Source organism: Bythopirellula polymerisocia (genome assembly GCF_007860015.1).
Taxonomy (GTDB): Bacteria; Planctomycetota; Planctomycetia; order Pirellulales; family Lacipirellulaceae; genus Bythopirellula; species Bythopirellula polymerisocia.
Genome location: NZ_SJPS01000005.1, coordinates 346,029 through 403,699, shown reverse-complemented (window position 1 = coordinate 403,699; position 57,671 = coordinate 346,029). Strand labels below are relative to the sequence as shown.

Genomic DNA, 57,671 nt, shown 5'->3' with positions numbered 1-57,671 from the left:
ACCAGGACTGAACACGTTGATCTCCATCAGCTTGTCGCCCACGATGTCTAGTCCGACTAAGAACATTCCATCTTGGACAAGTTTCGGCCTGACTATCTCAGCAATCTTCAAATCTTTTTCCGTAACTTCGGCGACAGCCAACTTGCCGCCGGCGTGAATATTGCTTCGCATGTCGTCGCCACCTCGCAGACGCCGAAAGGCCGCGTATTTACCCTTCACTTGCAAGGGCCGTCCGTTCATCATGAATAGGCGCATGTCGCCATGTTCCGCAGCGGGCAAATACTCTTGGCAGATGACGAACCCGTCACGGCTCACTGCGTCAATCATCTGATTAAGATTGGGTATGTCACTTTCCCTGACAAGAAAAACGCTCGCACCGCCGGACCCTTGGAGCGGTTTCATCACACAGCGTCCTTCCTCCTTAGCAAACGCCTTTATTTCGTCGCGGTCTCGTGTAATTAAAGTGCGCGGTCGCACTTCCTCGGGAAATAACTGGAAGTACATCTTACTCGACGCTTTAGACAGACCATTAGGATCATTTACCACGATCACCCCTCGCCGCATGGCCACTCTGCCAAACTCCGACGCCGTCACCGAGGCCCAGGGACGCTTCAGATAATCGTCTGAGGGAACATTCCTGAGCATCAATACGTCGAGATCGTCAACCGTAATACGCTGCTTGACTCCTTTCGCACTTTGAATATCTTTGAGAAAGTTTTCATGGGAAGCGTATTTCTTCGCTGGTACTGTCCTCGCGCGGGCTCGAATGTACTCGTCGGGATCGTACGCAATATCTCCCACGCCAAAAATATATGCCTCATGACCTTGCTTGTGGGCTTCGTGTGCGAGTCGCGTGGTCGTAAATCCAGGTTCCTCGGTCATTACGTCGTTAACAATAAATCCTATCTTCATCGATATCTCTTTCGGTTGAGTACTCGACTTGAAAACGCCAGGCAATTGATTCCTGCGCATCAGATCTTTTCATTGAACAGCAATTACAGTGTAGCTAGTTCCACGTTACTAAAATTTCTACGATTATACTGCATGTATTCCGATTTTCGCTCGAGCGATTCCAGAACGGCGTGTGAGAAGTTGACTTTCTCAAACTTTTGCACACTACCTAAGCCGTTGAGATCATTTAAAACGATCAGACCATGCCGCATGGCCAGGCGGCCAAAATGGATACCGGCCAACTGAGCCCAAGCTTTTTGTACCGAGGGGTTATTGCGCAGCAGGAGCACGTCAAGTTCGTCAACCGTTATCCACTTGTTCACGGACTGATTGCTTTTGAAAACTTCAAGAAACTTTTCCGACGTATAATTCCCCGGCGGAACGGTGCGTGCGAATGCGCGAATTGTGTCGTCGGGGTTGTAGGACAAGCTCCCGGTACTCATGACCCACACTTCGTGGCCCGCGTTGATTGCTTCTGCCGCGAGCCGGTACGTGGTGGCACCCGATCCATCACTGTCCATGACATTGACCACGAGTCCTATTTTCATCAAGAGTTTCCATTCTCGGTGGTGAGTTGGCTCACCAGGTCCAGGACTGAGCCTACTGAGCCACGCAGACGTTCCAGTCGCTCTATTGCTGCGACGTCCTCCAAATAACGAGGGAGGATCGGTGCCGGTCTGAGCACCTTGCGGTACTGGAGTTCCTTGATGATAGGGATATGCTCAACCGCAATTTTACCGACCATCAGCACATGTAAGTCACCCCCTTTTTGAACGTACTTCAGAATCGCCCTCAGTCCACGCAGGTAAACCGCGTCTTTGGTCAAACCGCCGCCCCGATAAACTCGCATGGTGATATTGTATGCGGGGCGCTGGCTAAATCCGTAGTCACGCTCGAGCGAGCGAAAGGTTTCCACAAAGGATGCCCCGTCGGTCAGCTGCCGTACAGCCACGACGCGGGCAGCAAGCTGCCTCATCCGATTGTGGCTCAATCCATCAACCAGGTATTCGGACAAGACCGCAAGCCCTTCTTGCAACTCTTCATAGCCTGCCAGACCAGAGTATAGAAGTCGAAATGGTTGTTGGCGACCGTTGTAATAGGTCAACAAATGGGTGCCGACTTCGTGGGCCAAGAGTGCCTTGACCCGCGAAGGTGGCAAACTAAGTTCAGAATTGATGAGTAGCTTGCCTCGCGATACGATCAGCCCATTGACGTCACTAGCCACATGGGTCTTTGCTTTGAAATCAGGGCACACATGTCGATACAAGTCGAATTCTTTTTCGGCAAGCCCTGCGAAGGCCTCTGCCGAGAGAGAGATCCCCTGGTCCTCGCTGCTTTTGGCAGTTAGTTGATTAAGTAGATCTTTAGCTAACTGCAGAAGATCATCCTTTACGCCGCCGAACAGTTGCAAGCTCTCGTACAAGAATCGGGGCGTGTCGCGGTCACGCAGCATCGAGATTTTCAGTTCCAACTCTTCCTGTTTCTCTTGAAAGAGTCGCTGCAATGCCGGATCTTCAGTGCGCTCGATTGGAACCTTGTATAGCTCACGTTTGAGCACTGTGGGATCAATCGGCACTGGCCTGTAATGAAACTCTGGCACGCGATCGAATCCCCCAGCTTGAAACTGTTTCCAGGCCCCGTTTGTGTTCACTGGAGTCAGTTGCAAGAGATAGTCGAATTGATTGCTCACCGCTGCCAATTTCTCGTCAACATCCCAAACAGCTTTAACGACTGCCTTACGTCCCAGTGAGTGGAAATGGGGTGGCCGATGCGTGGTTCGTGCGCGCACAAACTCGAAATAGGCTTGCCTCAGGGCTAGACTTAAATTGTTCCGCAGGGAACGCGCTAGTAAAGGAAACTCCTCTGTCGAGTTCGGCCTGCGATACACTGGCGGAATGGAGATACCTAGAAATGAGCTATTCAGTTCCTTGGCTACAGTTTCGGTAATCAGTGGGTTCAGATCCGGCGGGTGAGTCTGTCCATCACGTACCACTTTGACATTGACACCCTGTTTGAGCACTTTGACCCTAGCTAGTCGTTTCTGTAGTGCTTCAACGGTACGCGTTAGTCCTGTTGGAGGTGCATGAATCGAGAATGTCGGCAACACAGTGTGGATCGCAGGGTCATTTGCTCTGCCGCCATCGGGAGCAGCCCAAATTTCGACGATCAGAAAGGCGCCAAACTCGGCGGAAAGAGTTTTGACAACGCCTCCTACCAGATTTGCGAGGCTGTCATGAAACGACTTCACGCCCGGGGCTACCAAGTAGGCCGCCTCCCCTTTAACCAGTTTTTCAGTTCCTGCATCTGTGGAGTCAGCCGGACGGCGGTAAATGCACAAGAACGGTAATTGTCGGTCAATATGCAACCGCCCCTTGCTTGGTAGTGTACGCCGCACGCGCAGGTTGCGAGCTAGCCGCTCACAAATCCCATCAACGAGCGACGACGAGATTTCATGCTTCAGCCGCTCGCCAGTTTTTCGTTTACTGGTTTTTTCCGTTGCCTTCGTCACCTTCGCTAAATCCTTTTTAAAGCGTCTAGTACAGCCGGCACCGTAGAACGCAATGCATCTTCAATCGCTTCCAGGAATTCTTGCTCCGGCTCGCCTGTCCACTCGTCCATGAAAAACTTCTTGAATTCAATGGCAATGGCGACGCCACTCTCAGGATACTTCTCGTGTATCCACCGAGGCCAATTGCCTCCTTGAAATTTTACGTTCTCGCGCACATCGAGTTTGCCCCCTGGAAAGTCGAACGCCCGAAGCGCGTCGATAAAAGCATCAATCACTGGCCCCCATTTTTCGCGGTTTAAACTTCCTGTGCCAATGTTGACCTGGGGATTGCCTTTGGAGTCAGCCTCAGGGCCATTAGGACCTTGGCGGCGATGATTATAGGTGTGCAAATCAAACACAACAAAGTGGCCGTGCTGCCGAACAAGGTCGCTGAACAATTCGTGCATGGCATCATAAAAAGCATCGTATTCTGCCAAAGAGACTTGGAACAACTCACCGGGCACGCGGCCTTTCCAAACAAGTAATCCCCAGGCATCTTCAGGAGTTTGATAAACCGCCTTATCGCGCGGCCGATTCAAATCGACTTCGAATCTGGACCGTATACCAACGACGCGTGTTGCGGCCACTTGGGTCCAGTTGCCAGTGAACGGATCTTCCTCTCGGAGCCGCTCAGCATCGGTCAGCGCCAGATACCCGGCCAATTCGTTCCGCACTGTATGTCCGTCATGAACAGCCGTCGCCACAAGGGGGCCAATGCCTCTATCTAATCGCCAGATTTGCTCGGTCATATATTGCTCCTGATAATTCCTGACAGGTACCATCTACTAAACAGCATTTGGCACGCCAAGGGTAGAGTAATCTCTCGCCGATTTAGAATAAGCTCTTGAAAACACCACCTTAGGGCAAGGTCGAGGAGAAACTTACCGGAGTGCTTTGGGATGTGTTACCCACGAAATCGGGTGGCCGCAGAGGTGGAGTACCGCGGCGGAAAAGTGATCTGCCACAAGGACATGGCAATGATGTTCTGGAGGACACGGAACCCGAGCTAGACCAAACCGACCCACATGCGAAGCGCCTTCTCGACACCAGAGCAGAATAGATGCTCACCGGGCGCTATATCTCTCTACATTCTGAGGGGCATCTGGCGGAGTTAAACAATGAGGTATTGCTGGAGCTTGATGAGGAATACTCTTTCGGCAAGAAAGCCGACTCATCCGTCTGGCTAACAGCTAATAGCAATCCCTAACAGTTCTGCTACGACCAACTAACTTGCAGTTGATTCTCTATCCCTTGCACACCATCCAGGCGACGGACCACTTCTTGGGCCATCTGTTTCTGGTAGAAGGAACCGACCGTGCCTTCCAGACGGACCGTGCCGTCGTTGGTTTCGACGCGGAATTGCTTGGCTGCGAAATAGGGATTGCCCGAGAGGGCGCCCTGAACTTGCTCAAAGAGAGGACATAAGGTTGCCATGGCTTGCCTGCTTGCAAAAACCTGATTGGAGAGGGATACGGCGGGAGGGCTGCGAACTCCGGCAAGATCATGGCCCGTAAGAATATGGGTCATAAATTTGGTTTGGGGAGAGCAACTATGGGATTCTGCACAACGATTGGGAGGAAATGCGTCGGGTCGTGCGGAGTCTACCGTTTAGATGCAGACTCCGAGAGGTCAATATCTTGCAGTATGGATACCATTTCCCGAACGTCTTCGAGCCATTAGTACCCAAATCGCAATTCTTCTCACCCTTGCAACCAGGAGGGCAATTCGCCTGCAGGGGGGAGGTGGATTACCTTGGCACTTCCGATGGCGGCCAATTGTCGAACACCCTCTAGTGCCTCGGGAGAGGGGGGAGCGTCGAGGTTGAGGATGCCAATCGCATCGCCTCCAGCTTGTTCGCCTGCGCGACCGACCGCCATCTGGCCGATGTTCACGCCATGCTGACCGAAGACAGTTCCCACGCCACCGATGATGCCGGGAACGTCCTTGTGAGTAAAAACTAGCAAGCAGCCATCAAGGTAGGCTTCAAGCCGATAGCCATCCAGCGCAACCAGCCTCGGCATCGATTGGCCGAAAACAGTACCCGCGACTTTGTGCTTTCCGGCGTCAGTCTGTAACTCGGCCGACATCGATGAACGGAAAGAACCCATCTCGCTATGCGACTCTGTCGAGAGTTCGATCCCCCGTTCGCGGAGCATCAATTCGGCATTGACCAGGTTGACCTCTTGATCAAGCGCATGTTTGAGCAAGCCAGCAGCAAACGTGGCATTGAGCACCTTGATATCACGATCGGCTATTTCACCTCGGTAGACGAGTCGACATTGGCGTGCCGCCCCTTCTTTAAGGCCGGCGAGCAACATGCCCAGGCGGTAGGCGACATCCAGATACCCTCGAAGCGATTCGATGGTCTTGGCATCTAGTGGGGCGACATTCACGGCATGGCGAATCGTCCCGTTGGCGAGATAGTCGGTGAGCAAGCCCACCGCCTCGACGGCAACCTGTGTCTGAGCCTCTTCAGTGCTGGCCCCCAAGTGCGGTGTGCATAGAACTCCCGGCATGCCAAACAAGGGACTGTCCGTGCAAGGCTCTTCAACGTACACGTCGAGAGCGACCCCGGCGATCTTGCCCGACTCTAAACCCTGCACGAGCGCCGCCTCGTTATAAATGCCACCCCGAGCACAGTTCACCAACCGCACACCTGTCTTCATGATCTCCAGTTGTGGAACATCTATCAGGTTGCGGGTCTCGTCGGTGAGTGGCGTATGGACAGTAAGATAGTCAACATCTGGCAGCATCGCCGCCACGGTATCCACCAGTTCGATGCCTAACTCCTGGGCTCGCTCTTTCGAGAGAAATGGATCGTACCCGATCACTTTCATCTCCAAGGCAAGCGCTCGTTCGGCGACGGCTAGGCCGATGCGACCCAGACCGACGATGCCAAGCGTTTTGCCCGCCACTTGCGATCCCATGTAGTGCTTGCGATCCCAGCGCCCTTCACACAAGCTTTGATACGCCGGGGCCACGTTGCGCGACATTGCCAAGAGCAATGTTATCGTATGCTCGGCCGTACTGAGCGTGTTGCCCGCAGGGGTGTTCATCACCACGACACCCGCCCGCGTGGCAGCCGCCTTATCAATGTTGTCAGTCCCCACACCAGCCCGTACGACGGCCTTCAACCGCTTCAATCCTTCCAGCACGTCAGGAGTAAGCTTTACACCACTTCGACAAATCGCACCGTCGAATTGCCCGAGGGCCTCGCGGAGATCCGCGCCCTTGAGTCCCGTGCGGACCTCGTATTCAAAGCCCGGCGCGGCCTTCAACAGATCGAGGCCTTCTTGAGATAAATCGTCGAGTACAATGACTTTGTGCATAGTTAGTGGTCAGTGGTCAGTGGTCAGTGGTCAGTTGCTAGCCCTGATGCAACGCATCACACGGCAGATTCTAATTCGCGTGCTTATCCCGAAAATCAATCATGAAATCTCGCAGGGCCTCAACGCCGGCCACGGGAACCGCATTATAAATCGACGCCCGAACGCCACCGACCGAACGATGGCCTGCAAGTGATGTAAGATCTGCCGCTTCCGACTGCTTGAGAAACGCAGTCGTGAGCTCTTCACTCGGCAATCGAAAAGAGACGTTCATCAGCGACCGAGAATCCTGTCGGGCATGCCCTTCGTAGAATCCACCGCTTTGGTCAAGCACCTCGTAGAGCATCTTGGCTTTACGCTGATTGATGGCATACATCTTCTCCAGGCCGCCAATATCGTTTAGAAGCCAGTCGGTCACCAAACGCACTACATAGATGGCAAATGTGGGGGCCGTGTTCATCAGCGACCCTTCATCAGCATGCAGCTTGAGATTGAGATAACTACCAAGTTCATCGCTGGACCGCTCTAGCAAATCCTTGCGCACAACGACGATCGACACACCAGCGGGTCCCATATTTTTCTGGGCACAAGCATAGATCATGCCATAGCGATCGACCGAGAGAGGCTTGTGCATGAAGTCGCTCGAAGCGTCACAGACCAAAGGAACCTGCCCCGTCTGCGGTTCAGTCGGAAACTGCACCCCTTCAATCGTCTCGTTACAGGTGTAATGCGCGAACGCCGCATTGGGGTTGAGTTCTAAATCCGAGTCGGCGGGTGTGTAGGTGTACTTGTCGTCGGCACCATCCCAAGCCACTTTCATGGAACCTAGCTTCTTGGCTTCCTTGATGGCGGCCTTGCCCCAGGTGCCCGTGAGGATGTAATCCGCACTGGGCTGCTCCTTAGTAAGCAGGTTCATCGGTATCATCGAGAACAAGAGTCGACCACCGCCTTGGAGAAACAACACAGCATAATCGTCCGAGATACCCAACAACGTGCGTATGTTCTTCTCGGCGGATTCAATGATTTCCTTGAATGTCGGCGACCGGTGGCTGATCTCCAAGATCGAAGCTTTCGGTCCTGGCAAAGCCATCATTTCACGCTGCGCCTGTTCCAACACCGATTCTGGAAGCGCTGCCGGTCCTGCGGCAAAGTTGTAAGCCCGTTGGGTCATGTTGTTAGATTCATCCTTTGTATCTGGAAGTGGCGGCAAGAAAGCACAACGGCCGATTCACCTTCTAATCTGATCCTCAAAAGGGGCCATTTTAGTGATTCGAGCCACGGTTGGCGATGGGTGAAGTTCGTATCAAAATGACCGAATCGGCGGACAATAGTTCACTGGATGCACATTTTAGAGACGTCGCACCATGAACGCTGCAACTTGTGACATCCCCGCAACCGAAGTAGACTGAACGACTACCCGTGAGTCTCCGTTTGCAATTGAGGGTGGGCGTGTTCCAGCAAATTCGGCAGTATTTTACTTCCATTTTCGATACCGAGTCCTCTGGACGCCTTGTCTTTTTCAGCCCTATAGTGGGGATTGTTGCTGGCCTGGGTGCTGCCCTCTTCTTTTTTCTTCTGATGTGGTTCCAAGGGGCTATGCTGGGAGGGGTCGTCGGCTATTTCCCCCCCGCCGCTGGTAGTGAGACGATTGAACATGCGCCTCAGAATCCATCGAATTGGTGGATGGTCTTGCTGGTGCCGACAATCGGTGGTCTGGCCTGCGGAATAATCGTCTTTGGACTCGCACCCGAGGCCGAAGGCCACGGCACCGATGCCCTTGTGCGTGCATTCCACCGACTCAGCGGCCGTATCCGGGGACGCGTCCCTTTCGTAAAGACCGTGGCATCGATCATCACCATTGGCACAGGGGGATCCGCAGGCCGTGAGGGACCGATCGCTCAAATTGGAGCAGGGTTCGGCTCGTTCCTGGCGATCAAATTGAGTTTGAGTGAACGCGACCGTCGCCTACTCATGCTTGCTGGTGCGGCTGGCGGAATCGGGGCCATCTTTCGCGCACCGCTGGGCGGAGCATTATTCGTCAGCGAGGTTTTGTATAGTTCGACGGCACTCGAAACGGCAGCGGTCATTCCTTGTTTCATCGCCTCGATAACCGCCTACACCGTGTTCGCACAGATTTATGGTCCAGGCCTGGCATTCAAAACTACCCCTGGACTGCAATTTGGTGGAGCGGCTGAGATACCCCTCTACCTGGTTTTTGCTGTGCTCTGCGCCATCGTAGGCTATATCTATGTGCTGGTCTTCTACGGCATGCGTAATCGCATATTCCGGCCGATGCCGATCCCGAACTTCATTAAACCTGCCATCGGCGGGCTGATGCTGGGAACACTTGCTATCTGGCTGCCCCATTTGATGTCCGGTGGCTACGGCTGGATTCAAAAAGCCATCGACGGAGAATTGACCTTGGGGATAATGATCGTGCTCTGCTTCGGCAAGATATTTGCCACCTCATTCACGATATCCTCTGGCGGCAGCGGCGGCGTGTTTGCTCCTTCACTCTTCATCGGGGCAATGCTCGGAGGGGCCTTTGGCATGGCCTGCCAACAATTGTTCCCCAACCTAATCACTCATCCCGAAGCGTTTGTGCTGGTGGGAATGGGAGGCTTCTTCTCCGGGGTCGCTCGCGTGCCGCTAACGGCCATGTTGATGGTCTGCGAAATGAGCGGCACCTACAATCTGCTCGTCCCTCTGATGTTGGTATGTATTATCAATGTCGCCGTACTCTCATCTCGCTGGAGCCTTTACGAAGAGCAGGTGCCGGGTCTGGTCGACAGCCCAGCCCACCAAGGCGATTTTGTGGTGGATGTCTTGGAACAGATGTTCGTTCGCGACGTGATGCACCTCGACCGCAAAGTTGATCTGATCCCCGAAGACATGCCGCTCACCGAAATTCTCCGCCTGGCTTCTTACTCTAACAACAGCTATTACCCAGTTGTGGATCATGAAAAGCAATTGGCGGGCATCTTTTCGCTCCGCGACTTGCGAGCAGTCCTCACCGGCAACGGGTCCGGAGCACTCATTGTGGCCGCCGACATTGCTTCGCAACCTGTTCTAACAGTTAAAGCAGAAGATGACCTCCACACAGCCCTGCGACGATTCACGCAAAAAAACATCGACTACCTGCCAATCGTAGAAGAGGAAGCCCCCCGCCATGTCATCGGCATGCTCAGCCGCCACGATGTGATTGGTGCCTACCACGATCGCGTCTCGAAGATGCAGCACCACGAATAAGGTGCTGCCTACGCAGATCGTCTTTTCATTTCATTGGCTTGCTGGCATCTAGCTCTTGAGAGTGCGGAAAGAATCTTCTGTTTCACCAGGCCACTACCCTTTGTTTGCTCGCGAACCATGAGCCTAGTCACGTGGCGGTTCCTTCTTCTCTGGCACTTTTTCGCAACTTTGCGCAAGCTTTTGGCCGCGCGATTTGTTAGAATCGGCCTTTGCACAAGTTGCCGTGGCCCACGTTGGTGCTGCGCTGTTGTTTGACAATTGAATCCGTTTCTTTCTAGCTCAGGTAGCCACCTCGCGCGTATCGACACGGCTAGGGATCCGTCGGGACTCGCTCAGCGCTCGATTGCGCGAAGCACGTGGGGTTTTGTCGCGGAGGAGTTGAGTTTTGTCTTACAAAACTCCCTAAAACATCAACAGTCTTCTGCTACGTAAGACGTTGTCTGCCAATGAGTTGGACCGATTTGGACGTTTAGGAAAAGAGGGGGTTTTGTTTTGTAAAAAAAGATTTCTACAAAATGACCGCGACAAAACCCCCGCCGCGGTGCGCAGAAGCGAGCAATGACTGATGGCTTCGCGCAAGTCGCGGTTGCCCGGCGGATGCTTTGGCCGGAAGATTCGGCGCAGGAAATCCGAGTCCTGGAGTGACGCGGCTACGAGATTTATTTTACTTCAGCGCCGTCCAGATGCCGTAACAGGCCAGAGTGACAATTGAGACGGTGCTGATCCAGAACACCACGTCGTAGAAAATACCAGGGGCGAGTTCTGGTAGCGACCGGCGATAGCGGAAGTCAATGGCAGCGACAACGACGATCAATAGTATCGCTGCCGTGGCCAAGCCGCCTAGCATGACCATCGTCACAGGTTGTTCGATCCACAGGAAAACAGTCGCCCACAGTGCGGGGAAGACCCAAGCTAGTATCTTGATCGTTCGCACTCGCACCACTTGATCTGTGAATTCGATCCACCCGAATTGGCTGAATGTGTCGCTATAGATCCGAGTCCAAGCGGCCAGTGCAGAGAAGGCCGTTGAAAAAAGCACGAAAAATGCGCCAGCCAAGAAGACCCCACGCGCCCACGGGCCGAGTGACTCGGTGTACATGTTTGCCAGGGTAGCAACCATTGCATTGCCGGCAGGAATGTCACCGCGAGCGTGAAGCACTGCGGCGCCCAAGACATAAAATGCCGCCGTGACGGTGGTGTACGCGACCATCGACAAGAGGGCATCGAACACCATCACCCGGGTCCAACCACGGGCACGCCGCAGCCAATCAGCATCGCCTTGTTTGTAAGGACCTACCCGCGAGGCGTAGCCTTTCTCCAGAAGCCAATAGGTGTATTGCATAATCTCGTCGCCACCAACGCCCGTCAGTCCGAACGCGGCAAACACGAACAGCAACGCGCCAGGTGGAATTTGACCCTGTAAGCCATTCAGGATATCTCGCCCATTAATGGCATACGCGGTCCACTGGAGCGCGGCAACCGATACCAAAGTTAAAATCGTGAAGACGAAAGTCATGCTCAGCGACATCAGTTCAATCATCTTGTAGCGTTCGCTGAACACGAGAACGGCAACAGTAATTGCCACGATCCCACACCACGCCGTGAGTGAAACTGCAGGCACGATTAGATTCATGAGGATAGAGAGTCCCCCGACGATTCCCCCCATTTGCAGAATCTTGATTGGCAACAGTGCCAACCAGAACCAGATCGTCCAATGTCTCCCGCGAAAACGCCAACCAGGGAGCTTGTTGATCGCCACCAGAGCAGTCTCGCCATGGTGGATCGTGTGTCGGCCGAACTCCAATTGCAGCACGACCTTCACGAGGCAACTCACTAGGATAACCCACAAGGTAGCGAATCCTGCTTTCGCACCCAGAGTAGTAGTGGCAATCAATTCCCCCGAACCCACGATGGAAGCCGAGAGCACAAACCCAGGCCCACAGTATTTCAATTGGTCAAGAAAGCGAGTGGGTGGCTCTTGAATGGAAGCCGGATCGAGGACGTAGGGATCGCGCGGAAGCAAGATGAACCTTCACCAAATTGAATCTGAAGAGCAGCAAAAAGCAGATGAGAGTGTAAAGCTCAAAGAGTTCTTCAGCAAGAGAAGCGGCACGTTAGTTCGTTGTTAAACTAATGACCAACCTTTGCAGTTCTCATATGAATAATCGTAGACGAATCTCCCGGCTTCACTTTTCAATTCGTAGGAGTAGATCTATCTTCAAACGTTGCCGGAATTACTTCTGCAATTCGTTTGCTCAACTCCCGCACGGTCTCCTGTTCCTCAGAGGAGAGATTCTTGTTCTCTCCCGGATCCAGTTTCAGGTTGTAGAGTCTCGCGGGGACATCGTCCCACTCATGCACTGTCTTGTAGCGGGTAATGTCGCTGCCATGGCTCCGCAGTATAAGTTTCCAGGTGTCCTGAATGCACCAACGGTATTGCAACGTAGATTCAGGGTCGCCAGGGTTCATGTTGTGGATCGAGTAGGCGGCTCCAAACACCGTGTCGCGATTTCGTCGGGCTGTTTCGTCTCGCAAATCGATTCCCGGCAGATCGGCCGGCGTGTTCAGTCCACAAGCGTTCAAAACAGTTGGCATCACATCCACGCTGCTCGCGAGATCAGTACTTCGGCCGGGGGGGATTGCTTCTGGCCAAGAAATCATGATCGGCGTGCGAATACCTTCTTCAAATGGAGACCCCTTAGAGCGAGGAGCGTAATCGTTCCACCATCCTTCTGGAAGTTTTGAAGTGTCATCTCGTGCTGCCCATCCGTTATCAGCCAGAAACACCACGAGCGTGTTGTCCGTGATCTGGTGTTTCTCCAGATGACCGAGGAGTTCGCCGCAGGTCGAATCAAACCATTCGCACATGGCATAGTATCTTGCCAGGTTTACTGGACGGCCTGCAATTTGATATTTCTTGAGAATCTCGGGAGGTGGATTGTGAGGAGTGTGTGGTATGAAGGGAGCATACCAAACCACGAATGGTTTTTCGGCGGCAACTGCTTGATCGATGAATTGAGTGATAGGTGCCAATCCTTGTCGGCCAATCTTCAAGCCTTCGTCTCCATGCCGACCACCTCGAGTAGAATCTCCATGGGTCATCCCGTGGGTAAATCCACCGTCATGCCAAGAACCTTCCCACCACTTGCCCGATTGGAATGCCAGGTAACCATTTTCAACGAGGGTGCGAATCCAACTTGGATGCCGATGAAAACTTTCGTAAACCGGTTGGTTCGCTTTCTGTCTTTCCAGCCCACTTGCTGGACTTACGTCGTTGGCACAAACACCGTGTTGATGTGGAAAGAGCCCAGTCACAATCGAGGCTAGCGAAGGTCGACACAACGGCGAGACGACATAACCACGTTCGAAGAGCAGACTGTTCCTTGCCAATCGGTCAAGATGAGGCGTTTGCACGACATTGCTTCCCATGAACCCATAGTCTTGCCAGCCTTGGTCGTCCGAGAGAATCAAGACGACATTGGGGCGATCATGCTCGACAGCAAAAGTTGTGCATACCACCAAGTTGCTGAAAAGAAGGGCAATAAGAATTTTGGTGAAGTAACTCATTGCATCATTCCTTGCGTAGGTTAGACCCTCGTGTTCGATTCGTCGAATAACAGATGATCCACAATTGCGCGCATGCCGGAACAATCACGGAGTAATTTGTCAATTATAGCTAGCGGCAATCGCTTCGTTGAACGCTTCGTTGCCAGGATTCGTTCCGCTCGTTCCGATCTAGATATAGCCCGCAGACAAGCGTAATGAAATCCGCTAAAATCGCAAGCAGGGCACTCCCACCTCCTGCCCATGAAACCGTTACATTCTCGTTATTCGAAGGACCGCAACGATGGCCACCGCCCCCACCTTACTGATCGATCCATTTTCAGCCCGCGATACGTTTGAAACCGGAAACGGCAAGGCGGGTATTTATCGACTCTCTAAACTCGAAGAACTAGGTCATACCAAGGTAGCTGCGCTCCCTTATTCGATCCGAGTGCTGCTGGAATCGTGCCTGCGGAATTGCGATGGCTACACCGTGACCGAGGACGACGTGAAGAAACTCGCGAACTGGACCGCGAGCAGGGGCGTCCTCGCCCCCGGCGACAGCGGGGTTGAGGTCCCCTTTAAACCGGCGCGGGTAGTGCTGCAAGATTTCACCGGCGTACCCTGCGTGGTTGACCTTGCGGCGATGCGTTCTGCCATGCAACGACTGGGGGGTGATCCAGAGAAAATTAATCCGTTGGTGCCCGTCGATCTGGTGATTGACCACTCGGTGCAGGTGGACTACTTTGCTTCGGACACAGCACTCGACTTGAACATCGAACTGGAATTCACGCGCAATCGAGAACGCTATGAATTTCTGCGCTGGGGTCAGGAGGCGTTCGACAATTTCCGTGTCGTCCCACCGGGAACTGGAATCGTACATCAAGTGAATCTTGAATACCTTGCCAAATGTGTTTTCCTCTTGGACGATCATGCGGGCAAAGTGGCTCTGCCTGATTCGCTCGTGGGGACCGACAGCCATACCACGATGATCGACGGCCTGGGAGTTGTTGGGTGGGGCGTCGGTGGCATTGAGGCCGAAGGGGTTATGCTCGGCCAGCCGATCTATATGCTCATGCCCGAGGTCGTCGGGATGCAACTAATCGGCAAGCTCCCCGCCGGGGCGACTGCGACCGATCTGGTGCTTACCGTTACCGAACTCTTGCGCAAAGAAAAGGTCGTCGGTAAGTTCGTCGAGTTCTACGGTGATGGAGTCTCGACCATGTCCCTGGCAGATCGCGCGACGATTGCCAACATGTCCCCCGAATATGGTGCGACGATGGGTTTCTTTCCCATCGATGAGGAGACACTCCGCTATCTTCGCCGCACGGGCCGCACCGAGGCCGAGGTGGAACTCGTCGAGCGCTACACCAAAGAGCAGGGCCTATTCCGCACTGACGACACACCCATTCCAACCTTTACCAAGACGGTTAAACTCGACCTCTCGACGGTAGTACCGAGTTTGGCTGGCCCCAAGCGTCCTCAGGATCGAATTGCCTTGACTGATATGAAGTCCACCTGGAAACGCGATCTGGATGAAGTTTATGGAAAGCGCCCCGGCAACGGTACACCCCAAGGTCGCTGGGAAGGAGAGGGGGGACAACCCGCCGAACCCGCTGCATCAGCAGTAGCGGAAGCCGCAGTCGCGGTTGCCGATCCCGGTTTTGATGGAGTCGACATCGCGAACAATGGCGAGACCTTTCCGATTCAGCACGGCAGCGTCGTGATCGCCGCGATCACCAGTTGCACGAACACATCCAATCCCTCGGTCATGATTGCCGCTGGATTGGTTGCTAAGAAAGCTGTTGAAAAAGGCCTGACGGTTCCCCCGCATGTGAAGACGAGTCTTGCCCCTGGCTCGCGCGTGGTAACAGACTATTTTGAAAAGTCAGGACTCGACAAGTATCTCGACCAAATCGGCTTCAACACGGTTGGCTATGGCTGCACGACTTGCATCGGCAACAGCGGACCACTTCCCGAGCCGATCGCCAATGCCGTGAGCGAATACGATCTTGTCGTGTCGGGGGTGTTGTCCGGCAATCGCAATTTCGAGGGTCGCATCAATCCGCATGTAAAGGCCAACTATTTGGCGAGTCCGCCGCTGGTGGTGGCTTATGCACTTGCAGGGACAACCGATATCGATCTCACCAATGAACCCGTCGGAACGGGCAAGAACGGCAAGCCAGTAATGCTCGCCGACATCTGGCCGACACATACTGATGTGCAATCAGCGGTCGACAGCAGCGTGTTGCCGGAAATGTTTCAGGCCCAGTACGACAACGTTTGGGCAAAAAATCCTAAGTGGAATGCTATCGAAGTTACTGGCGGTGAGTTGTACGAGTGGAACGACGCGAGCACCTACATCCAGGAGCCACCCTTCCTGGTCGATCTCAAGCCCGAGGTCGAGTCAATCAAGCCAATTATGGGAGCCCGTTGCCTGGCACTGCTAGGCGACTCGGTAACGACCGATCACATCTCGCCCGCTGGAGCAATTGCGAAAGACAGTCCCGCGGGAAAATTCCTGCAGGCTGCCGGTGTGGAGCCGCGTGACTTCAACAGCTACGGTGCCCGCCGGGGCAATGACCGAGTGATGACCCGTGGCACGTTCGCTAACATTCGCATCCGCAACCAACTCGCCCCCGGCACCGAGGGGGGCGTGACGCAACATCTCCCCGATGGCCAGGAGATGAGCATCTATGATGCCGCCATGAAATACCGCGACGAAAAAATCCCACTGGTAGTCCTGGCCGGCAGCGAATACGGCACCGGCTCCAGCCGCGACTGGGCCGCCAAAGGGGCGTTTCTACTAGGTGTGCGAGCTGTGCTGGCCGTCAGCTATGAACGAATCCACCGTAGCAACCTGGTGATGATGGGTGTGTTGCCGCTGGAGTTCCCAGGCGGAGAGACCTGGGAGAGCTTGGGCCTCACTGGCAAAGAAATTTTTGACTTTCCCGAACTCAACGACAACCTCAAACCCCGTCAGTCACTCAAGGTCATCGCCAAACGAACTGAGGGCAAGCCAATCGAATTCAGCGCCACAGTACGCATCGACACCCCTGTCGAACTCGACTACTACCGCAACGGAGGAATCCTGCAAACCGTACTGCGGAAATTGATGAAGGGATAGGGGATCGAGGCACAAATTAGATGTAGAAGTGCCTCCCAAATCTGGCAAGAAACTGAAGTACCTGGACTCACCTGGCCATTCAAGCAATCCCTAGCTAGGACAGAAGTCGAAAGATCTATCCCAGGCGTTTGCAACATCGGAAGAGCCGAATTCCGTGCCCGAAAGATCTTGGGCTGGGTTGCACTTTTTTAGGACTGGCAGTTGCTATGGTGGCACTTGCTTTTCCCGCAGTCTGAGAAGGAATCCGGGTTGGCAGCCATCTCTTGTTCAGCTTGGTTGTTGCATTCCGGAAGATTTAGGAAACAAAATGCCATTTTCGGGAATCTTTTCGCCCCAACCCACGTCCAATACCGCAGTGACTCCCATTTGGTAATATCCATGGGAGATGACTTTTCAAATTTGACTTCTGGGAGAACTACCATGATTCGCCACACATTTGCTTCCGTTCTGTTTGCCTACTTGTTGCTCGGGGCAATTGCTTCTTATGCCGCTGAGCCTGTGGTTACTGAAGGGCATGTCTCCGCCGTCACGGTTTATCAGGGGCAGGCCCTGGTTACTCGTGAGGTGGATATCGCAGAAACAGAAGGCCTGCTCGAACTGGTCGTGACCAATCTCCCCGAGTCCGTGCTACCTGGCAGCTTGTTTGCCGAGCCAGGGGATGGGATCCAGATCCGATCGGTCCGCTATCGAGTGCGCCCCATCGAAGCCGACGTACGGCAGGAAGTTCGTGAGCTTGACGAGCAAATCCAAGAGGTCGATGACAAGCTGGCCGCCATTGCTCAGGAGCGTGGTTTGCTTGCCGAGCGAAAGCAGTATCTCAACCAGCTTGGTCAGTTTGCCGCAGTCACATCCCAGCAGGAACTCAAGAGCGGAGTTCTCAATGCAGAGACGCTCAAGGATTTGACCCAGTTTCAGTTTTCCGAGCGAGAGGATATTGCGAAGCGAGAATTGGAATTAGCACAAGAAGAACGGACTAACTCCAAGGCAAAGGACTTGCTCGTCCGCAAACGCGACACTCTCGCCGCAGGTTCCGCTCGCACTGTGCGCGAAGCAGTCGTATTCATCAACGTGCCAATGCAGGCTGCTTCTCAGATGCAAATTAGTTATCTGGTAGGTAATGCCAATTGGTCTCCCTCCTACAATCTGCGTGCTACCGAAAAACGTGACCAAATTACCGTCGAGTATAATGCCTCGATCGAGCAGATGAGCGGTGAGGATTGGAACGACGTGGAGATGATCCTCTCAACGGCGACCCCTTCGCTCGTAGCCAAAGCGCCTCGCCTAGAATCGCTCTCGATCAAACTTGGCATGCCTGAACCCGCACATCAACAACCCATGTCGGCTGCAGCAAACTACAAGCAGGCGCAACAGAACCTTGCCCAACTGGGAAAAATGCGTGGTCAGATCAATGCGGAAGCGCCGAATCCCTTCGGAGACGTTGCATCGGGACAAGAATCTGAAGAATTGGGTCGCAGAGGAGAACTCAGGGGTCGAGGAGGAGGGTATGGAGGCGGCGTAGGGGGTTGGGGACTAGAGGTGAGCAACACGGCTAGCGTCGATGCCGTACTGAATCAAGCTGCCGAAAAGTTACAACTCTTGGACTTCAATAACTCGCTGAGCGAACTCAAACGGGAAGGGGATATGAGCCTGAAGCCAGCCGAAGGGGTGAGTGTCAGCTATCAACTTGCCAATCGCACGAGCCTCCCCAGCCGATCGGATCGGCAACTGATCCAGATCGCTTCAATGCCGCTCCAGGGAACTTTTTACCGTCTGGCCACGCCGGTGCTTACCAGTTTTGTGTATGAGGAAGCTCGGCTCACCAACACTAGCGACCGAGTGTTTCTGGCAGGTCCGGTAGCCACTTTTCTTGGCGGACAGTTCGTCGGCCGTAGTGAAATGCCAACTGTCGCAGTTGGCGAGAGTCTTACTGTGGGTCTCGGTATCGATCCTTCGCTCCGTGCCCAGCGAGAATTGGTCAGCAAGGATGAGCGAATTCAGGGTGGGAACCGCGTGGTCGATTTCACGTATGAGCTGACCCTGGAAAACTTTGGCGATGCTCCAGCTCAAGTTCGACTCTTGGATCGGTTGCCCACCGTGGGTGAAAATGACATCAAGGTAACCCTCGTGAAAACGGATGAACCGATCAGCACCGACGAATCCTATTTGAAGACCGATCGCAATGACGGCATCCTACTCTGGGACATAGAGGTTCCGGCACAAGCCGTCGGCACAAAGGAGAAAATACTCCGCTACACGATGCAAATCGAATACGACAAGCAACTGTCGATCATCGGTATGCCTGTGAAGAAATAGAAAAGAAAAAGTAGAGTCAAGAACTGATTACGGGATCAGAAGAATCAACCCTGCGATAGTACCGACCTCAACGATGGCAGCGCTGGCCTGCAAGGGCACACGATTCCAGCGGCGGGGTACACAGTCTCCTGGTCGGTACTGCCCTAGAGTGTAGATGCAGTCACACGGACGATCCACCGTCATCAGGTAGGGGAGGGCCGGGATCGTCAGGAAGAATTTCCCTCCCGAGATAATCGGCTGTAAGACACGACTCACGGTGTAGCCATAGCGTTCGGCATTGATCTCTTCGAAGTACAGTGGCTTGTGGCATAGACAGGTCGCAGACCAATGGAAATCGAATTGAGCCCAACCGAATTCCAGACGGGAGTCCATCACATAGGGCGTATCTGCCGAACAAAATCGAGCTCTGTCGGAAGGAAGGTCTCCTACGGGCAGGGCAATGTTGGCTTTGACTGCGGACATCGGTGGGGCGACAAAGCACGGGACCTCGATCATTCCACCTGGACTTATGGGATTATCAAGTGGGGGCTCAAACGGAGTGGGTATCTCCTCGAGCTCCCTCGTTGGTTCGCTCTGGGCGACCAGCAGGGGCTCTCCAGTCGACCGATTGGCTGACGCAGAGAGTGGCTCCGGCAAGTCGGGGGCCGGATCTACGGTGGTGAAAATGAATCCTGCCTGTTGCGATTGACTCATCGGCAACGGCTCGGTGTTATTCAGAGAAACCGCTGGAGTCCCCGTTTCGTTGGTGAGCCGTGGCTGCAGCCGGCTGGGGGATCCAACGAAACGGATGGGGGACTCATCGGCAGCGGCTCTGCTACCGGCTGGGGCGAGCATCAGCACCATGAGGGCCAGCAACAATGTCAAAGGCATTGCAGCGGGTGAATTGGCCTTCTGGTTTACTCGAGCCGGGCGAACGGTGCAGCGGTGGGTTTCGGAGAACATCAAATGGGTCCCGTCGCGCAGAGCCTGGTGGGGATCGCGTAGTCGACACAGCGTCGTCCACGCTAAGATGGTTTCGACACCGCACAACCCGTTTCTCAAGAGGATTCGCGATTCCCCCTACGACCAGCAGAAGTGGCAAAACCCGCAAAGTTTACCAGGTTTGACAGAGAGAATAGCGAACCAAACAATCCACCTTCGTGTCCCGCAGGAACTAGAATAAGTGGCTATTTAACCGTGATTATTGGTCCTAGGAATCGAGTGATACAGAAATGATACAGAGGCCGTGGGTTTTATGGGCCTATAAAGGGGGCCTATTTTCCTTTTGCGGGAGTCGGGTTATAATAAAGGTATGGAAGCGGCGCAAGTCGTGTCCCCGTCCCTCTTAGTGTGTAGGGACGTAAAATATCGGGCCGCCTAGGCAGCGGCAACGTTCAGCAAGCGATTGCCCCGATTGGCAAGAATTGCCCCAGCGGAAATTGTCCACAAACGATTTTTGCCGGGGGTAGTTTTCTGCCTCTCCCTCTATTGGCAATCCTATCCCCTGGCAACAAAGCCTAAAGGGGAAAGCCCAATGCCATTTATCAAAGCTAAACAAGCGGCCGAGCTAGTAGACGTATCGGAACGCACAATTCTACTCTACGCCAAAACTGGCATGATGCCCGCCCATCGTGTCGGGCCTAAGTTATGGCGATTCTGCCCAGACGAGATAGACGCATGGATGCGCGCTACAGGCCCCCGAACTGAAACACGAGGCCGTAAGCGCAAGGGGGCCAAAGTCTAACAATATTTGCCCGGCCGCGCCCTCGGCCATTATGGGCGAAACGCCCCCTGCCGGTTTCCTTCCCGTAGCTGGCAGGGGGTTTTATCAGACAACGAAAACGGGAAAAAGGGCGCGGAAACAGACTAGAGACTATGGAACCCTACGGGAAGAAAAATGAAAACAGAAACGGCTAAGGCATACCCCATAGAATTAGAGAATCTAAAGCAATGGATTCTATGGAAAAACGAGAACGGGGATAAAGTCCCCTATCAGGTTAACGGCTATCAGGCCTCTATAACCAACCCTAAACACTGGACCACGTTCGATAAGGCCAGTAAGGCATTGGCGTCTAAATCGGGTTTTAGCGGCCTCGGTTTCGTGTTCACAGCCGAGGATTCCTATGCCGGTATCGACCTGGACGATTGCCTAGAGTGTACCGGGGAGTTCAAACCGTGGGCCAAAGAAATCGCAGACCTAATCGGGCCAACCTATAGGGAAATTTCCCCGAGTGGTAACGGCGTCAAGTTTTGGGTACGCGGTAAATTCCCAGCGGCCACGGGCAAGAAAACCAAAGTAGGTGACGGGGCGGTAGAGGTATACGACCATGCGAGATATTTCACGGTTACCGGTAACCCGTTTGGCAAGCCCTACGACATAGCAGACGGGCAGGACGCCCTAGACGCTATCTATTCTAGATACTTTGGCACAACGTCCCCAGACGTAGCCCTAGAGGCCCCGCAGAATAAATCAAACGCGGCGGACCTATGCCTAGTTGAGATTATGAACCTACCGGATTCTATTTCCGGGGACGATGGGCATGGCAAGCTATTAAGGGCATGCTGCGAAATCCTACGCTATGGCATCGACGGGGACGAGGGGATAGATATTGTCCGGAAGTTTAACGCGGAAAAGGCCGACCCGGTATGGACCGAAAAGGAAATTCTGCACAAGTGGAGGGACGCGCACGGCCTAGTGATGCAGGAAAAATCCTTTGGCACTAAATCGTCCCGGACCGGTTTCGACCTAGAGGAAATGGACTATTGCGATTTTATGGAAGAAATCGACGATACGCGGTTTCTTGTCGAGAATATGGTAGTCGAGGGGCAGCATCTAATAATCGGCGGCCCGGAAAAATCCTATAAGACATCGACGCTATTAGACTTGGCGGTTTCGATTGCCTATAAGGTGGATTTTCTCGGCCACTTCCCGGTACTAGAGCAAAAAAACGTCCTAGTGATTTCGGGCGAATCCGGACGGCCCGCTATCCGCAAAACTTGCCAAGCTATCGAGGCATCTAAAGGCATTACCCAGCGGACCCGTGGGGCAATGTTCTTTTCCTCTATCATGCCCACGATTTCTAAGGCCCAGCATCTAGAGGAGCTGGAGCGGAAAATCGAAAAACACAACATCGGATTTTGCGTTATAGACCCCGTTTACATAGCTCTACTTGGCGCAGGGGAGGCCGACATATCTAGCCAAGTACACGTTATGGGCGCGATACTCCGCGAATATGGGGCCATAGGGGACCGTCTTAGATGCACTATGGCTCTACTTCACCATTTCACGAAACGGGGAAGGGAATTGTTCCCCAAGCCGACTAGGGCCAACCTAACGGGCGCGGGATATGCCGAGTGGATGCGCCAATGGATTTTGATTGCCCCGGCGGCGGCGCGGATTGTCGGCGGCACTAATAAGTTTTGGCTCGTCGCTGGCGGTTCCGCAGGGCATGAGGGGGAGTATCAGTTATCGGTGAACCAAGGCCCCCCGGGGATTCAAGGACGGATTTGGGACGTATCCGTAGTGGATGCGGCGCTAGACGGGTTTGAGGATTTGGGGGAGGACCGGGGCGAAGATATGAGAGCCAAGATAATTTCCCTTATTACGATGAATCCCGATTGCAGTACCCAATTTATTTTGGACGGACGAGCGGGGCGGCATATGGACGTTAGGGCGGAACTACATGCCATGGAAAAAGAGAGACTAATTTCGATTGATACGAGCGGCAGAGCAAATCGCCATAGGTGGATTGGAGGGGCCAAAAATGAGGATTGAAAACAGACGATTTTTACCCGTCCCGAACCCGTCCCGGGGGTGGGACGGGACGACATGCGGGACGGACATAAGTCAAAAAAATAAAAAATTAACTCGTCCCTCGTCCCACTACATATATAGAGCGGGACGGGTTTGGGACGAGGTGGGACGGGTTTGGGCCGGATAGACTTATGTTCGTCGTCCCGATTTCGCCCTCCCTTATATATAAGGGAGGAGCGGGACGGACGAGCAAAAATCCTCCGCAGAAAATGATAAATACTTTGGCTGATTTTTAACCCCGATATGGAAATCGAAACAATGGCGCATGAGACAACAATTTTTCACCCTAGCGGCCAAAGGTTTTATATGGGCCTACCTAGCGTGGAATTTTTTAACCCGCCTGATACTTACGAAACCCCTGCACTGGCGGATTGTGAGAAATGCGGCGAGCGGGTTTTGTACTGCCTGGAAACCCGGGAGCGGCAAGAGCGGCTTTTCGGCCGATTGCCGTTAGTCTGCCAGAGTTGCGGCCACAAGGCCGTAGAGGGCACCCCGATGATTTTTGTTTTGTAGGCCCAGGGGGCCTAGGACAACGAGACTATGGCATCACAGCAAATAACTCAGGCCTACCCGTTGAACCTCCGGGAGTCACCCTCTACGACCCCCGTCGAGGTCCGGGTAGGTCGTTTACAATCCGAGGCCGCGATGCGGGAAAATTTTTGTTCTCGATTGCGATATGAGAAAAAAAGCAAATGGGGTTTTTACACTAAAGGTACTACTCTTGAAAACGAAATTTTTTTGGGAAGGCGACAATAGCAACGTATTCATTTTTCTTTACTTATGAGAATACGCAAAAACGAGAAAATGCGAAAACGCGAAAATGGAAAAATGAAAATACAGATAACCCCCCTACAAAAAGTGGTATTGCTCGAGACTCAGCGACGGACGCAAGAGCTAGCCGAGATACCACGGCCCCCGGCCGACTGGCATTGCCAGCGGATAGCCTACGACGCGGAAATAGAACACGGCCCCCAGTACAGCGGGCTGGATTGGTTCGGGCCAAAAAACGCATCCCAGCAATACAAGCTACTGCGGGATATACGGAAGCTAGAGGCGCTAGGCCTGCTAACCGTCAACAAAGCGGACGGGCGGCGCATCACAAATTTACAGCTTACGACACGGGGGCTAAATGCCGTGTCACAATTGAACCCAGTTTTAGAGGATTAGAGAAATGGCGAATTTTCACAGTATTGATTTGGTGGATTTTTTGGATAGCCCCCTGGACGCACCGGCCCCACAACCGGCGGCAGTTGTCGCAGAATTGGATAGAGCATTAGGGGCCGAGGACGTAGACGCCATGGCACCCGTAGAGGACGCGGTAGCCCCCGAGCCAGAGGGCGCACCCGAGCGGCTAACCGCCCCCGAGGAAATCCCCGTATCGCATGCGTTGCGATGGAATCCGTCCTCCACTGGTGAACACTCCCCCGAGGTAGTCCAGCGATACCGGGAATACATGGCAGCGGCTATTTCATTGGTAGACGAGGAACAAGCGATTAAGGACGAGCGGGCCGACTATCTGGCTAGTGCCTATACAACCACGTTTGAGCAAGCCGAGCAAGCGGCGGCGGCGATAAAGGAGCGTTTGCAAGCCTGGACGATTTCTGCGGCGAAATGTTACGCGTCTAAATTCGAGCTAGCGAAATCAGCGATGGCCGACTTCACGCGTATTGAATCCGAACACGTGGACGCGGTACAGGCTGCTATAGCTGGCGTTATTGCCAATTGGGCCGAGCAAGGCATAGACGGCCGGGCGTTTTCTCCCGTGCCGGGTATGCCAAACGATGCCGCTATGGAGTTTCAAGCAAAGCGAGAGCTACCGGTGCTAAAGGCGACGCAAGCCATGATGGAAGCTAGGGACGAGGCAAATACTAACAAATCGCTATCCCAACTAGGCGAACGAGATTTCATAACGGCGCCGCGTTTCACGTGGCCCAATGTCGAGGACGCCACGGAAACCCGCATTGCTAGTTTCGTCGGCCTGCTAGAGTCCCCAGCTAGGCAGCAAGTTGAGTTGAATTGAATAGAGTTTGACCTCGGGCACCATGGTGCCCAGGCCATTTTAACCCCCATTTTTAGAAAAGAGATAGATATGAGAACTGACTTAATTGAGCAAGGTGTGTTCTGCTGTATTGGCACAATGCAGCATGGCGTAGAGCTAGTGGACGGCAAAACCCCGGCCCAACTAGCCCGGGACAACGGGCAGCTGGCATCGTTGGGCATTACATTCGTTACCGGGAAGCAGCGGAAGGTTAAGCCTAAAGCGGCCGAGCCTACCGCTATGGCCGGAAATAACCGAATCCGGATTGTCCAGCCTATCGCGCATCCCATCGCCTACCCCATAACGGAGACGCCCGAGGCGCCCGAGTCCCCCGAGGCTAAGTCGTTAAAAAATGGCGACGGGCCAAGTGGCTTTAAGGACAAAATCCGTTTTGAGAAATCTGCACTAAAGGGTAGCGAGAGCTAGTATGCCGGCAGACGCTACCGGCCTGGGGAAGCCTAACCGTCCCCAGGCCTTTGTACGCGGCGGGTAAAGTTGAAACCCGTGTGGCTTGTGGCCCGGCTGCCCGTAGGGGGTTTTCCTTACCTCCTACGGGACGGCTTGCGTTTTATACAGCGGAGTGGTTCCCGCTTAGCCCCCGGCAGTTTTAAGTTATCCGCTGCCGGGGGCGTTTTTATCGGCGGTTTGGCACTCCGCCGCTAGATATGGCTAGCTCCGCAACCTGTCTCGGCGTTTCACTCCGACGCATCGTAGGATTTTGCAGAAAAGCTGCTATTTGTCAGTTTAGTGAATAGAAGGTACAATCTGCATGCTGAAAGAATCTTTGCCCACATAGTTAGCTAAAGAAATGAACCGCTATCTCTTCCGCATCTCTGTCTTGGTGACTATAAGCATTTGCGGATGCGATAAAACCACTGAGCCCACGATGAACACTCCTGAACAAGAGCCTGAGGAATTGGTCGTCGAGACAGCCGAAGGAACCGTATTTAGTCACACAACCGAAGTGGAAGACTTCCCCCAGAAGGTCATTCCTGTGAATTCCGCGGAATCTGTGCAATTTCAATCATGGGAGCAGAACGCATCAGAGTTCCTTACAGCTTATGCGGAGCCTCAGTCAAAAAACGAATTAATACAGTACGATGAGGCGTTCAAGGCGTGGCAGGTTTCACCTGTCAAGCAGCATTCAGCTCAGGATGTCATCAACTTACTCGGGGCTTATCTCGGTCAGCGAATGGTTCGTGATTTCGATATGGAATGGGTAATGGTCACTGACCAGTACGGTCAGGACTATGCCGTGAGGCACAAATCCTCAGAGCTGATGACCTTCCCCTTCTCAAGCGTGATGAAGCGAATCGAAGACAATGAGCACGAATTTATTCACGGGGTTTACCACGTACTTAAACACGAGCTTGAGAACGGCGAGTTCAAGCAGCGAACCAATAGCGAACAAGGCGGTCCACCCATACCCTAACTCGCGTCAACTTCTTCGTCTTGTGCAGTTTCGCTCCACCCGCACAAATACGGCGGCTTTATCGTCCGCCGCTACCAAACCCCCATTTGGGGGGGGTGGGGGTGGTTGCTGGGGTGGCGTTGCGACCAAGTTCCGGGGTTTGGCACGCCGCCGCGTTTCCGGGAAGCTCCGCTCGACGCTCAGGAGTTTCACTCCGACGCTTCGTAGAACTGGACTTACCCAGGTTTGCGACCCGGAACATGTATCAACTAGAATCAATTTACCTCTCGGGAGGCCATTGGCATATTGCGGCGGAATTCGACACTAACAACTCTGTGGAGTTCATGATGGAACGATTGATTTTGGTCTCGTTGCTTCTATTTCAGAATAGCAACGCGGTAGTGGCTCAGGTTACGCCCAACAGTCATTTTGCTCTTGAAGTCGCAGTCCTGAAGGAACCTGAAAATGAGTCTAATCGTGAAGTTTTAGATGCATTCCGGAAAGACTTAAAAAGTCTTCTTCAGAACTTACCACCCGTGCAAGTAGTCGCAATGGACACCACTGAATTTGCTGGCAAAGAAGAGTGGGACGACGACGTGTGGAAGTCTAAAATCGAGCGAAATCTTAAGCAAGTCGGTGTTACGCTCAAGAGAGAACCCAGCACTAAAGGCCCTCGCTTGGTAGCTCATGTATTTCGAAATCGCGAAAACAATCAATGGGGTGCCTCTTTGGAACTCAAGGAAGACGTTATTCTAAACCGCCCGAATGCTCCGTCGCTCAATTGCACAACCTACATCGACAAGACAGTGGGTATAGCCACTCGACAAGAAGCTGAAAAGACGCTTTTTGAATCCGTTGGGCAATTCTGCTGGCTCTACGAGAATTACCTTGATTTGGATGAAGCAATGCAAAGCGTGAGCCCTTAGATTCGTTGGGTCTCGCAAGCGTAAAGACGTTAGGGAGGGCGACACTGCTTGTCGTTCTGCTAACCTGCGTCAGATTCATCGTCCGACGCAGTTTAGCATACCCCACCCTAAGTACAGCGGCTTTATCGACCGCCGCTAGAAACGGACCTCCAGCTTGCATCAATCGCAGCTGTTTTTGAGTGAACATAGCGAAAAAAAGGCCCCGAGGATGCCCCCTTAGCGCCCCGGGAGGCCCAACCTGATACATTAGTCGAGTCGGCCAACGGGCCGTTAAATCGCAAGTTTCGAGGTAGAGACTATGAAAACTAAAATCTGCGATTGGTGCGGCCAAGAAAAACCCCGTTCTGAGTTTGCCAAAATGCACCCTAGCCCCGATGGCCGACGTAGCCAGTGTAGGGATTGCCGCAAGCTAATGCGGAGACAAGGCGCGGAGTTTATGCGGGAGTATAAAAAGCTACCGAGCGACGAGGGGGAACCATGGCAAGGTTAAACACGGACGCCAAAGGCCGGAAGTTTATTCAGTTTGTAGATGCCAAGGGTAAGCGGACAATGATGCGCCTCGGCCGCATGCCTCTAGATGATTGCAAAACGATTCTTAGCCACGTTAGCAAGATAGTAGAGGCGCAAACTATCGGCCGGGCCGTCCCTCCCCATACGGCCCAGTGGCTATCCCAGCTAACGGGGAAGCTAAGAGAGAAATTTGAGCGATTCGGGCTACTGGCGGCAGAGGACAAGCCGAGGGTGGAAACCCTAGCCGGGCTAATAGAATTATTGCGCGCTACCTCGGACGTTAAACCGACGACACTAGCCAACCGCAAATATCCCCACGACGCGCTAGTCAAATTCTTTGGAGCGGGTAAGGCCATTAGCGAAATTACCGAGGGGGACGCGGAAGCATGGCGGAACCATATCAAAAAGGGCCGGAAGGGGAAGGCCCGGACGGAAGGGACGATTAGAAACTATACCAAGGTAGCGAAAACTACTTTCGAGTGTGCGGTAAAGTATCGACTAATTTTAGCCAATCCCTTTAGGGGCCTAGCCTCGGCCAGTATTGGGACGCGGGGCCGTCATGCGTTCATATCCCCCGAGGATGCGGCCCTAGTGCTGGATGCCTGCCCCTCTATTCATTGGCGGACTATCTTTGCCCTAGTTCGTTTTGGCGGCCTACGCTGCCCGTCCGAGGTTTTGGCGCTACGTTGGCGGGATATTAACTGGGAGCGGGAGCGGTTCACGGTTCATAGCCCCAAAACAGAACACCACCCCGGCCACGAGTTACGGGTAGTGCCATTGTTCCCCGCGCTACGGCCCCACCTGGACGCGGCATTTGAGGCGGCCGAGGACGGAACCGAGTTCGTTATTTCCGGACGGCGCACCGAAAACTACAGGACTGGCATGGTAGAGATTATAAAAAAGGCCGGGCTAGTCCCCTGGCCTAAGACGTTTCAGAATTTGCGCTCTACCCTGGAAACCGAGCTAGAGGAAATCCACCCGGGCCACGTTGTCTGCGCATGGCTAGGAAATAGCCAGCGGGTTAAGGAAAAGCATTATTTGCAGGTTACCGAGGCCCATTATGCCAAGGCCGTAGAGGCCAAAAGTGATACAAAAAGTGATACAGCGACTAGCGACATCTAGGATAGTTACCCGCAGTTACCCGCAATAACTATCGCTATATCTCCGGGAAAAACGCTATTTCCCGAGCTACAGCAATTTCGCAAGGAGTCCCGCAGGCAATCGAATAAACTTCTCGCCTGAAAGGAATAGCCATGTTTTCTTCTCAATCTATTGTGTACGCCTGGGATAATGGACTCCGCTACGCATTGGCGCTTCTGGACGACTTGACCGATGAGCAAATGGTATTGCGACCCGGTGGAAACATGAACCACCCCGCCTGGATCCTGGGCCACATGGCGCTCTATTATCCAATTGTCCCGGCACTCCTTCGCGGTGAGACATTCGCTGACCCAGCCGACGATGACCTTTTTGGTTTTCGCGGACACGGGCCACTGCCTGACCATACAATTTACGGGAGCAAGGAATCACAACTCCAACGACTCCGCGAAGGACACGAGAAAGTCGCCCAGGCGCTCTTGGCTGCAACGGACGTTCAACTGAATCGGCCACCAAGTTTGCCCCGCTGGGCGAAAATGTATCCCACGGTCGAATTCATGTTACCCGATCTGTTGCTCCTGCACGAAAACATTCACATCGGCCAATTAAGCATCTGGCGTCGTGCAGCAGGGTTTTCCGGCGTGGACTTCCCCGATCGCACACCACGGGCGGGTTTGATCGCATCACTTTAAAACCTCGCCGCAAATCGGTTAAGAACATTCGTACGGTCGCTGATAGTCGAAAAAATCCTCGAATTGTTGCTGATTTTCTTTTCTCTGCCTGCGAGCCCAGTAACTCTACAAAGCTATAGTCTCATCACTAGATGGAGCACTTATCGGGAAAATGGAGGGGGTTCAACGCTTTAATTCCGCAAGCCAGTCTTTTCTTACATGTACCTGCAGTCTCTCTTACCTTTCATTTTAATACGAACTTAAGAACGGATTGATCTATGAATAAGCAAGGGAATAGTTAAGTTCAGTTGTCTAGAATCCATTTAGAGTCCAACAGCTCCTATCTGCGGGCTCACTCAATAGAGTTGCCAGTACCAAGCCGAAGGATATCAGAAGCTGGATTTGAGCTGAGAAGATAGCTGGTAGCCACGACACATCAATCAACTGGTCGTCGGAGTCGGGATGATGCAGATTGCTAAACATTTGCTGTTGCTTAGTTGTGGCTGGGAGTTACTCAACATGTCACCACTCAGAGTGCAGGCTCAAGACACTGTGGTATTTCCCTCTCGTGTTATTGTAGCTACGAAGGAAGTCCCTCCATTTGCGATGAAGAATAAAGACGATGACTGGAGTGGCATAAGTATTGACTTGCTTCGCGAGATTAACGTGGAATTTCAAAACGAAGCAGAGCATGATGTCACGCTAGATATCCGTGAAATGAGTTTAAACGAGATGCTGGCAGCAGTTGAAGCAGGCGAAGTCGAATTGGCTGCCGCCGCAATTACAGTGAACTACGAACGCGAAAAACGCATGGACTTCACGCACACTTTTTTTAGTTCAGGACTTGGAATCGCTGTAGGAACCCATCAGCAAATTGACAGCAGGGCCGCAATCCTCACAGCCGTTCTCTCGAAGACCTTTCTCCGCATCGTAATGGGTTTATTCACCGCTCTGTTCATCAGTGCTATAGCCGTCTATTACTTCGAACGCAGGCAGAACAAGGAGCAATTCGGTGGAGGTGCCATCCGAGGAATCGGAGCGGGGTTATGGTGGGCGGCGGTTACATTGACAACTGTTGGGTACGGAGACAAAGTGCCTAAAACCGTGCCAGGCAAGTTCATCGGACTCATCTGGATGTTTGCCGGACTTTTCATTATCGCCAGTTTTACTGCTGCCGTTACCTCCGCATTGACACTAACCAAACTGGAATCACGTATCGCCGGGCCAGCCGACTTGTCAAGAGTAAACGTCGCCACAGTCGAAGGCTCAACATCTGCTCAGTATTTACGTGCACGGCATATCACGTCTTACAAGTATCCTGACGTAGGTGCGGCATTGCGAGCCTTGCAAAACGAAGCATGCGAAGCTGTAGTTTACGATGAGCCAATTCTACGATACGAAGTGTATCGTCAATTCTCGAGAGATATAATCGTACTGCCTGTAACCTTTCAGCGTCAGGACTATGCGTTTGCGCTGCCCAGCGGAAGTCCACTGAGAGAACGAGTAAACCAGGTCATTCTGCGAATCACGGGGAGCCCTGACTGGAGTGATCTCCTTGCTGGTTATCTTGGTGAGGGGGTTGAGCTATAAGAAGTTTTATATTTGGTATTCGCGTGGCGTAATCAATCGCTAATCGAATAAGCAAGTCCCTGAACATGATGGGAGCGTTTACAATGTTTTCCGCAATCTTTGACAAACGTCATCCGCAGAGTGGTGCCCGGCCGGGAACTCTCGTGATCCCGAAGGAAGCTCCTGCTCCTCGAATTCACATGATCCGTTATTCCGCCGAGGACATGACTGCAACTGAAGTCAATCACGTCGAAGAACTCAAAGTGGCGTTCGATAATCAGGCGGTGACCTGGATTGATATCCAAGGCTATGGCGACAAATCACTCATGCAGAGCATCGGCGACCTATTTGAGTTGCACCCGTTGCTCTTAGAAGACGTGGTGAATATTCCGCAACGGCCTAAAACCGAAGCATACGGCGACCAGTTATTGACAATTGTTCGAATGGTGCGAGTCGAACGACCCGGCGAAATTGACATGGAACAGGTAAGCATCGTGCTTTGCAAAAATTATGTGCTCACTTTTCAAGAACGTTATGGTGACGTTCTCGACCCTGTGCGGCGCCGGATTCGTTCGGGAAAGGGGGTCATCCGTCAACACCGTGCTGATTTTCTTGCCTACACAATCGCCGACACGATTATTGACGGATACTATCCTGTTTTGGAACAGATTGGCGAACATCTCATTGGGCTCGAAGATATCGTCGTTACCGATCCCACGCCGGAACTATTGATTGAGCTGAACCAAATCAAGAATCGCCTAATTAATCTCCGCCGGGGAATCTGGCCACAAAGAGAAGCCGTCAACGCAATGGTCCGCGGCGATCATCCTGCGATTTGCCCCGAAGTTCGCATCTATCTCCGAGACACTTACGATCATTGTGTGCAGACCTCGGAAGTCACCGAGATGTATCGTGAAATGGTGACCGGATTAATGAACACGTATCTTTCTTCGATCGCCAATCGCACCAACGAAGTGATGAAGGTGCTCACCATCATGGCCAGCATCTTTATCCCATTGACGTTTCTTGCCGGCATCTACGGCATGAACTTCGAACACATGCCCGAACTACACGTCGAATGGGCCTACCCCGCCGTTTGGATCACCATGCTTGGCACTGCCGTGGGGATGCTCACTTATTTTTGGCGAAAAGGCTGGATCAGCTTCGGAACTTCCCCCAAGTCCAGTAGAACCCGACGAAAAGTCGAATCTGATTAGTCCTACACTTTCTTGGTGGTTCTTCTGAGCCTCATCTATAGTAACCTAATATGAGGTTACGCTATGATCCCCCAGAAGCCCCCTCGTTGAGAAGGTGCCTGTGATACCTCTTCCATCCTCATCGGACAAACTAAATCCTACTCAGGCGATCGTCACGGACCTGCTCGCCTCCGCGGCACGGCAGGGAGAACTGGGGATCGCTTGGGGACGACTCATTCTCGGAATAGCTGTCACGTTGATCTGGCCAATCGTGCATTGGAACAATCTCCTGGCCCTGGTGCCCCGCGTCGTGGCTGCGTTTGCACTCGGTGTGCTGGCGTTGATTTGGACACTTTATGTTTTCTATCGACTGCGGAATGCCAATCCTTCACGAGCCCTCACCTACACCTCGATTGCCATCGACGCAGTGCTTATTAATTCGCTTGTAATGATGTATGTGATAGCCCCCGGGGCATCGCACCAGAGCATAGTCGAGGTACACTCTACTGCATTTGTCTACATTGCCATCGTCAGCGCAGGGGTCCGATTCTCACGTGCTGCAGCCTACTTCGGGGCGGCCATCAACAGTGTGATGCTCATCGCCCTCGTCGCAACCAGCACTATCCGGGTTGACAACCTGCGGATTATCGGCGGGGCCGAGTGGCTCACCGTCGGCATCGGCCTCATTGGCTCGACGGTGCTCGCCGTACGAATCGCCACTCGGACTGGCCGCTTGGTTGCCCAGGCGGCCGAGGAAACTCAGCGAAGCGAAACCGCCCGCTCAAAGCTGGGCGCTTATATCTCTCCCGAGGTGGCTGACAAGGTTTTGAAAGAGTCGGAACTACGTCTCGGTGGTGAACGGCAAAACGTCGCCGTGCTTTTTTCTGACCTCCGTGGCTTCACTACTTATTCCGAATCATTGGAACCCGAAGAAATTGTCGAGCAACTCAACGACTACATGAGCGTCATGGTAGACACGATCACCCAGCACGGCGGCATCGTCGATAAGTTCATAGGAGACGGCATCATGGCTGTCTTTGGCGCTCCAATTCCAAAGCCAGACGACGCCGATCGCGCTGTCGAGTGTGCTCAGGACATGATGCGGGCGATCGACAAGCACAATCAAGAACGTAAGTCGAAGGGCCTATCAAAACTCAAGCATGGTATCGGCGTCCACTATGGCCCCGTCGTAGCAGGAAACGTCGGCACCCCAGCGCGCGCCGCTTACACGGTCATTGGGGATACAGTCAACCTGGCCAGCCGCCTCGAAAGCATGACCAAACAGGTAGAAGCCGACTTAATTGTCAGCGACGAAGCCCTCCAAAACTGCACTCGCGCTCACGGCATAGCGCGGATTGACGAAATTCACGTCCCGGGACGCTCGGGAGCTGTTACGATTCACGGGACGTAGGTAGTATCTGTCTTGGTTTGGTTTGGTGTGACAAGTTAGTATTCAAAAGCAGTGGCCCCATACTCACAGCGTTCTAGCAGAGGACGTATTGCTTGCCTCAGGTTCTCTATTCCAATCCGAGCGAAGGTTGCATCGTAACGATTGCAAGCCGCTTGTCGGCTGTCTTCTCCTCGATATTGCCCTGGTTTTGGGATAGTGGATGCCAAATATTTGACAATCCGCATGCTTTCTCCGGATAATGGACCGTGAGCCTGTACGGATGCAGTCCGACTCATATTTCGCGCCCTACCACCGCAAGAGCCATTCTCCTTTGGGAGGAGCAGCGTTTGGATGGAACCGGTCCAACTATTCAGGATAGCTATACACGATGGGACTGTTTGCACTGATAACTCGCTGGCTGCCCAAATCGCGCCGACGTGAACAACGGGTCAGCTTCACTGCTAATCCTCGCGCGCCACGCAAGCTGGAACGCCGCCGGGTACTTGATGCTGCCGGGGCAGGGGTGATGCTCGATGCGCTCATTGAAGATCACCCCTATGTGCAGGTAGACGAAAACCTAGTGCTCATGGAAGAGACAAGCGAGTCGACTGCGGTAGGTGAACCTTCTGCTGGGCTCTCACCTCCGCTGCCCGACGCCTCGCTCGTCGCACAATTTCCCTCAATTTCAATCCAAGCAAGCAGCAACGAAATTTTCGAGAATGAGTTTGTGCTGTTCGATATTCAGATCAGCGACAGCCAGCCACAGATTCACACAGTCCAGGTCGACTTAGGGGACGGCTCGCCGCTACGCGATTTCACGCTCCAGCCCAACGTCACCCGAGTATTCTTGCTGCATCAGTATCTTGACGATAATCCCACAGGCACTTCAACAGACGTTAATACTATCACGGCAAAGGTGACCAACTCGTTTGGCGAGACAGGTAGCGAGTTAACTGACATCGTGGTCAACAACGTCGCGCCCAATCTAGATTCACTTTCGATCACTAGTCCGATCAATGAGTATGGAATCGCCACTCTCACAGGCACCTATTCCGACGTCGGTTCGCTCGACACCCACCAACTAGATATCGACTGGAACGGAGATGGCACCTTTGACCAGACGGTAAACGTCACCGGAGGCGTGTTTTCTGTCTCGCACCAATATCTGGATGACAACCCAACCGCCACACCCAGCGACACCTTCAATGTCAACGTCCGACTGCGAGACGACGATACGGGGCAAGTCACCGGTAGTGTCCCCTTAACTGTGAATAATGTCGCCCCGCAATTCCAAACGCTATCACTGGCCAGTCCGATCAATGAAAACGGCACGGCGACCGTGACAGGCACTTATTCCGATGTCGGCAGCTTTGATACCCACCAACTGGACATTGATTGGAACGGCGACGGCACGTACGACCAGACCGTGACCGTTACTGGCGGAGTGTTCGCCGTTTCGCACCAATACCTCGATGATGACCCTACCGGTACGCCTAGTGACACTTTTAATGTCAATCTTCGCCTGCGGGATGATGACACCGGCCATGTCGTGGCGAGTGTCCCGCTAACCGTGAACAACCTCGCCCCTAAGATTGATTCGCTTTCAATCACCAGCCCGATCAATGAATATGGAATTGCCACTCTGACAGGTACTTACTCCGACGTCGGTTCGCTCGACACGCACCAACTTGATATCGATTGGGATGGGGACGGAACTTTTGATCAGACTGTGACTGTCATCGGCGGTGCGTTTTCTGTCTCGCACCAATATTTGGACGACAACCCAACCGCCACACCCAGCGACACCTTCAATGTCAACGTCCGACTGCGAGACGACGATACGGGGCAAGTCACCGGCAGTGTTCCATCAACCGTGAACAATGTTGCTCCTCAATTCCAAACGCTTTCGCTGGCCAGCCCGATCAATGAAAACGGTACGGCGGTTTTAACGGGCACTTATTCCGATCTCGGCAGCTTAGATACCCACCAACTCGATATCGACTGGAACGGCGATGGAACGTACGACCAGACAGTGACCGTTACTGGCGGAGTGTTCGCCGTCTCACACCAATACCTCGATGATGCCCCGACTGGTACGCCCAGCGATACATTCAATGTCAATCTTCGCTTGCGGGATGATGATACCGGCCAAGACACGGCGAGTGTCCCGCTAACCGTGAATAACCTTGCCCCTAAGATTGATTCGCTTTCGATCACCAGCCCGATCAATGAATATGGAATTGCCAATCTGACAGGTACTTACTCCGACGTCGGTTCGCTCGACACCCACGAACTAGACATCGACTGGGACGGTGACGGAACTTTTGATCAGACAGTCGCCGTCACTGGCGGGGCGTTTTCTGTCTCGCACCAATATCTGGATGACAACCCAACCGCCACACCCAGCGACACCTTCAATGTCAATGTGCGACTGCGAGACGACGATACGGGGCAAGTCACTGGCAGTGTCCCCTTAACCGTGAACAACGTTGCTCCCCAATTCCAAACGCTATCGCTCGCCAGTCCGATCAATGAAAACGGCACGGCGATTGTGACAGGCACTTATTCCGATGTAGGCAGCTTTGATACCCACCAACTCGATATCGACTGGGACGGCGACGGAACTTACGACCATACCGTAACCGTTACTGGCGGAGTGTTCGCCGTTTCGCACCAATACCTCGATGATGACCCTACCGGTACGCCTAGTGACACTTTTAATGTCAATCTTCGCCTGCGGGATGATGACACCGGCCAAGTCGTGGCGAGTGTCCCGCTAACCGTGAACAACCTCGCCCCTAAGATTGATTCGCTTTCAATCACCAGCCCGATCAATGAATTTGGAATTGCCAATCTGACAGGTACTTACTCCGACGTCGGTTCGCTCGACACCCACGAACTAGACATCGACTGGGACGGTGACGGAACTTTTGATCAGACAGTCGCCGTCACTGGCGGGGCGTTTTCTGTCTCGCACCAATATCCGGATGACAACCCAACCGCCACACCCAGCGACACCTTCAATGTCAATGTGCGACTGCGAGACGATGACACGGGTCAGGCAATAAGCAGTGTCCCGCTCACGGTGAATAATGTCGCCCCGACCGTATCACTTGATCCACCGTCGACGATAAATGAAAATGAAATCGCGACGCTAACTGGCTCAATTAGCGACGTGGGTTCGCTGGATACTTTCGAGCTGGAAGTAGACTGGGGCGACCCGTTCAGTCCGAACAATACCCAGACTTTCAGTCTGGGAATGACGCCACTTGCCATCGCAGCAGACGGGATCATGTGGGACCCTGTCACGCGTACATTTTTCATCGAGCATCAATATCTCGACGAGAATCCATCTGGTACTACCTTTGATGTCTATACGATCGCCGTTAAGGTCACCGACGACGACACGGGCGTAGGAGTAGCCGAAACTACGATTACGGTCAATAATACCCCTTTGCAATTGACCTTGGCCGGAAATCAGGAAGTCAATGAAGGGGCAGTACTCGATCTGTCAGGAGATAAACTGGGTTCGTTCACTGACGCCGGTTCGCTCGATACACACACGGCCACCGTCGATTGGGGAGACGGAAGTCCATTGGCGGCTGTCACCGTAATTGAAGCCGGTGGCAATGGTGTATTGGGTGCCAGTCACATTTACGCGGACAACGGCGTCTATACAGTGGCCGTCACAGTAACAGACGACGACGGGGAGAGTGTTACTCAGACATTCCAAGTAACAGTACTCAACGTCAATCCCACATTGACCGGGATTAGTACTCCTCCCACGGTGGCAGAAGGTCAGATTTTCACGCTAGGTGGTCTGGGGGTTGGTCTGGAAGATCCTGGCTTCGACAATCCCGTCAATCCGCTCCAGGTAGGAGGCAGTGTCGAGACCTTCACGGCAGTGTCGGTCGATTGGGGAGATGGCTCGACACCTGACGCACTCCTGATCGATACCCGCACCAATGGTGGTGAGAACGTAACCACGAAAGCCACATTCTCACACATGGAGCACGCCTATGCGGATAACGGCAGCTACACAGTCTCCGTCGTGGTGAGCGACGACGACGGGGGATTGGTGACCCGAACTTTTTCGATTGTCGTGACAAACGTGTCTCCGACTCTCACGCTCACCAACCGCTTTCTCGAAATCAACGAAGGAGAGACTCTTACTCTCTTGGATCTTGGCGCGTTTACCGATCCCGGATTCAATAACCCGTTCAATCTAAATGGTGCTACAGTAGAAAGTTTCGAGTATTCCATTGATTGGGGCGATGGAACCCCGATTCAGGTGGCCCAATTACCAACATCGGTCAACGATGGCCAGCAGGGAGTAGCGACATCTGGCACCCTGGCCAATAGCCACTTTTATGCGGACAACGACGCCGACAATATGTACACCATTACCGTCACGTTGTTCGACGATGACGGTGGTTCTCATCAAGAATCGATTCAGGTGCGGGTGTTGAATGTGAACCCGACGCTTGATCCGTTGATAGCGACCGACGTCAATTCACAAGGCAAAACAACCCTCACCCTCACGTTTGCCGATCCGGGGGCCGACTCTTTCGAGATTCTGATTGACTGGGGAGACAAGTTAGATCTTCCACCCGATCAGAGATTTGTGGTGGAAACGGCACATGTTGGCTCGACACCAACGACCTACGTGCTAGTCCATCAATACCTCGGTCCACCAGATCCTTCGAGTCCCGCTGCAGATATTGACATTCGTGTGAAAATCCATGATGACGATTTCGGAACATTCGGGGTGGTTACCGATGGTGAAAGCAACGTCGAACTGGTTACCATCTCGAATCCCGGTCTTGGCATAGATGGAATTCGCATCGACACGACTCCTGTAGTACCTCAGCTCTCATTTCCCGAGCGGACGCAGGTGGTCGATCTCGTGGACGGCTCACGGTCGAATATACTTTTCCAACAAGGACTCGACGTGCGGTCTGGCTCTGGAGACGCTAAGGCGACGTCCGAGCGATTTCTTGAACTCCGTGTGATTCAAGCGGACGGGAGTCTTGGTGCCGGTTTCCGTCTACGACCTGAAGTTCTGCAAGATTTGCCAGCCTTGTTCCGCACCTTGCCGGATAATCATTATGCCTTGTACGTGGTGAATCTGGAGACGAATTCTCGTCGGCTGGTGATCGAGGTCTTCGTACGCAACGGCAAACTGATAGACCCTGGGGACGACTCCGAAGGGACCCGCGATCGTCCCCCCACCGACAAGCAGACACAGAACTCCGCTGTCGAGACTGTTGACCAGCCGGTTGTTGAAGCAGCGTCTTCGGACGCGACATTGCCGCCCGAGGCAAAGCCGTCATTTCCCGCTACTGACTCCTCGCCAATCTCGTCGGAGGCTGTAGGGCAGAGCTATTTCAAGCCGAACCGTCCTTGGAACCCAGCAGCTGGCCGCTGGGAAGCGGTCGCTTTAGGGCTGGCAGCCAGCTCGGCGAGCCAGAATTGGGCCCGGCGAGTCGACCAAGCCCTGGCCCAAGCCACGGCAACGCAATGGCGAAAATTGCAGACGCATAACCCGAAGAAATGGAAAAAGTAGTAATTTTCAGCAGCACCTTCGTATCTCAAATACAATCAGAGATGGTGGCTTTTACTTATTAAGTCTGCCTTGTCCTTCGCCGACGTGAATAATCCATGTCCTGCTCTATGAACCGTATCTGATGCGAACTTGCCCTGCGTGCCAAACTGCTGCCGATGAGAAGGCCATTGCTGCTGGGCGCTGCAGCAAGTGTGGTGCTGCGCTGCATCTCGTGCCGAAACGCACAATTCAAGATATCGCTCATCAGGGAACCATAACCAACCAACCTCCGCTGGACTTGGAAACAGTCGGAGATATTGGGTCGCTTGATATTCAAATGGTCGGTGATACGAACATAAATCCTGACACGATTCGAACGATCGATTTGAGTTCGCTCCCTAGCCAGGCTTCGCTCACGGGTTCTCCTGCGGAGAAGCCTACAAAAGAGAAACCCAAAACCGTTCCTCTTTCGCCTGAGCAAACCATTGAATTTACTTCCGAAGTGGTTCCACCCATGGGGAAGAAGCCCAAAACGGTTCCCTTGGGTCCCGAGCAAACTATCGAGTTTGTCTCGGGGGTCGATGATCCGAAGGCGGCAGAAAGCATGGCCACTGCCCAGTGGCAAGACAAACTGGAAGGTGAAGTCGATAATTCACGATTCACAATCAAGCAGAAAGACACTACCAAGGACTCAGATATCAAGCGGTCTTCGGTGGTAGTGAAGTCTCGCCAGTTTCTTGAGCCGACTGATGAGAGAAAATCCGTCTTTTCAGGATCGGATGCACCGGACTACGAGTTGCTCGATAAGATCGGTGAAGGGGGCATGGGAGTCGTTTACTCCGCACGACAGTCCGCCATTGCGCGCACCGTCGCGGTGAAGATGCTGAAGAAGAAAGATGCCGAAGACGCTGCGCAACGCGAAAAGTTCATCTCAGAGGCCGTGGTCACTGGTGAATTAGATCATCCCAACATCGTGCCAATTTATGATTTGGGCTCCAACGACAGTGGAGCACTCTTCTATTCAATGAAGCGTGTGAAGGGGACCCCGTGGGATGATGTTCTCGAAAAGAAAACGCTTGACGAAAATCTAAGCATTCTGCTTAGAGCGGCGGATGCTGTGGCGTTCGCTCATGACAACGGTGTCATTCACCGCGACTTGAAGCCCGAAAACATTATGCTGGGTGATTATGGCGAAGTGTTGGTGATGGACTGGGGGCTAGCTCGCATCAGCCCCGATTTCCCCAACGCATCATCTGTGAGCCAATCGGATGTCATGGGTGGGACGCCAGCCTACATGTCACCTGAAATGGCCACCGGACCGATCGAATTAGTCTCCCCTGCGAGTGATGTCTATTTACTCGGAGCCATGCTCTACGAGATCGTAACTGGCAAGACCCCTCACACAGGCAAGACCGTGATGGCTTGCTTGATGGCAGCGGCAAAGAATCAGATCCCTGTTGTTGAGCATCCCAATGAATTGACCGAAGTCGCCATGAAAGCCTTGGCGACCAAGCCGGTTGACCGGTATCAATCAGTTCAAGAGTTTCAGGCGGCCGTCCGTTTGTATCAATCTCACTCCGAGAGCATTTTGCTCACCGATAGTGCGGAAAGGAAACTCAACGAGGCGAAAACGACCGGCGACTACGATTTCTTTTCCCGCGCACTTTATGGATTCGAGGAAGCCCTCTCGCTGTGGAAGGAGAACAAGCGAGCCGAAAGTTTACTCTCCAGCGCTCGTATGGACTATGCCTCAGCAGCCCTGGGAAGGGGAGACTATGAGCTTGGCTTAACGCTCCTGGATGCCAAGAACGAGGAACATCGGAGTCTTATCGAAAAGCTCCAGGCTGGTCTCCGAGAGCGTGCCTCGCGTGGTCGGCGATTAGCCGTGTTGAAAAAGATGGTTGCCGCTCTGTTATTGGCCGTTGTGGCAATCGTCTCGGTAGCTTTCGTCTTTGTGCGAGCCGAACGAGATGAAGCTATTGTGCAACGAGTTCGCGCCGAAGATGCAGAAGGGGTTGCCCAGAAAAACTTCCGAGAAGCGGAGTCAGCCCGCAAGGTTGCCGAGACGCAGCGTCAAATTGCCGTAACAGAGCGCACGCGTGCCGAGGAAGAAGAAGCTAAGGCCATCGAGGCTAAACAAGCCGAGGAATACGAGGCTTACATTGCTCGTATTGGACTAGCCAACGCGAAAATCGACGAGAACGCTTTTGACCGTGCAGCCACTCTGCTAGAGAACTGCAGTCCCGAATTAATCAATTGGGAGTGGGGTCGGCTCTCTTATCTGTGCAATCTGAGCGATGACTCCTGGCAACTCGGAGGCCCCGTCGAAGCAGTGGCTTATTCTCCCACAGGCAAGCACTTTGCCAGCGGAGATCTAAGCGGCAAGGCCACGATCTGGGATGCTCAATCAGGTGAGCCACTGCATACTCTCGACGCGGGCCAGTATGTGCATAGCGTCACCTTCGATCCGGCTGGCGAAAGGCTTGCAGTCGGGAGTAGTGATAACAAGATTCGCATCTATCGGGTCGCAGACGGCGAGTTGCTTTCAACACTCGATGGTCATACCGATGCAGTGCTCAGCGTGCGGTTTTCCGAGGATGGTACGCAGCTTTTATCGGCAGGTTACGACAACACGGCCCGCCTCTGGGATCTGGAGAGTGGAGGGCTATTGCAGACATTGCAAGGTCACAATTGGTGGGTCTGGTCAGCAGAGTTCTCGCCCGGAGGAAGTAGAATTGTTACTTCTAGTCAGGATGGTAAGGCAATTGTTTGGGAGCAAGACACCCAGGATGGTCCGTACGAAGAGCTTACGCAGTTCACTCAACATCGTGGGCCCGTTTATGCGGCTCGCTTTTCGCCCGATGGCTCGCAGATAGCTACTGTGGGTTACGACCGCCGCGTGCTGTTGTGGAATCCGGATGAGGTTCACCCGCCAGACATTGCCCGACGACTTGATAACAAGCCGGACTTGCCATCGCCCTTTATTGAATTGGGCACCCACGAAGGGCCAGTGCGCGGGTTGTCCTTCGCACCCAATGGCAATACGTTGGCCACCGGTGGGCAAGACAATGTAATTCGAATTTGGGACCTTCATGGCGGTAAACAAATCGCGGTACTCCGCGGACATGCCAGCCATGTACGGGATTGTGTGTTTTCACCAGATGGCGACTCACTGCTCTCAGCAGGTCGCGATAAGCATGTCAAGCGCTGGCAACCTGAACACTATGCAGAAATGGTGGTGCTCGACAACGAACCAAATGGCGACTCCGACGCCGTTCTGGCCGCGCATTTCTCGCGCGATGGAACACAACTCGTAACCGCAGAACGGGATCGCACTTCGACACTGTGGAATCTAGCCAAAAGTTCGCCTATTCAACACTTTGCCGAAGGGCATGAGTTCCTTGCCTCGACAGCAAAATTCTTTGACGACGGGTCGCGCCTGGCTACCGCTGCTGGGGACAGCACAGTCCGGGTCTGGGATGTTGCCACAGGAACCGAGTTGCAGGTGCTCGAAGGCACGGGTTACACGGCAGCATTGGCGGTCTCACCGGATGGCCGATGGATTGCGTCCGGTGGTCCTGGCAACGATCTACTGATTTGGGACACCAGCACGGGAAAACTTACCAGCACTCTCGCCGGACACGAAGCACCGGTCACGTCTCTCGCTTTTTCGTCAGATGGTCAAGTGTTGGCCAGCGGTGACGATCGCGGACGCATTGTGCAATGGCACCAGGACCCCCAAACGACTACCTGGACGATCTCCCACCAACTACTTGGGCACAGCCGCTCCATTGTAGATCTTGCCTTTGCTCAAGGGGACAGACTGCTCGTTTCCGCCAGCGGCGATAACACCTGCGGGGTGTGGGATGTAGAGTCTGGCATGGAACTTCGTGACCGCGTATTGAAGCATCCAGAGTGGATCAATGCCATGGATCTCTCTCGCGATGGCGCGCAAGTTCTCACTAGTTGTGACGACGGCCGAGTACGGCTGTGGTCTCTGGATGACGCAGAGCTACTCGCCACGTTTGCCCCCGCGGGAGAAGAGGTTGTTTATACTTCAGTTGGTTTCTCGCCTGATGGAGATTCAGCCCTGGTGACGTGTGCGGCAACAGGCAAAGTATATCTATGGGACCTCACCTCGCAGGAGGCGCCTGGCATTGAGAGTGAATGGCTCGACTTGGGAAGAGGCGCATGGGCAGCCCGGTTTGCGCCAACGGGTGAGAGCGTGGTCAGCATCGGTGGAAATGACGCTCGGCTCTGGAACGTTGACACACGGAAGCAGCTTGTGCGATTCAGCCCCCATGGAGCGGTGGCCGATGCCGACGTCTCGCCGGACGGTCGCTGGGTCGTGACGGGCAGCTGGGACCAATCCGCCAAGATTTGGGACACGCACACCGGCAAAGCGGTTCGCAAGCTCGATGGCGTGCATCAAGGTTATGTCAACAGTGTACAATTCTCACCCGATGGCAAACGCATACTCACTGCAAGTGACGACCGCACGGCGCAATTATGGGACGCGAGCACTGGCCAGCCGCTAGAACCAGCCTTGGTCAGACACGAAGACCGTGTCCGCCAGGCACGTTTTAGTACCGATGGTTCGAAGATCGTGTCGACTTCTAATGATAAGACAGCTCGAGTCTGGGATGCCGATTCTGCAGAGGAGCAACTTGTGTTGCGTGGCCATGAGTGGGCCGTGCTCTGCGGCGAGTTTTCCCATGATGGCACGCGGATCATCACAGGTGGGGAAGATAATGTAGCAATTCTCTGGGACTCCGAAACAGGCGAGCAACTCCTCACACTTCCGGGCCACACCGACAGCGTGACCGCCGTTGCCTTGTCACCCGATGGCACCCGAGCTCTCACAGGGAGTCAAGACAACACGGTGAAACTCTGGGATGCACAGACAGGCAAAGAGATTCTGACGCTGGAGGGGCACCACGAAGAAATTACCTCCGTCTCATTCTCACCCGATGGCCTATCAGTGCTCTCCAGCGGCCGCGACGGCCAGACGATCATTTGGCCAGCAACTCGCTGGGGCGAAGCAGTCGAGTAGTCTGCCACCCTCACATGTAAGTATTGATCAAGTTCTCGATCATCTCCTGTCGTCCGCTGCGATTCGGGGTTACTTCTCCCCGCTCCAGCATGATCTTTTCCAGTGAAGCGAAACTGTGTTTGCCGGCTTCGATCTCGGCGCCCAGGCTGCTGTCCCAGCTGGCATAGCGGTCCTTGAGAAGCCCTTCCAATCGTCCATCCGCGCGGATCGCGGCGGCGATTTTTAATCCTCGTGCAAAGGCATCCATGCCGCCAATGTGGGCATAGAACAGGTCAATTGGCTCAAAACTCTCGCGCCGTACTTTGGCATCGAAGTTGACTCCACCTGTTTTGAGGCCACCATACTTCAGCAACGTGTGCATGCATTGAGTGGTGAGATAAATGTCGGTGGGGAATTGATCCGTGTCCCAGCCGAGTAGCATATCCCCCGTGTTAGCGTCGATTGAACCTAAAGCACCGGCAGCGCCAGCGAGATCCATTTCATGTTGCATTGTATGGCCAGCCAGCGTCGCGTGATTCGTCTCGAGGTTTAGCTTCAAGTGGTCAAGCAAGTCGTACTGCCGCAGAAAATTTAAGCAGGCTGCCGCATCGCTGTCGTACTGGTGCTTGGTCGGTTCCTTGGGTTTGGGTTCGATGTAGAACTGCCCGGTGAAGCCGATTTCCTTGGCATAGTCGACTGCTATGTGCAGGAAGCGAGCCAGATTGTCTAGCTCGCGACGCATGTCGGTGTTCCATAGATTCTGGTAGCCTTCGCGGCCACCCCAGAAGGTGTAGCCCGCTCCCCCTAGTTCGAGGGTTACTTCAAGAGCCTTCTTCACTTGGGCTGCGGCGTAGGCGAACGCCTCACTGTTGGGGCTTGTCGCGGCCCCGTGCATGTAGCGTGGGTTACTGAACAGGTTGGCCGTGCCCCACAGAAGTTGGATGCCGGTTCGCTGCTGCTCTTCTTTGAGTACCTTTACCACGTCATCGAGATTCTTATTCGACTCGGCAAGTGACTCGCCTTCGGGGGCGACATCCCGATCATGGAAAGCATAAAAAGGTGCGCCCAGCTTATCGATAAATTCAAATGCCACACGAACACGTTTCTGTGCATTCTCCAAGGAATTCGAGCCATCGTCCCACGGCCTCGCTGCCGTGCCGGGACCAAAGGGATCAGCCCCCTGACCGCGAAAGGTGTGCCAGTAGACCACGCTAAACCGCAGATGGTCGCGCATCGACTTGCCTTCGACCTTTTCAGCAGGGTCGTAATAGCGAAAGGCCAGGGGATTCTTGCTCTGGGGTCCCTCGAAGGGGATCCGTTCGATTTCAGGAAAAGCAGTCATGGATAAGTGGACTTCTCGTTAGTGCATGGAAAACAAAGCCAACCCTATCGCTGTACAATCACGCGATGGGTACCAAAACGAATAAATATAACGGTTCAAAGTGTCCTAGTGCCAGGGTCGATTGTTTGGAAAATACCTGCGATGACACGCAGGCACGGGGAATTATAACGCCGGGGTAAAGGCAAACTCCTGACCTAGGCATCCGCGCCAACGCTATTTTGTGGACCTGCGCTGCATCGCTATATAAAATGGACGAACAGGGTTGGTCTGAGGCAGCGAATCTCTTTTTCGCAATGGCTGAGCCTGGCGGGGCATTCGGACAGAGATTTTGGAAGCTAGGCATGTTTAAACGTCTGTTTGTCGTTCTAGTCATTTTAGCGATAACTCGCTCTGCCTCAGCTACCGTAGTGCGATTTGATACGGTGTTGGGTAGCTACAACATCCGAATGTTTGATTCTTTGATGCCAGAAACGGTTGCCAATTTTCTCAATTACACCAATACGAATCGCTACAACGGCACCTTTGTGCATCGCAGCGTATCTGGATTTGTGATTCAGGGGGGCGGCTTCACTTACAATAGCTCCAACAATACGGCCCCAGGCATCACACTCAGTCCTCCGATCAACGATGAACCGGGAGGGGGAGTAGCCGGTCCGTCTAATATTCGCGGCACAATCGCCATGGCCAAGTCGGGGCCTAACACGGTGACGAGCCAGTGGTTCGTCAATCTGGGAAATAATTCCTCGTTAGACAATCCCGCTCGACCAGACGGTGGCTTTTCTGCATTCGGTCGTGTGCTGGGGAATGGGATGACCGTGGTTGACGCTATTGCAGCTTTGCCTATTTTTGACCTTGACCCCTTTCCACAGCAAACATTTGACACGGTCCCCTTAAGAAATGTTGCCGGCGGCTTGGCTGATAGATTGGTGTTCTCAAACGATGTTTCCGTCTTGAATATTCCCGCAGGTGACTACAACTTCGATGGTACGGTCAACAGCCAAGACCTGAATATTTGGAAAGCAGACTTTGGATCGATGACGAAAGCTGAAGCGGATGGCAATGGGAATGGCATCGTTGATGGAGCCGACTTTCTGATCTGGCAACGTACCTTTGGACAGACGACCGTACCAATCAGCGCTTTCGCTGTCGTTCCGGAGCCCACTTCTGTAGCTCTTGCTGCCCTGGGTTGCCTTTTTCTCGTATCACGTCGCCGGTAAAAATTATTCCGCGATGTATTCGGCATACTTCTCAGCGAGCTGAGCCTGCTTTTCGTCGCCCCGATGCAACACGATACGATAGTGCAGCACAAGTGACTCGCCTTTGGCGAGGGTCATCCGGAGCGGACGCTCTTGAACCTTACTGTCTCCATCGGTGAAGGCGAGCTCTCCCAGTGGGTTACCAGCGAACAGTCCATAAGTCCGTACATGCCAGGGAGCGGGGTAATTCAGACTCTCGGGATGGGTGAAAATGGCCAAGCCAACAGTCTCGCCCGCTACGGGGCCTTGGTAGTCGACCCACTCAGCAGGCTGTGCCCATGCTGCAGCATCCGTCAAGCCGCGACTTGAAACGATCCGCCCCCCCTGTTTGTGATCTACGTTCATGCTGTCGGCCACACGTACGGCAAAGAAACCTTCTTTGCTGTCGGCGAGGCGCAACTCTCCCTCGCTTGCAGTTAGCACGAATCGGCAGTCGAGCCAGCGCTGATCAACATCCGTTCCAAAGGTCCAAGTGCGTTCGTCTTCGCAGATTTTAGTGCCATCGGGGCCAAGCCAATCATTAACCGTGACTATCACGGCAGTGTCGTCATTGGCCTCGATTTTCTTGAATTCTCTATGCTTCTGAATCCCGGCAGGAAATGTGCGTTCAACTCCCTTTTCCTCTTGTTGCCAGAAATCGATATCATTCACCCCTTCATAGGAGATCCAAACCGAACGATGATGAATGTGGTCATGCTTCTCATTTAGATTGGTCGGACCCACAGGCCAAGCTCGAGTCATTGGCTCGCCCGTTGGACCGATGACTGGCCACAGGACGGGCCTCGTAGCAGAGTTTGTGAGATAGCGAGTGAACAATTCTCCATCGATATTGACAGTGACACCATCGTCTTCCTGCGTGACCGAGAATTGATGAGTGGGCTTGTCTGCAGTGGCGCACGCGATTGGGAGAAATTGTAAACAGCAATAAATAGTGGCGAGTTCAAACAACCTTCGCATTTTGGAGAGGTGCATCATGGGTAGTAGTCCTGACAGTGCAGAGTAAATATTGGGCTAGCGTAGTCTAGCACTTTCTCCGAATCAGATGAATTAGCATAATCTTGCAAAGCCAAACACGGTCAAAGGCAGTTCGACCTTCAAGACTCTCCCTTCGCGCACCGGACATCCGGAAATACAATGGCCGTTATTACAGGTATCTAATTAGGGCGCAAGATCTATCAACATTCAGGACGGCAGGGAAATCATCGAAGGAAAAGGGCCACTTATTGAAGCGGCGATTCACCCAAAGTCGGCGTCGACCTTGCCCGGCGTCCGGGAGGAATTGGCCAAACTGTGACACTTTTGCCGCTCTTGTCGTTAAGCAATGGGGCTATTGAGGACATCCGTGCGCGCCTCATGGCCGGGCAGTCGGTGCGAAGCGAACTCCCGGGAGACGGCATGATCTACATCGACCGCCCGCTTCCATTCATCTGTGTGTACCGTCAGCCGTTGCACACTGATCTCGGGACCCGCGCATTGGTTCAGGGCGAAGCCTCGTATTTGGTCGTCCCTCATGCTACTTCAAAGGAGGAGATTAGCCCCCTTGTGGAAGCGGTCGTAACGTCGCTTCGTCAGCGGTTTAATGGATTCTTGATCGTGGAAATATGGTCGTCTGCCGATAGCGAGGTTCAAGCGGCTATTGCCGAGAGTGACATGGAGCCTACTGAGCTAAGGCCGTCCTTCTCGATCGTCGCTCGAGGTCTCAATACGCCCATGCGAACGATTGAGACACTTCGAAGGCAATTGGAACGGGTGACTTACCTTAAGCAGAATTCAACTGTCACAGTGAATACGAGTCCTGACGCATCTGAAGGCAGCCTCACTTCATTGCTCACCTCCAATAGCCTGCGACAGTGGGGTAGCGAAGTTGTCGGGCTCAGTGTTCGTCCTATCTATCGCAATCCACAGACAGGTGAATTGTACCCTGTCGTGCTTCGCTCTTTGAATCGAACTGTTGGCCGGGCACTTAAGCAGGCTTTTTTTACCTTCTCCAAGACGCATACGAATACGACCCCGGAACATTTCTATTCCTTGGGTCGACGGACTATTTTCAAGTCGGTCAAGATGATTGATCGTCGGCTCAACGACATCAGTAAGAGCTTCAGCTTCTTGCTGCAAGTAACCCCAGTGAACGCCGAAGCAGCGTGGGAAGATTTTCAACGCGGACAGTTTGAGAGAGAACCACGCTATTATTATCGACCTCTGGAAATCGATGCTACGGAATTGAAAAGACGGCTCTTTTCGATTCCTACGGGAAGTATCGAAGACCCAACGCTTGGAGAACTCTTCCATCAACGCCAAGATGAGATTGACCGGAAGATCACTATGCTCTGTGATATTGGCACGAAACGATTCGTGCTTGGCAGTCAGCAAGTCTATGGAGAGATCAGCGAAGACCTGCTCAATCTGGCTCGCTGTTTACTTGAATGCATCAGTCCAAGCAGTCAAGAAGACAAGGGCCAACAAGATCTCGATGCCGTCAGCTTTGCTGAGCGCGCCAAACAAGAGATCGAGTACTACCGCGCCCAACTTCCGGAATTCAAAGCTCAGGCAATCATTCGCGATGACATGTATTCGGGGCTCATGTGTTCTGACGGGCACCTTCTAATCGGTCGGGAAACTCGTATTCCGAGTAACCGTGTGGATGCGTTAATTCAGCACGAAATTGGTACGCATCTGTTGACCTACTACAATGGTCTCGTCGGGCCGTTTCAACTGCTGCACACTGGCCTTGCTGGATATGATTCGCTGCAAGAGGGGATTGCAGTTCTGGCGGAATACCTGGTCGGGGGCCTTAGCAAGCCGCGGTTGCGACTCCTTGCTGCTCGGGTGGTTGCGGTGCAAATGCTGCTTTCCGGAGCTAGTTTTGTGGATACATTTCGTTCACTCACGGAAGAATTCGGCTTCGGTCAACGTACGGCCTACACTATCACCATGCGGATTTACCGGGGGGGAGGATTTACCAAAGATGCCGTTTATTTGCGAGGGTTGGTAGAGATACTGGACTACTTAGGCGATGGCGGTAAATTGGACCCCCTATTCGTGGGCAAGATTGCCAGCGAACATATACGATTTATCCGTGAACTACTTCACCGAAAGATGATCGACCCTCCCGCCTTGCTCCCACGCTATTTACAAGTGCCTGGGGTGCAGGAACGGTTATTAAAACTAAGCGAGGGAAAGTCTGTGCTGGATCTAATTATGAGATAAGGATGTGATTTCATGCGTATTGGTTTCGTTGTCAACGACATTGCTACCGAAGAAGAAGGCTACACAACCACTCGTTTGGCCATGACTGCCCTCAATCGGGGGCATGAAGCTTGGCTCATCGGTACGGGCGATTTCGCTTTCGACCCCGATGACTATGTTCGCGCCCGCGCTCGGTCGGCACCTGGCGCGAAGTACAAATCAACGAAGTCGTTTTTGCATGAGCTGCGCGGCCCGCGCGGCAAAGTCCAGCGAATCACGGTCGACGACTTGGACATCCTCATGTTGCGAAACGATCCGTCGCAAGACCTGGGACGCAGGAGTTGGGCCCAGCAGGCGGGTATCGTTTTTGGTCGTGCAGCGATGCGCCGGGGTGTCATCGTGCTAAACGATCCCGAGGGACTCAACAACGCGATCAACAAGATGTACTTCCAGTTGTTCCCTGAGGAAGTGCGCCCTGATACGCTCATCACTCGCGACCGTGATGAGATTCGCGAGTTCGCCCGCAAGCACGAAAATGATGTTGTCATCAAACCTCTGCAAGGCTCGGGAGGGCAGGGGGTGTTTCGTATCGTGGGCGATCAACTGGGCAACCTCAATCAAATGATCGAGTCGATTTCTCGCGACGGCTATGTGGTGGCTCAACAATATTTGCCGCTCGCCGCCGAAGGGGACATGCGCCTGTTCATGATGAATGGCCAGCCTCTTCGCTACAAAGGTAAATACGCTGCGTTCCGACGCGTGCGCTCCGGTGACGACATCCGCAGCAACATCCACGCCGGCGGCAAAAAGGCCCAGGCTGTTGTCGATGACACGGCACTACGGATTGCTGAGATCGTGCGTCCCAAATTGGTAGCCGACGGCATGTTTTTTGTCGGGCTCGATATCGTCGGTGACAAACTGATGGAGATCAACGTATTCAGCCCCGGCGGGCTCGGCAGTGCCCAAAGTTTTGAGAACGTCAATTTCACGATCCCTGTGATCGAGGCCCTGGAACGCAAGGTGCAATACATGGGTCACTATCAACGCAATTTCAATAACGTAGATATGGCTTCGCTGTAGAAGTATGGCTTATGTTAGCCGCGACGCGTCCGTCGAGTAGTGCTCGGCAGAGCGGATCGCGAAAAGAGAGAAATTATTATGTTTGTCGTTACCGTTTACCTGACGATTGATCCCGAGCACGTCGCCTCGTTTCGCGAAACCGTGCTGAAGCATGCCAACAATTCGTTAACCAAGGAATCAGGCTGCCGGCGTTTTGATGTATCATTTGATCCCGATGACGAACAGCGAGTCTTTATCTACGAGCAATACGACGACCTCGCGGCATTTGATGTCCATACGGCTTCCGACCATTTCAAGTGGTTCGGCGACACCGCGGGCGGGTGGATTGCCACGAAGCAGCTTGATACTTGGGAGCTTGCTTCGGGGAGTTCTTCGGCCTAATCGATCCAACTTGGTCATGTTGGTCAACTTGGCCGAGTGTTTTTCATAAGCAAGTTGGCTCACTTTTGGAGTTGCAGTTTCACCACTCATCCATACTTGCATGAAACGCGATCTATCTTGGGAATTTACCCACATCAATTGAATAGGAGAGCGCTGAGACAACGGAGGGAATGTACAGGATAGTCATTACCACATGCAGAGCCCTCATCGTATCGTGCTGAGCGAACGTGACTCGCATCCGCCCCATTGCGTACTGCGTCGCTTGCTCGTGTTGTGGTCCCTGCACGGCGGACTAAAACGGGAACAGGCTGTGAAAATCGCCGGAGTAGCCGTTTTGAGCGCTCAACGTGATGTCGCTCACTTTTGCGACGGAGGCCTGGACGCCGTGCTGAAGTCGGCGCAGAAAAACCATCCGACGAGTGAATTGGCTCAGCATGGGGCAATCATCTCTCACTCGCTGGAGCAACGACCAGTTCTGACGATTGCCAGCGGATCATATAACTAACCGGCATTGAGCGTTGCCCGACTCAGGTGCGTTGCTTCCTGAAGAGTATTGGATTGAAGTGGTAGCGTGTCCGCGTCATCCACGTCGCCCTTAAGAAAACAGGATAAAGTCAATCTGGGTTGGGGGACGATAATGACGACATTGGGGATTCTGAGGGATTTGACGCCCCACGAACTGCATCGTATATTTAATCCATGCCTTGCCGATCCATACAAATCGCGCTGCTTCTGTCGGTTGCCTGCTTGCTTGCGGTCGAATCCGGGCAACTGCGCGACCACGTACGGCACGAGGTGTCTAATGGTTACTCAGCCGAAGTTGCTGAGGAAATCGAGACAAGTGATTGCTCGACGGATCCTATAGCAATCGGTGAGCCTCTTTTTACTGTTGAAATAGGCTCATTTCTAAGACGGCTCGAATCAACGAGCCTTCCAGAAGGCTACTTTCGCGGGCCGCCGTCGTTTCAACGCGGCCCTCCTCTTAGCTAGCATCGGCTTGCCTTTATTTTGGCAAGCTTGTTCCTGAGTCCAGTTTGCGCAAATTGAATCACTCGCAATTTCGCGGGCCTGCGACTGGGATTCTAGAAAGTACGGTTTTTTCCTTCCGCATTGCATGCGGTCACTGTGCTCGGCCTTAGATTGTCACCTGAAAGCTGATCGCCGCAATGTCAGAACGAAAATCGAAACTTTAGTCCAACGTATAGAAAGAACAGTTTTACCGTTCACCTGCGAGCAAAAATGTCGATAAATCCAATAACACGGCTTTATTTAGTTGTATCGGTTCGGAAGAACGATGTAACGAAACGAAGTTTTACCCAAGTTGGATTAGTCAGATTGGAGGCCTTGGGCCCATCCAAGGCAGTCAACGAAGAACGGGCGGAATAAATTAGCGATTCGCACATCCCCCCTTGGCGGAATTGGGAAAAAGGGATTTTGCGTAGGGCTAAAAAGTTAGGAGGCAATGTGCCAATTTTTTTTAATTCGCAGAGCATCTTTGGCAGATTTCGCCAATCACCGATGCTGCCGTGAAGTCAATCGCTGTCGACAAGGGACCAAAATCGCAATTAAGCCGCGACTGTCCTTAAGATAGGCGGCCATTACCTGCTGCAAACATTTCCTCTCGCAACCCACCCTCCCTCCGATATCCCACCCTCCCCGCTAAATACTCCGGGACCCGTACCGGAAATCAACTAACTAGCAACAAAGTAATGAAAGTTTCACCGATCCCCACAATTCTCCTGGCATTGTTTACCCTTACACTCCCCGCCTGTACCAAGACCAATGGCCAGCCGTCCAGCGAGCAGCAGCACGAGGAAGCCGAGCAAGAGGAGCAAGAGGAGGGGCATATAATCTTGGTGACAAGTCCTGTCATCAAAGACGTCATCAGCACTCAGCGTTATGTTTGCCAGATTCACTCGCGACGCCATATCGAGGTTTGCGCACTTGAGGGAGGATACCTCGAAAAGATCGCTGTAAAAGAGGGTCAAGCCGTAAAGCAGGGTGAATTGATGTTTAAGATCCTCCCCGTTCTTCATCAGGCCAAACTGGACGCCGATGTGGCCGAGGCCCAATTAGCGCAAATTGAGCTCAATAATTCTCAGAAGCTGTTTGCGGCCCGGCAAGTCTCGGATCAGGACGTAGCGCTGGCCCAGGCTAAACTGGCCAAGGCCCAAGCCAATGTGGATTTGGCGCGGGCCGAACTGAACTTCACTAATATCATAGCCCCTTTCGACGGGATCGTTGGCCAACAGCTCAATCAGCAGGGGAGTCTAATCGAGGAGGGGGATGTCCTGACGACGTTCTCTGACAACAGTGTGATGTGGGTCTACTTCAACGTACCTGAGGCCCGCTACCTCGATTATAAGTCTAGCATGGATCAAAATGAGGATATGAATATCGAACTGATACTGGCCAACGGTAAAACGTTTCCCCAGTCAGGGACAATCGGCGCGATCGAAGCCGATTTCAATAACGAGACTGGCAACATCGCCTTCCGCGCAGATTTCCCGAACCCGGATGGCTTATTGCGTCATGGTCAGACCGGCACAGTATTGATTAACCGCCTCGAGAAAAACGCGGTCGTCATCCCCCAGCGGGCGACTTTCGAGATCCTCGACAAGCGTTATGTTTTCCTCGTCGGTGAAGATGGTGTCGTTCATCAGCACGCGATCAAAATCCGAAATGAAATGGAAGATATCTTTGTGATCCAGGAGGGCGTCAAAGCGGGCGACAAGTTCGTTTTCGAAGGAGTCCGGCAGGTTCGCGACGGTGAGAAGGTGGAATTTGAGTTCCGTGCATCGGAAGAAGTTCTTAGTAACTTAAAGAATGATGCAGAATAGGAACCGCTTCTGATGTTCACTAAATTTCTACATAGACCCGCGCTGGCGATCGTCATCTCGCTGATCCTTCTGTTCCTGGGAGGGCTGGGGATTGCGACCCTCCCGATCGCACAGTTCCCCAACGTCGCGCCACCGACGGTTTATGTCTCCATTGCTTATCCCGGTGCCAGTGCCAACGTCTTGGTCGACTCGGTCCTGATTCCCTTGGAGCAATCCATCAACGGCGTCCAGAACATGCGTTACATGGTCTCGGATGCTACGAGTGCCGGCGAGGCAACGATCCGCATCTTCTTCGAGCCAGGTACTGACCCAAACATCAATGTTGTGAACGTGCAAAATCGGGTCAACATCATGCTGAGCCGGCTCCCACCCCTGGTGGTGCGCGAGGGTATCCTCGTCAGCCAAGTTGTGCCGAGCATGTTGATGTATCTGAACCTTTACAGTAAGGATCCGAACACCGACCAGAAAGATCTTTTCAACTATGCCAACATCTACGTCATGCCCGTGCTCAAGCGGATCCAGGGCATGGGTATCCCCACCAATCTCGGCAACCGAAGTTTTGCGATGCGAATTTGGTTGAACACCGAGCGTATGCGAGCTTACAACATCTCTGTTGAAGATGTGATGGAGGCCGTGGGGGAGCAGAGCATAATTGGTTCGCCCGGCCGCCTCGGTCAAGCCACGGGCATGACCTCACAGTCGAAAGAGTACGTCCTGACCTATATCGGGCGGTATAACAAACCGGAGCAATATGAAAACATCATTCTGCGGGCCAAGCCGAATGGTGAAATTCTGCGGCTCAAAGACATCTGCGTCCCCCCCCAAGACCAGCAGGTCAACGTTAAAGGCTCAGGGAGCGAGCACGCAGACAGTGTCGACGGCGGAGAAATACATGCAGCTGCTGAAGGCGGGCATGGGAACAAGACCAAAGGTGAAGAGGAACGCTCCGGCATTGAGCTCGGCTCCGAGTTCTTCGACATTTACTCCGATGTCGATGGTCACCCCGCGGCATCCATCGTTCTCAAGCAATCTCCTGGCTCCAACGCAGCCGCGGTCATTGAAGAAATTAAAGCGGAGCTCGAGGAAATGAAGAAGTCCTTCCCTCCTGGGATGGACTATGAGATCGCCTACGACGTCTCCAAATTCGTAGACGCCTCGATCGAAAAAGTGCTGCATACCCTGCTGGAGGCTTTTATTTTGGTGTCTCTGGTAGTCTACATGTTCCTCGGAGACTTGCGTTCCACATTAATACCTACCCTGGCGGTTCCGGTATCGTTGATCGGAACCTTTTTTGTTTTGAGTTTGATGGGCATCTCGATCAACCTAATCACCTTGTTCGCAATGGTTCTAGCGATCGGCGTCGTCGTGGACGACGCGATCGTAGTGGTCGAAGCCGTCCATGCCAAGATGCACGAAAAGCACCTTTCTCCCTACATGGCGAGCATGGAGGTGCTTCACGAGATAAGCGGCGCGATCATCGCTATCACTCTGGTGATGACGGCAGTCTTCGTTCCGGTAACCTTCGTTTCTGGGCCGATCGGCGTTTTCTACCGTCAGTTCGGTATCACGATGGCCTCGGCGATCATTCTCTCCGGCGTGGTCGCCCTGACGCTCACGCCGGTCCTGTGTGCGATGATTCTCAAGCCCCACTCCGACGCCGACCAGCAGCAAGAGAAAAAACGGCGCGGATTTCGGACCATTCTACTGTATGTTTTGCTCGGGTTGCCGATCCTGATGGGGATCACTTATCTGGCCTACATCCTGTGGGGGCCGATTGGGTTACTGCTGATTTTCGTGCCCTTCGTGCAGCGTCCCTTTAGCCGCCTTGTCGATGCGGTCACGAATGTTTATGCCGCGTTCCTGCGGCCAGTTGTCACGCGACGCTTGCTGACCCTAGCCGTCGTCGGATGCTTTGCTTTCGGCATTTTTGTTGTCAACACGCAACTCTCGGCCGGTTTTATCCCGGGCGAGGACCAGGGCATCATCTACGCCGTTCTTCAGACTCCACCCGGCTCGACGCTTGAATACACTAACGCCAAATCACTCGAGCTGGAAAAAATTGCCAAGGAGGTCGAAGGAGTCACTTCCGTCACCTCGGTAGCTGGTTACGAGGTCCTTACCGAGGGCCGGGGCTCGAATGCGGGAACCGCTATCATCAACCTGAAAAACTGGTCTGATCGCAAGCAGACCGCGCGCCAGATCATAGTGGAGCTCGAGGAAAAATGTCATGAGTTGAGTAATGTCAAGCTCGAATTCTTCGAACCCCCTGCGATACCCGGCTTCGGTGCAGCCGGGGGGGTCTCCCTGCGAATCCTCGATAAGACCCAATCGAGCAAGGCCGACTACAAGCGACTCGGAGAAGTGACTGACAAATTCATGGCTGCCTTGGAAAAGCGCAAGGAAGTGACAAGCCTGTTCACCTTCTATGCCGCCGACTACCCGCAGTACGAGCTAGTCATCGACAACGACGTGGCTATGCAGAAGGGTGTATCGATCGAACAAGCACTGGAAAACCTCAACATCCTTATCGGCAGCACTTACGAGCAGGGCTTCATTCTCTTCAATCAGTTTTACAAAGTCTACGTCCAGGCATGGCCGGAGTTCCGGCGATACCCCGAAGATATGGAAAATATGTTTGTCAAAAACGAGAGTGGGGAAATGGTCCCCTATTCTTCATTCATGACGATTAAGAAGGAGCAGGGGCTCAACGAGATCACCCGGTATAACTTGTACCCCTCTGCCGCGATTCAAGGTTCGCCGGCTGAGGGCTTCAGCAGTGGTCAAGCCATCCAGGCGATCCGAGAGGTCGCCGCCGAGACGCTGCCTCGGGGTTATGACCTCGGGTGGGAAGGAATCTCCTGGGACGAGTCAAAAAAGGGGAACGAGTCGGTTTACATCTTCCTGATCGTCGTAGCCTTCGTCTATCTGGTACTCGTCGGTCAATATGAGAGCTTTGTCCTTCCGCTTGCGGTGGTCCTGTCGCTGCCGATCGGGATCTTCGGTTCCTTTTTGTTCCTGCAGGCCACGGGTTTGGCAAACGATGTCTGGGCCCAGATTGGTCTGATCATGCTGGTCGGCCTCTTGGGCAAGAACGCGATTTTGATCGTCGAATTCGCAGTGCAACGGCGCCAACAGGGGCTAAGCCTCGCGGAGGCGGCCGTCGAAGGCGCAAAACAGCGTTTTCGGCCGATTCAGATGACCTCCTTCGCCTTCATCGCCGGCCTTATTCCGTTGGTCGTTGCCACTGGCGCTGGGGCGATCGGAAACCGAACCATTGGCACGACGGGAGTCGGCGGGATGCTGCTGGGCACTATAGTCGGGGTCTTAGTGATCCCAGGTCTTTATTACAT

36 protein-coding genes (2 of these 36 cut by a window edge) are annotated in these 57,671 nt (G+C 53.4%); 24 read left to right on the top strand and 12 right to left on the bottom strand.

The window, feature by feature from the left end; genetic code table 11:
* The 7 genes from Pla144_RS17415 to serC all read right to left on the bottom strand — a co-directional run.
* Nucleotides 1–912, bottom strand: the 5' portion of a protein-coding gene (locus Pla144_RS17415) for a glutathione synthetase (RefSeq protein ID WP_146451971.1). It extends 132 nt beyond the left edge of the window; only the first 912 of its 1,044 coding nucleotides appear in the window; its start codon is at nt 910–912; the stop codon falls past the left edge of the window.
* An 83-nt stretch (nt 913–995) separates the two neighbouring features.
* Nucleotides 996–1,499, bottom strand: coding sequence for a hypothetical protein (locus Pla144_RS17410; RefSeq protein ID WP_146451970.1), 504 nt, complete (start codon nt 1,497–1,499; stop codon nt 996–998).
* The gene (locus Pla144_RS17405; RefSeq protein WP_197530778.1) at nt 1,499–3,460 is read right to left on the bottom strand and encodes a flavohemoglobin expression-modulating QEGLA motif protein; all 1,962 of its coding nucleotides are present in this window, start codon (nt 3,458–3,460) and stop codon (nt 1,499–1,501) included. The genes Pla144_RS17410 and Pla144_RS17405 overlap by 1 nt, the downstream gene beginning before the upstream one ends.
* 5 nt (nt 3,461–3,465) lie before the next feature.
* Nucleotides 3,466–4,248, bottom strand: coding sequence for an N-formylglutamate amidohydrolase (locus Pla144_RS17400; protein ID WP_146451968.1), 783 nt, complete (start codon nt 4,246–4,248; stop codon nt 3,466–3,468).
* A gap of 466 nt (nt 4,249–4,714) precedes the next feature.
* Nucleotides 4,715–4,933, bottom strand: a complete 219-nt coding sequence (locus Pla144_RS17395) for a BON domain-containing protein (RefSeq protein WP_146451967.1) — start codon at nt 4,931–4,933, stop codon at nt 4,715–4,717.
* A 266-nt stretch (nt 4,934–5,199) separates the two neighbouring features.
* Nucleotides 5,200–6,828, bottom strand: coding sequence for a phosphoglycerate dehydrogenase (gene serA / locus Pla144_RS17390; RefSeq protein ID WP_146451966.1), 1,629 nt, complete (start codon nt 6,826–6,828; stop codon nt 5,200–5,202).
* A gap of 70 nt (nt 6,829–6,898) precedes the next feature.
* Nucleotides 6,899–7,996, bottom strand: a complete 1,098-nt coding sequence (gene serC, locus Pla144_RS17385; RefSeq protein WP_146451965.1) for a 3-phosphoserine/phosphohydroxythreonine transaminase — start codon at nt 7,994–7,996, stop codon at nt 6,899–6,901.
* 278 nt (nt 7,997–8,274) lie between these two features.
* On the opposite strand from serC, the gene Pla144_RS17380 reads away from it, so the two are divergent.
* Entirely contained in the window at nt 8,275–10,074 is a 1,800-nt protein-coding gene (locus tag Pla144_RS17380; protein ID WP_197530777.1) for a chloride channel protein, read from the top strand.
* Nucleotides 10,075–10,738: 664 nt separating this feature from the next.
* On the opposite strand, the gene Pla144_RS17375 is transcribed toward Pla144_RS17380, so the two are convergent.
* Together Pla144_RS17375 and Pla144_RS17370 are read right to left on the bottom strand one after the other, a co-directional pair.
* Nucleotides 10,739–12,097 (bottom strand): Nramp family divalent metal transporter, encoded by a 1,359-nt coding sequence (locus Pla144_RS17375; RefSeq protein ID WP_197530776.1) that lies wholly within the window; start codon nt 12,095–12,097, stop codon nt 10,739–10,741.
* A gap of 170 nt (nt 12,098–12,267) precedes the next feature.
* Nucleotides 12,268–13,641, bottom strand: coding sequence for a sulfatase-like hydrolase/transferase (locus Pla144_RS17370; protein ID WP_146451964.1), 1,374 nt, complete (start codon nt 13,639–13,641; stop codon nt 12,268–12,270).
* Nucleotides 13,642–13,921: 280 nt separating this feature from the next.
* On the opposite strand from Pla144_RS17370, the gene acnA reads away from it, so the two are divergent.
* Together acnA and Pla144_RS17360 are read left to right on the top strand one after the other, a co-directional pair.
* Nucleotides 13,922–16,744, top strand: coding sequence for an aconitate hydratase AcnA (acnA, locus tag Pla144_RS17365; RefSeq protein WP_146451963.1), 2,823 nt, complete (start codon nt 13,922–13,924; stop codon nt 16,742–16,744).
* Between the two features lie 420 nt (nt 16,745–17,164).
* Nucleotides 17,165–19,057, top strand: coding sequence for a mucoidy inhibitor MuiA family protein (locus Pla144_RS17360; RefSeq protein WP_197530775.1), 1,893 nt, complete (start codon nt 17,165–17,167; stop codon nt 19,055–19,057).
* Nucleotides 19,058–19,084: 27 nt separating this feature from the next.
* Here Pla144_RS17360 and Pla144_RS17355 read toward each other — a convergent pair whose 3' ends face one another.
* A complete protein-coding gene (locus tag Pla144_RS17355) occupies nt 19,085–20,098 on the bottom strand; it encodes a hypothetical protein (protein WP_146451961.1) in 1,014 nt (337 codons plus the stop codon).
* A gap of 472 nt (nt 20,099–20,570) precedes the next feature.
* On the opposite strand from Pla144_RS17355, the gene Pla144_RS25595 reads away from it, so the two are divergent.
* The 14 genes from Pla144_RS25595 to Pla144_RS17285 all read left to right on the top strand — a co-directional run bounded on the left by Pla144_RS25595 (nt 20,571) and on the right by Pla144_RS17285 (nt 44,257).
* Complete coding sequence (locus Pla144_RS25595) at nt 20,571–20,780, top strand: helix-turn-helix domain-containing protein (RefSeq protein ID WP_146451960.1); 210 nt, start codon at nt 20,571–20,573, stop codon at nt 20,778–20,780.
* Between the two features lie 153 nt (nt 20,781–20,933).
* The gene (locus Pla144_RS17345) at nt 20,934–22,811 is read left to right on the top strand and encodes an AAA family ATPase (RefSeq protein ID WP_146451959.1); all 1,878 of its coding nucleotides are present in this window, start codon (nt 20,934–20,936) and stop codon (nt 22,809–22,811) included.
* Between the two features lie 867 nt (nt 22,812–23,678).
* On the top strand, nt 23,679–24,017 hold the full coding sequence (locus Pla144_RS17340; RefSeq protein ID WP_146451958.1) for a hypothetical protein: 339 nt from the start codon (nt 23,679–23,681) through the stop codon (nt 24,015–24,017).
* Nucleotides 24,018–24,021: 4 nt separating this feature from the next.
* Complete coding sequence (locus tag Pla144_RS17335) at nt 24,022–24,870, top strand: hypothetical protein (RefSeq protein ID WP_146451957.1); 849 nt, start codon at nt 24,022–24,024, stop codon at nt 24,868–24,870.
* A 69-nt stretch (nt 24,871–24,939) separates the two neighbouring features.
* Nucleotides 24,940–25,314 (top strand): hypothetical protein, encoded by a 375-nt coding sequence (locus Pla144_RS17330; protein WP_146451956.1) that lies wholly within the window; start codon nt 24,940–24,942, stop codon nt 25,312–25,314.
* A 460-nt stretch (nt 25,315–25,774) separates the two neighbouring features.
* Entirely contained in the window at nt 25,775–26,320 is a 546-nt protein-coding gene (locus tag Pla144_RS17325) for a DUF3806 domain-containing protein (RefSeq protein WP_197530774.1), read from the top strand.
* 239 nt (nt 26,321–26,559) lie between these two features.
* Nucleotides 26,560–27,225, top strand: coding sequence for a hypothetical protein (locus Pla144_RS17320; protein WP_146451954.1), 666 nt, complete (start codon nt 26,560–26,562; stop codon nt 27,223–27,225).
* A gap of 477 nt (nt 27,226–27,702) precedes the next feature.
* Nucleotides 27,703–28,857 (top strand): tyrosine-type recombinase/integrase, encoded by a 1,155-nt coding sequence (locus tag Pla144_RS17315; protein ID WP_146451953.1) that lies wholly within the window; start codon nt 27,703–27,705, stop codon nt 28,855–28,857.
* A gap of 131 nt (nt 28,858–28,988) precedes the next feature.
* On the top strand, nt 28,989–29,525 hold the full coding sequence (locus Pla144_RS17310; protein ID WP_146451952.1) for a DinB family protein: 537 nt from the start codon (nt 28,989–28,991) through the stop codon (nt 29,523–29,525).
* Between the two features lie 498 nt (nt 29,526–30,023).
* Nucleotides 30,024–31,094 carry a transporter substrate-binding domain-containing protein gene (locus Pla144_RS17305; protein WP_197530773.1) on the top strand — a complete coding sequence of 357 codons (1,071 nt, stop codon included), beginning with the start codon at nt 30,024–30,026 and terminating at the stop codon, nt 31,092–31,094.
* Between the two features lie 83 nt (nt 31,095–31,177).
* Complete coding sequence (gene corA / locus Pla144_RS17300) at nt 31,178–32,290, top strand: magnesium/cobalt transporter CorA (RefSeq protein WP_231936421.1); 1,113 nt, start codon at nt 31,178–31,180, stop codon at nt 32,288–32,290.
* Nucleotides 32,291–32,390: 100 nt separating this feature from the next.
* Entirely contained in the window at nt 32,391–33,680 is a 1,290-nt protein-coding gene (locus tag Pla144_RS17295) for an adenylate/guanylate cyclase domain-containing protein (protein WP_146451950.1), read from the top strand.
* 367 nt (nt 33,681–34,047) lie between these two features.
* The gene (locus Pla144_RS17290) at nt 34,048–39,225 is read left to right on the top strand and encodes a PKD domain-containing protein (protein ID WP_146451949.1); all 5,178 of its coding nucleotides are present in this window, start codon (nt 34,048–34,050) and stop codon (nt 39,223–39,225) included.
* A gap of 121 nt (nt 39,226–39,346) precedes the next feature.
* On the top strand, nt 39,347–44,257 hold the full coding sequence (locus Pla144_RS17285) for a WD40 domain-containing protein (protein ID WP_146451948.1): 4,911 nt from the start codon (nt 39,347–39,349) through the stop codon (nt 44,255–44,257).
* Nucleotides 44,258–44,267: 10 nt separating this feature from the next.
* On the opposite strand, the gene xylA is transcribed toward Pla144_RS17285, so the two are convergent.
* The gene (xylA, locus tag Pla144_RS17280) at nt 44,268–45,578 is read right to left on the bottom strand and encodes a xylose isomerase (protein WP_146451947.1); all 1,311 of its coding nucleotides are present in this window, start codon (nt 45,576–45,578) and stop codon (nt 44,268–44,270) included.
* Nucleotides 45,579–45,919: 341 nt separating this feature from the next.
* On the opposite strand from xylA, the gene Pla144_RS17275 reads away from it, so the two are divergent.
* Nucleotides 45,920–46,795 carry a peptidylprolyl isomerase gene (locus tag Pla144_RS17275; RefSeq protein WP_197530772.1) on the top strand — a complete coding sequence of 292 codons (876 nt, stop codon included), beginning with the start codon at nt 45,920–45,922 and terminating at the stop codon, nt 46,793–46,795.
* Nucleotides 46,796–46,798: 3 nt separating this feature from the next.
* On the opposite strand, the gene Pla144_RS17270 is transcribed toward Pla144_RS17275, so the two are convergent.
* The gene (locus tag Pla144_RS17270; protein WP_146451946.1) at nt 46,799–47,809 is read right to left on the bottom strand and encodes a DUF6807 domain-containing protein; all 1,011 of its coding nucleotides are present in this window, start codon (nt 47,807–47,809) and stop codon (nt 46,799–46,801) included.
* A 315-nt stretch (nt 47,810–48,124) separates the two neighbouring features.
* Between Pla144_RS17270 and Pla144_RS17265 the strand changes: the two genes are divergently transcribed.
* The 6 genes from Pla144_RS17265 to Pla144_RS17240 form a co-directional block, all read left to right on the top strand.
* Entirely contained in the window at nt 48,125–50,041 is a 1,917-nt protein-coding gene (locus Pla144_RS17265; RefSeq protein ID WP_146451945.1) for a flavohemoglobin expression-modulating QEGLA motif protein, read from the top strand.
* Nucleotides 50,042–50,053: 12 nt separating this feature from the next.
* On the top strand, nt 50,054–51,100 hold the full coding sequence (locus Pla144_RS17260; RefSeq protein WP_146451944.1) for a glutathione synthase: 1,047 nt from the start codon (nt 50,054–50,056) through the stop codon (nt 51,098–51,100).
* 78 nt (nt 51,101–51,178) lie between these two features.
* Nucleotides 51,179–51,481, top strand: coding sequence for a putative quinol monooxygenase (locus tag Pla144_RS17255; protein ID WP_146451943.1), 303 nt, complete (start codon nt 51,179–51,181; stop codon nt 51,479–51,481).
* 193 nt (nt 51,482–51,674) lie between these two features.
* Nucleotides 51,675–51,986, top strand: a complete 312-nt coding sequence (locus Pla144_RS17250) for a hypothetical protein (RefSeq protein ID WP_146451942.1) — start codon at nt 51,675–51,677, stop codon at nt 51,984–51,986.
* A gap of 1,204 nt (nt 51,987–53,190) precedes the next feature.
* Complete coding sequence (locus Pla144_RS17245) at nt 53,191–54,321, top strand: efflux RND transporter periplasmic adaptor subunit (protein WP_146451941.1); 1,131 nt, start codon at nt 53,191–53,193, stop codon at nt 54,319–54,321.
* A gap of 12 nt (nt 54,322–54,333) precedes the next feature.
* Nucleotides 54,334–57,671, top strand: partial view of an efflux RND transporter permease subunit gene (locus Pla144_RS17240; RefSeq protein WP_146451940.1) — the 5' portion only. Its footprint extends 85 nt past the window's final position; 3,338 of the gene's 3,423 nt are visible here — the first part of the coding sequence; it begins with the start codon at nt 54,334–54,336; its stop codon lies beyond the right edge, outside the window.

Bases quoted from the DNA above. Each gene is read 5' to 3' on its own strand.
- Pla144_RS17410 (WP_146451970.1), bottom strand. From the start codon at position 1,499: ATGAAAATAGGACTCGTGGTCAATGTCATGGACAGTGATGGATCGGGT.
- Pla144_RS17400 (WP_146451968.1), bottom strand. From the start codon at position 4,248: ATGACCGAGCAAATCTGGCGATTAGATAGAGGCATTGGCCCCCTTGTG.
- Pla144_RS17395 (WP_146451967.1), bottom strand. From the start codon at position 4,933: ATGGCAACCTTATGTCCTCTCTTTGAGCAAGTTCAGGGCGCCCTCTCG.
- serA (WP_146451966.1), bottom strand. From the start codon at position 6,828: ATGCACAAAGTCATTGTACTCGACGATTTATCTCAAGAAGGCCTCGAT.
- serC (WP_146451965.1), bottom strand. From the start codon at position 7,996: ATGACCCAACGGGCTTACAACTTTGCCGCAGGACCGGCAGCGCTTCCA.
- Pla144_RS17370 (WP_146451964.1), bottom strand. From the start codon at position 13,641: ATGAGTTACTTCACCAAAATTCTTATTGCCCTTCTTTTCAGCAACTTG.
- acnA (WP_146451963.1), top strand. From the start codon at position 13,922: ATGGCCACCGCCCCCACCTTACTGATCGATCCATTTTCAGCCCGCGAT.
- Pla144_RS17360 (WP_197530775.1), top strand. From the start codon at position 17,165: ATGATTCGCCACACATTTGCTTCCGTTCTGTTTGCCTACTTGTTGCTC.
- Pla144_RS25595 (WP_146451960.1), top strand. From the start codon at position 20,571: ATGCCATTTATCAAAGCTAAACAAGCGGCCGAGCTAGTAGACGTATCG.
- Pla144_RS17345 (WP_146451959.1), top strand. From the start codon at position 20,934: ATGAAAACAGAAACGGCTAAGGCATACCCCATAGAATTAGAGAATCTA.
- Pla144_RS17340 (WP_146451958.1), top strand. From the start codon at position 23,679: ATGAAAATACAGATAACCCCCCTACAAAAAGTGGTATTGCTCGAGACT.
- Pla144_RS17335 (WP_146451957.1), top strand. From the start codon at position 24,022: ATGGCGAATTTTCACAGTATTGATTTGGTGGATTTTTTGGATAGCCCC.
- Pla144_RS17330 (WP_146451956.1), top strand. From the start codon at position 24,940: ATGAGAACTGACTTAATTGAGCAAGGTGTGTTCTGCTGTATTGGCACA.
- Pla144_RS17325 (WP_197530774.1), top strand. From the start codon at position 25,775: ATGAACACTCCTGAACAAGAGCCTGAGGAATTGGTCGTCGAGACAGCC.
- Pla144_RS17320 (WP_146451954.1), top strand. From the start codon at position 26,560: ATGTATCAACTAGAATCAATTTACCTCTCGGGAGGCCATTGGCATATT.
- Pla144_RS17315 (WP_146451953.1), top strand. From the start codon at position 27,703: ATGGCAAGGTTAAACACGGACGCCAAAGGCCGGAAGTTTATTCAGTTT.
- Pla144_RS17310 (WP_146451952.1), top strand. From the start codon at position 28,989: ATGTTTTCTTCTCAATCTATTGTGTACGCCTGGGATAATGGACTCCGC.
- Pla144_RS17305 (WP_197530773.1), top strand. From the start codon at position 30,024: ATGTCACCACTCAGAGTGCAGGCTCAAGACACTGTGGTATTTCCCTCT.
- corA (WP_231936421.1), top strand. From the start codon at position 31,178: ATGTTTTCCGCAATCTTTGACAAACGTCATCCGCAGAGTGGTGCCCGG.
- Pla144_RS17290 (WP_146451949.1), top strand. From the start codon at position 34,048: ATGGGACTGTTTGCACTGATAACTCGCTGGCTGCCCAAATCGCGCCGA.
- Pla144_RS17285 (WP_146451948.1), top strand. From the start codon at position 39,347: ATGCGAACTTGCCCTGCGTGCCAAACTGCTGCCGATGAGAAGGCCATT.
- xylA (WP_146451947.1), bottom strand. From the start codon at position 45,578: ATGACTGCTTTTCCTGAAATCGAACGGATCCCCTTCGAGGGACCCCAG.
- Pla144_RS17275 (WP_197530772.1), top strand. From the start codon at position 45,920: ATGTTTAAACGTCTGTTTGTCGTTCTAGTCATTTTAGCGATAACTCGC.
- Pla144_RS17270 (WP_146451946.1), bottom strand. From the start codon at position 47,809: ATGATGCACCTCTCCAAAATGCGAAGGTTGTTTGAACTCGCCACTATT.
- Pla144_RS17260 (WP_146451944.1), top strand. From the start codon at position 50,054: ATGCGTATTGGTTTCGTTGTCAACGACATTGCTACCGAAGAAGAAGGC.
- Pla144_RS17255 (WP_146451943.1), top strand. From the start codon at position 51,179: ATGTTTGTCGTTACCGTTTACCTGACGATTGATCCCGAGCACGTCGCC.
- Pla144_RS17250 (WP_146451942.1), top strand. From the start codon at position 51,675: ATGCAGAGCCCTCATCGTATCGTGCTGAGCGAACGTGACTCGCATCCG.
- Pla144_RS17245 (WP_146451941.1), top strand. From the start codon at position 53,191: ATGAAAGTTTCACCGATCCCCACAATTCTCCTGGCATTGTTTACCCTT.